This window comes from Methylobacterium sp. Leaf100 (genome assembly GCF_001422845.1).
Taxonomy (GTDB): domain Bacteria; phylum Pseudomonadota; class Alphaproteobacteria; order Rhizobiales; family Beijerinckiaceae; genus Methylobacterium.
Genome location: NZ_LMMW01000061.1, coordinates 169,179 through 223,768 on the forward strand (window position 1 = coordinate 169,179; position 54,590 = coordinate 223,768).

At 72.1% G+C, this 54,590-nt stretch carries 56 protein-coding genes and 2 pseudogenes (2 of these 58 cut by a window edge); 25 read left to right on the forward strand and 33 right to left on the reverse strand.

The window, feature by feature from the left end; genetic code table 11:
* From ASF25_RS19360 to ASF25_RS19370, 3 genes are all read right to left on the reverse strand, one after another.
* Window positions 1–154, reverse strand: the start of a protein-coding gene (locus ASF25_RS19360) for an AMP-binding protein (protein WP_056306496.1). It extends 1,466 nt beyond the left edge of the window; only the first 154 of its 1,620 coding nucleotides appear in the window; its start codon is at window positions 152–154; its stop codon lies off the left edge, out of view.
* Window positions 155–162: 8 nt separating this feature from the next.
* Entirely contained in the window at window positions 163–753 is a 591-nt protein-coding gene (locus ASF25_RS19365; RefSeq protein WP_056171021.1) for a nitroreductase family protein, read from the reverse strand.
* 122 nt (window positions 754–875) lie between these two features.
* Complete coding sequence (locus tag ASF25_RS19370) at window positions 876–1,115, reverse strand: hypothetical protein (RefSeq protein WP_056171051.1); 240 nt, start codon at window positions 1,113–1,115, stop codon at window positions 876–878.
* 384 nt (window positions 1,116–1,499) lie between these two features.
* Between ASF25_RS19370 and ASF25_RS19375 the strand changes: the two genes are divergently transcribed.
* On the forward strand, window positions 1,500–2,336 hold the full coding sequence (locus ASF25_RS19375; protein ID WP_056171018.1) for a formate/nitrite transporter family protein: 837 nt from the start codon (window positions 1,500–1,502) through the stop codon (window positions 2,334–2,336).
* Between the two features lie 150 nt (window positions 2,337–2,486).
* Window positions 2,487–4,220, forward strand: a complete 1,734-nt coding sequence (locus ASF25_RS19380; RefSeq protein ID WP_056306497.1) for a bifunctional protein-serine/threonine kinase/phosphatase — start codon at window positions 2,487–2,489, stop codon at window positions 4,218–4,220.
* Window positions 4,221–4,235: 15 nt separating this feature from the next.
* On the opposite strand, the gene ASF25_RS19385 is transcribed toward ASF25_RS19380, so the two are convergent.
* Window positions 4,236–4,463: a hypothetical protein gene (locus ASF25_RS19385; protein ID WP_056171013.1), complete on the reverse strand. Its 228-nt coding sequence runs from the start codon at window positions 4,461–4,463 to the stop codon at window positions 4,236–4,238.
* 123 nt (window positions 4,464–4,586) lie between these two features.
* Here ASF25_RS19385 and ASF25_RS19390 point away from each other — a divergent pair, with 123 nt between their 5' ends.
* Window positions 4,587–4,829 (forward strand): hypothetical protein, encoded by a 243-nt coding sequence (locus ASF25_RS19390; RefSeq protein WP_056171012.1) that lies wholly within the window; start codon window positions 4,587–4,589, stop codon window positions 4,827–4,829.
* Window positions 4,830–4,870: 41 nt separating this feature from the next.
* The gene (locus tag ASF25_RS19395) at window positions 4,871–5,854 is read left to right on the forward strand and encodes an aliphatic sulfonate ABC transporter substrate-binding protein (RefSeq protein WP_056306498.1); all 984 of its coding nucleotides are present in this window, start codon (window positions 4,871–4,873) and stop codon (window positions 5,852–5,854) included.
* A gap of 10 nt (window positions 5,855–5,864) precedes the next feature.
* Here the strand turns inward: ASF25_RS19395 and dinB are convergent, their stop codons facing one another.
* The 3 genes from dinB to ASF25_RS19410 form a co-directional block, all read right to left on the reverse strand.
* Window positions 5,865–6,974: a DNA polymerase IV gene (gene dinB, locus ASF25_RS19400; RefSeq protein WP_056306499.1), complete on the reverse strand. Its 1,110-nt coding sequence runs from the start codon at window positions 6,972–6,974 to the stop codon at window positions 5,865–5,867.
* Between the two features lie 328 nt (window positions 6,975–7,302).
* Window positions 7,303–8,355, reverse strand: a complete 1,053-nt coding sequence (locus ASF25_RS19405; RefSeq protein ID WP_056306500.1) for a zinc ribbon domain-containing protein — start codon at window positions 8,353–8,355, stop codon at window positions 7,303–7,305.
* Between the two features lie 47 nt (window positions 8,356–8,402).
* Window positions 8,403–9,665 (reverse strand): DUF3829 domain-containing protein, encoded by a 1,263-nt coding sequence (locus tag ASF25_RS19410; RefSeq protein WP_056306501.1) that lies wholly within the window; start codon window positions 9,663–9,665, stop codon window positions 8,403–8,405.
* Between the two features lie 260 nt (window positions 9,666–9,925).
* Here ASF25_RS19410 and ASF25_RS19415 point away from each other — a divergent pair, with 260 nt between their 5' ends.
* From ASF25_RS19415 to ASF25_RS19435, 5 genes are all read left to right on the forward strand, one after another.
* The gene (locus tag ASF25_RS19415) at window positions 9,926–11,020 is read left to right on the forward strand and encodes a spore photoproduct lyase family protein (RefSeq protein WP_056306502.1); all 1,095 of its coding nucleotides are present in this window, start codon (window positions 9,926–9,928) and stop codon (window positions 11,018–11,020) included.
* Between the two features lie 132 nt (window positions 11,021–11,152).
* Window positions 11,153–11,437 (forward strand): hypothetical protein, encoded by a 285-nt coding sequence (locus tag ASF25_RS19420; protein WP_244473104.1) that lies wholly within the window; start codon window positions 11,153–11,155, stop codon window positions 11,435–11,437.
* A 75-nt stretch (window positions 11,438–11,512) separates the two neighbouring features.
* The gene (locus ASF25_RS19425) at window positions 11,513–11,755 is read left to right on the forward strand and encodes a hypothetical protein (protein WP_200918754.1); all 243 of its coding nucleotides are present in this window, start codon (window positions 11,513–11,515) and stop codon (window positions 11,753–11,755) included.
* A 385-nt stretch (window positions 11,756–12,140) separates the two neighbouring features.
* On the forward strand, window positions 12,141–13,028 hold the full coding sequence (locus ASF25_RS19430) for a sulfurtransferase (RefSeq protein WP_244473113.1): 888 nt from the start codon (window positions 12,141–12,143) through the stop codon (window positions 13,026–13,028).
* A complete protein-coding gene (locus ASF25_RS19435; protein ID WP_082502959.1) occupies window positions 13,025–14,305 on the forward strand; it encodes a YeeE/YedE thiosulfate transporter family protein in 1,281 nt (426 codons plus the stop codon). Before ASF25_RS19430 ends, ASF25_RS19435 begins: the two co-directional genes overlap by 4 nt.
* Before the next feature lie 7 nt (window positions 14,306–14,312).
* Here the strand turns inward: ASF25_RS19435 and ASF25_RS19440 are convergent, their stop codons facing one another.
* A complete protein-coding gene (locus tag ASF25_RS19440) occupies window positions 14,313–15,146 on the reverse strand; it encodes a transporter (protein ID WP_244473114.1) in 834 nt (277 codons plus the stop codon).
* 373 nt (window positions 15,147–15,519) lie between these two features.
* Between ASF25_RS19440 and ASF25_RS19445 the strand changes: the two genes are divergently transcribed.
* From ASF25_RS19445 to ASF25_RS19460, 4 genes are all read left to right on the forward strand, one after another.
* Entirely contained in the window at window positions 15,520–17,628 is a 2,109-nt protein-coding gene (locus ASF25_RS19445) for a carbohydrate porin (protein ID WP_082502961.1), read from the forward strand.
* A gap of 228 nt (window positions 17,629–17,856) precedes the next feature.
* On the forward strand, window positions 17,857–19,152 hold the full coding sequence (locus ASF25_RS19450) for an efflux RND transporter periplasmic adaptor subunit (RefSeq protein WP_056306503.1): 1,296 nt from the start codon (window positions 17,857–17,859) through the stop codon (window positions 19,150–19,152).
* Between the two features lie 72 nt (window positions 19,153–19,224).
* On the forward strand, window positions 19,225–22,389 hold the full coding sequence (locus ASF25_RS19455; RefSeq protein WP_056306504.1) for a CusA/CzcA family heavy metal efflux RND transporter: 3,165 nt from the start codon (window positions 19,225–19,227) through the stop codon (window positions 22,387–22,389).
* 113 nt (window positions 22,390–22,502) lie between these two features.
* Window positions 22,503–24,071, forward strand: a complete 1,569-nt coding sequence (locus ASF25_RS19460) for an efflux transporter outer membrane subunit (RefSeq protein WP_244473105.1) — start codon at window positions 22,503–22,505, stop codon at window positions 24,069–24,071.
* 102 nt (window positions 24,072–24,173) lie between these two features.
* Here the strand turns inward: ASF25_RS19460 and dps are convergent, their stop codons facing one another.
* From dps to ASF25_RS19485, 5 genes are all read right to left on the reverse strand, one after another.
* Complete coding sequence (gene dps / locus ASF25_RS19465; RefSeq protein ID WP_056265194.1) at window positions 24,174–24,725, reverse strand: DNA starvation/stationary phase protection protein Dps; 552 nt, start codon at window positions 24,723–24,725, stop codon at window positions 24,174–24,176.
* Between the two features lie 202 nt (window positions 24,726–24,927).
* A complete protein-coding gene (locus tag ASF25_RS19470) occupies window positions 24,928–26,094 on the reverse strand; it encodes a glutathionylspermidine synthase family protein (protein ID WP_056306506.1) in 1,167 nt (388 codons plus the stop codon).
* Entirely contained in the window at window positions 26,094–26,738 is a 645-nt protein-coding gene (locus ASF25_RS19475) for a DUF1190 domain-containing protein (protein WP_056264756.1), read from the reverse strand. The genes ASF25_RS19470 and ASF25_RS19475 overlap by 1 nt, the downstream gene beginning before the upstream one ends.
* Window position 26,739: 1 nt before the next feature.
* Window positions 26,740–27,138 (reverse strand): DUF350 domain-containing protein, encoded by a 399-nt coding sequence (locus ASF25_RS19480; protein ID WP_056170978.1) that lies wholly within the window; start codon window positions 27,136–27,138, stop codon window positions 26,740–26,742.
* Window positions 27,139–27,294: 156 nt separating this feature from the next.
* Window positions 27,295–28,149: a hypothetical protein gene (locus ASF25_RS19485; protein ID WP_244473106.1), complete on the reverse strand. Its 855-nt coding sequence runs from the start codon at window positions 28,147–28,149 to the stop codon at window positions 27,295–27,297.
* Between the two features lie 145 nt (window positions 28,150–28,294).
* Between ASF25_RS19485 and ASF25_RS19490 the strand changes: the two genes are divergently transcribed.
* A complete protein-coding gene (locus ASF25_RS19490; RefSeq protein WP_018042895.1) occupies window positions 28,295–28,693 on the forward strand; it encodes a hypothetical protein in 399 nt (132 codons plus the stop codon).
* A 14-nt stretch (window positions 28,694–28,707) separates the two neighbouring features.
* Here ASF25_RS19490 and ASF25_RS19495 read toward each other — a convergent pair whose 3' ends face one another.
* The 7 genes from ASF25_RS19495 to ASF25_RS19525 all read right to left on the reverse strand — a co-directional run bounded on the left by ASF25_RS19495 (window position 28,708) and on the right by ASF25_RS19525 (window position 32,901).
* The gene (locus ASF25_RS19495) at window positions 28,708–29,064 is read right to left on the reverse strand and encodes a hypothetical protein (protein WP_056306507.1); all 357 of its coding nucleotides are present in this window, start codon (window positions 29,062–29,064) and stop codon (window positions 28,708–28,710) included.
* Between the two features lie 53 nt (window positions 29,065–29,117).
* Entirely contained in the window at window positions 29,118–29,837 is a 720-nt protein-coding gene (locus tag ASF25_RS23120) for a hypothetical protein (RefSeq protein WP_056170968.1), read from the reverse strand.
* A 28-nt stretch (window positions 29,838–29,865) separates the two neighbouring features.
* Window positions 29,866–30,570, reverse strand: a complete 705-nt coding sequence (locus ASF25_RS19505; protein WP_056306508.1) for a hypothetical protein — start codon at window positions 30,568–30,570, stop codon at window positions 29,866–29,868.
* A 10-nt stretch (window positions 30,571–30,580) separates the two neighbouring features.
* On the reverse strand, window positions 30,581–30,859 hold the full coding sequence (locus ASF25_RS19510; protein WP_055950610.1) for a hypothetical protein: 279 nt from the start codon (window positions 30,857–30,859) through the stop codon (window positions 30,581–30,583).
* Between the two features lie 54 nt (window positions 30,860–30,913).
* Window positions 30,914–31,522 (reverse strand): hypothetical protein, encoded by a 609-nt coding sequence (locus tag ASF25_RS23305; RefSeq protein ID WP_200927324.1) that lies wholly within the window; start codon window positions 31,520–31,522, stop codon window positions 30,914–30,916.
* A gap of 2 nt (window positions 31,523–31,524) precedes the next feature.
* The gene (locus ASF25_RS19520; protein ID WP_056088179.1) at window positions 31,525–32,031 is read right to left on the reverse strand and encodes a hypothetical protein; all 507 of its coding nucleotides are present in this window, start codon (window positions 32,029–32,031) and stop codon (window positions 31,525–31,527) included.
* Between the two features lie 108 nt (window positions 32,032–32,139).
* Complete coding sequence (locus ASF25_RS19525) at window positions 32,140–32,901, reverse strand: hypothetical protein (protein WP_056088177.1); 762 nt, start codon at window positions 32,899–32,901, stop codon at window positions 32,140–32,142.
* A 54-nt stretch (window positions 32,902–32,955) separates the two neighbouring features.
* Between ASF25_RS19525 and ASF25_RS19530 the strand changes: the two genes are divergently transcribed.
* The 3 genes from ASF25_RS19530 to ASF25_RS19540 are packed head-to-tail and all read left to right on the forward strand — an operon-like array spanning window position 32,956 to window position 34,529.
* Window positions 32,956–33,282 (forward strand): hypothetical protein, encoded by a 327-nt coding sequence (locus tag ASF25_RS19530; RefSeq protein ID WP_018042903.1) that lies wholly within the window; start codon window positions 32,956–32,958, stop codon window positions 33,280–33,282.
* The gene (locus tag ASF25_RS19535) at window positions 33,269–33,787 is read left to right on the forward strand and encodes a hypothetical protein (RefSeq protein WP_056306509.1); all 519 of its coding nucleotides are present in this window, start codon (window positions 33,269–33,271) and stop codon (window positions 33,785–33,787) included. Before ASF25_RS19530 ends, ASF25_RS19535 begins: the two co-directional genes overlap by 14 nt.
* A 52-nt stretch (window positions 33,788–33,839) precedes the next feature.
* Window positions 33,840–34,529, forward strand: coding sequence for a hypothetical protein (locus tag ASF25_RS19540; protein ID WP_056306510.1), 690 nt, complete (start codon window positions 33,840–33,842; stop codon window positions 34,527–34,529).
* Between the two features lie 3 nt (window positions 34,530–34,532).
* Here the strand turns inward: ASF25_RS19540 and ASF25_RS19545 are convergent, their stop codons facing one another.
* From ASF25_RS19545 to ASF25_RS19560, 4 genes are all read right to left on the reverse strand, one after another.
* Entirely contained in the window at window positions 34,533–34,928 is a 396-nt protein-coding gene (locus ASF25_RS19545; protein WP_056306511.1) for a hypothetical protein, read from the reverse strand.
* A 58-nt stretch (window positions 34,929–34,986) separates the two neighbouring features.
* Complete coding sequence (locus tag ASF25_RS19550; RefSeq protein WP_056306512.1) at window positions 34,987–35,511, reverse strand: hypothetical protein; 525 nt, start codon at window positions 35,509–35,511, stop codon at window positions 34,987–34,989.
* 10 nt (window positions 35,512–35,521) lie between these two features.
* The gene (locus ASF25_RS19555; RefSeq protein WP_056306513.1) at window positions 35,522–37,672 is read right to left on the reverse strand and encodes a M48 family metalloprotease; all 2,151 of its coding nucleotides are present in this window, start codon (window positions 37,670–37,672) and stop codon (window positions 35,522–35,524) included.
* Window positions 37,673–37,883: 211 nt separating this feature from the next.
* Window positions 37,884–38,321: a hypothetical protein gene (locus ASF25_RS19560; protein WP_156369077.1), complete on the reverse strand. Its 438-nt coding sequence runs from the start codon at window positions 38,319–38,321 to the stop codon at window positions 37,884–37,886.
* On the opposite strand from ASF25_RS19560, the gene ASF25_RS19565 reads away from it, so the two are divergent.
* The 8 genes and pseudogenes from ASF25_RS19565 (at window position 38,320) to ASF25_RS19595 (ending at window position 46,169) form a co-directional block, all read left to right on the forward strand.
* Window positions 38,320–38,583, forward strand: a complete 264-nt coding sequence (locus tag ASF25_RS19565) for a hypothetical protein (protein ID WP_056264720.1) — start codon at window positions 38,320–38,322, stop codon at window positions 38,581–38,583. The two genes, ASF25_RS19560 and ASF25_RS19565, sit on opposite strands and share 2 nt — an antisense overlap.
* 14 nt (window positions 38,584–38,597) lie before the next feature.
* Window positions 38,598–38,792, forward strand: a pseudogene (locus ASF25_RS23425) (aldehyde dehydrogenase iron-sulfur subunit); the annotation flags it as partial.
* 1 nt (window position 38,793) lies between these two features.
* Window positions 38,794–39,303, forward strand: coding sequence for an aldehyde dehydrogenase iron-sulfur subunit PaoA (gene paoA / locus ASF25_RS19570; protein WP_056306514.1), 510 nt, complete (start codon window positions 38,794–38,796; stop codon window positions 39,301–39,303).
* Window positions 39,300–40,112 (forward strand): xanthine dehydrogenase family protein subunit M (locus tag ASF25_RS19575; RefSeq protein ID WP_056306573.1); only part of this gene is annotated, 813 nt, incomplete at its 3' end. The genes paoA and ASF25_RS19575, both read left to right, overlap by 4 nt.
* Before the next feature lie 92 nt (window positions 40,113–40,204).
* Complete coding sequence (locus ASF25_RS19580; protein WP_244473115.1) at window positions 40,205–40,651, forward strand: FAD binding domain-containing protein; 447 nt, start codon at window positions 40,205–40,207, stop codon at window positions 40,649–40,651.
* A 184-nt stretch (window positions 40,652–40,835) separates the two neighbouring features.
* Window positions 40,836–43,034, forward strand: a pseudogene (gene paoC, locus ASF25_RS19585) (aldehyde oxidoreductase molybdenum-binding subunit PaoC); the annotation flags it as partial.
* A 52-nt stretch (window positions 43,035–43,086) separates the two neighbouring features.
* Entirely contained in the window at window positions 43,087–45,297 is a 2,211-nt protein-coding gene (gene paoC / locus ASF25_RS19590) for an aldehyde oxidoreductase molybdenum-binding subunit PaoC (protein ID WP_056306515.1), read from the forward strand.
* Window positions 45,298–45,473: 176 nt separating this feature from the next.
* Window positions 45,474–46,169 carry a dihydrofolate reductase family protein gene (locus ASF25_RS19595; RefSeq protein WP_056306516.1) on the forward strand — a complete coding sequence of 232 codons (696 nt, stop codon included), beginning with the start codon at window positions 45,474–45,476 and terminating at the stop codon, window positions 46,167–46,169.
* 65 nt (window positions 46,170–46,234) lie between these two features.
* Here ASF25_RS19595 and ASF25_RS19600 read toward each other — a convergent pair whose 3' ends face one another.
* The 9 genes from ASF25_RS19600 to ASF25_RS19640 form a co-directional block, all read right to left on the reverse strand.
* Window positions 46,235–46,966, reverse strand: a complete 732-nt coding sequence (locus tag ASF25_RS19600) for an amino acid racemase (RefSeq protein ID WP_056306517.1) — start codon at window positions 46,964–46,966, stop codon at window positions 46,235–46,237.
* Window positions 46,967–47,124: 158 nt separating this feature from the next.
* Window positions 47,125–48,627: a hypothetical protein gene (locus ASF25_RS19605; protein WP_244473107.1), complete on the reverse strand. Its 1,503-nt coding sequence runs from the start codon at window positions 48,625–48,627 to the stop codon at window positions 47,125–47,127.
* A gap of 82 nt (window positions 48,628–48,709) precedes the next feature.
* Window positions 48,710–49,006 carry a hypothetical protein gene (locus ASF25_RS19610; RefSeq protein ID WP_056306518.1) on the reverse strand — a complete coding sequence of 99 codons (297 nt, stop codon included), beginning with the start codon at window positions 49,004–49,006 and terminating at the stop codon, window positions 48,710–48,712.
* A 23-nt stretch (window positions 49,007–49,029) separates the two neighbouring features.
* Complete coding sequence (locus tag ASF25_RS19615; protein WP_056167029.1) at window positions 49,030–49,464, reverse strand: lysozyme inhibitor LprI family protein; 435 nt, start codon at window positions 49,462–49,464, stop codon at window positions 49,030–49,032.
* 17 nt (window positions 49,465–49,481) lie between these two features.
* Complete coding sequence (locus ASF25_RS19620; protein ID WP_056306519.1) at window positions 49,482–50,438, reverse strand: hypothetical protein; 957 nt, start codon at window positions 50,436–50,438, stop codon at window positions 49,482–49,484.
* An 18-nt stretch (window positions 50,439–50,456) separates the two neighbouring features.
* Complete coding sequence (locus tag ASF25_RS19625; RefSeq protein WP_244473108.1) at window positions 50,457–51,422, reverse strand: hypothetical protein; 966 nt, start codon at window positions 51,420–51,422, stop codon at window positions 50,457–50,459.
* Window positions 51,423–51,448: 26 nt separating this feature from the next.
* Complete coding sequence (locus tag ASF25_RS19630) at window positions 51,449–52,288, reverse strand: OmpA family protein (RefSeq protein WP_082502971.1); 840 nt, start codon at window positions 52,286–52,288, stop codon at window positions 51,449–51,451.
* A gap of 120 nt (window positions 52,289–52,408) precedes the next feature.
* Window positions 52,409–53,395, reverse strand: a complete 987-nt coding sequence (locus ASF25_RS19635; RefSeq protein ID WP_056306520.1) for a serine protease — start codon at window positions 53,393–53,395, stop codon at window positions 52,409–52,411.
* An 84-nt stretch (window positions 53,396–53,479) separates the two neighbouring features.
* Window positions 53,480–54,590 carry the 3' portion of a hypothetical protein gene (locus tag ASF25_RS19640; protein WP_056306521.1) on the reverse strand. Its footprint extends 41 nt past the window's final position, so the window shows 1,111 of its 1,152 coding nt (coding positions 42–1,152); its start codon lies beyond the right edge, outside the window — the gene reads right to left on this strand; its stop codon occupies window positions 53,480–53,482.

The following is a 54,590-nucleotide window of genomic DNA, read 5'->3' on the forward strand; positions in this document are numbered from 1 at the left end:
CGACGCCCGCCGCCGTGACCGCCAGGATGGCGGGCCGGTCCGGCTCGCGCGTCCCCCAGACGTCGCAGACCTCCACGCCCATGTTGTACCGGGCGGGAATGTCCCAGGAAAAGCCCGCGACGAGGCCGGCATAGTCGGAGGCGGGCGCCAGCATGGCTGGGTTCAGAGCTTGTGGCCGGGGAAGCCGCCCGCATGGATGAAGTCGCCGATGGGGCGGCGCCCGTTCGGCACCTCCTTCTCGCGCTCCTCCTCGGTGAGGTCTTCGCGGGGCTTGGCGCGGCCGACCGCGTAGGCCGCCTCGACGTGGTTGCCCTCCGGCACGGCGAGCAGGGTCGCGGTGCGGGGCTTGTCGAACCCGCCCATGCCGTGGACGTGCCAGCCCTGGCGGATGGCCTGGAGCTGGAAGTTGGCCGAGGCCGCGCCGGTGTCCAGGGAATGGCTCGGCGTGGGCTTCAGGACATCGCCGACCTTCATGTGCGTGTTCGACACGAGGATGACCAGCGCCCCCGCATCCTTCGCCCATTTCTGGTTGCCCGGCACGAGGAGGTCGAGGAACGGCGCCCAATGAGGCGTGTCGCGCAGGGCATAGAGGAAGCGCCAGGGCTGGGAATTGTAGGAGGACGGCGCCCAGCGCGCGGCCTCGAACATCCGCAGCAATTCGGATTCCGGCACCGCCTCGCCGGTGAAGGCGCGCGGCGACCAGCGCTCGGTGAACAGGGGATCGATGGCATGGTCGGGCTGGCGCGGATTCACGGCAAAACTCCGGGGCGCGGGGAGCGCCGTTTCGCCTTTGCACCGGATGGGGGCCGGGTGCAAACCCCGGCCCCGTGGCCTTTGGTCCAAGGACTCCGCGGAGAGTCCGATCGAGGAGCGGCCTATTCGACGACCTTCGCGACGGGGCGGTCGTTGCCCTGCGCCGTCTCGTCGTGCCAGGCGCCCGCGCCGTCCTGATAGCGGATGCCTTCGGTCGAGCCCGGCACCTGCTGCTCGGCCGCCGCGGCCTGGGCCGCCTGGAGCGCCTCGTCGTGGCTCGGGAAGGTCTCGGAGAACACGTCGCCGACCTTGTAGGCGTAGCCGCCGTCGTGCTCGACGATGCGATAGGTGACGTCCGTCATGGGATTGGTCCTCGTGTTGTCGGGGGCGAACCGATGCGGGCCGCGGGTGGTTCCCGGTCGGGCCTTTCCCGGCGGGTAGCCGGCGCTTCGGGTTTCGGCGAGGGCCTTCGCCGTCCGGGTGGCCGGATTCACACGGCGGATTCGCGAACTCCGTCGGAGTCACGGAGCCCAACCCCACCGGCGGAGCCGTCGAAGCTGCCCCATCGGAGCGTGTATTCAAAAGGCGCGAATCTTGCCTTGTCGAATTTCGACAGGCGTCGGGCGCGTCCCATGGACCGCCCGGTGCCCTCTGCGAGCCGCGCAACGACGCGTGGTGGCGGGCCGGATCGTTCGCGACGAATCCGGCGGCCCCGCAGGAGCCTCGAACTAGAAGAAGGACAAGCAATGGCCTATCTCGCGCCCGCGGAGTTCGTCACCAAGATGGTGGACGCCGGCGAATCCAAAGTCTTCATGTCGACCCGCGACACCGTGATCCGCGCCTACATGGCCGGGGCGATCCTGGCGCTGGCCGCCGTCTTCGCCGTCACCATCACCCAGCAGACCGGCATCCCCATCCTCGGCGCGGCCCTGTTCCCCGTCGGCTTCTGCATGCTCTACCTGCTCGGCTTCGACCTGCTCACGGGCGTGTTCGTGCTCGCGCCCCTGGCCCTGCTGGACCGCCGCCCGGGCGTCACTTGGCGCGGCGTGCTGCGCAACTGGGGCCTCGTGTTCGTCGGCAACTTCCTCGGTGCGCTCACCGTCGCCCTGATGATGGGCTTCGTGTTCACCTTCGGCTTCACCGCGCCGCCCGATCAGGTCGGCACCTTCATCGCGGGCATCGGCGAGCGCCGCACCGTCGGCTACGCCGCGCACGGCACGGGGGGCTGGTTCACGATCTTCATCCGCGGGATGCTGTGCAACTGGATGGTCTCGACGGGCGTCGTCGGCGCGATGATCTCGACCACGGTCAGCGGCAAGGTGATCGCCATGTGGATGCCGATCATGCTGTTCTTCTACATGACCTTCGAGCATTCCGTGGTGAACATGTTCCTGTTCCCGTTCGGCCTGCTCATGGGCGGCCACTTCTCGATCATGGACTACCTCGTCTGGAACGAGATCCCGACGGTCCTGGGCAACCTCGTCGGCGGCCTCGCCTTCACGGGCCTCACCCTCTACACCACCCACGTCCGCACCGCCCCGAAGCGGAACGTGGTCGGGATCGAGCGCCGCCACGCGGCCTGAGCGTGCCTCACAATACTCCCGGTCACGACCGGTTCTCACGCCGAGCCCTTCGGTGCAGCGGGAGTTTTGTGAGAGACAACGAATCCGGCACGACCGTCCGGGCCTCGCAGCGCGGGGCCCGGCCCACCGTTCCTCGATGATTCCCGGACGATGCCCCAGGACCTGACGCTCTCCCTCGGCCAGCACAGCGAACGCGGCCGCAAGGAGACCAACCAGGATTTCCACGGGGCTGCCCTCCCCGGGCGCCCCGCCCTCGCCCTCAAGGGCGCCGTCCTCGCCATCGCGGACGGGATCGGCAGCAGCCCCGTCAGCCACATCGCCAGCGAGACGGCGGTCAAGAGCTTCCTGTCGGACTATTACGACACCCCCGACACCTGGTCGGTGAAGACCTCGGCGCAGCGCGTCATCGCGGCCACCAATTCGTGGCTCCACGCCGAGACCCGGCGCAACCGCCACCGGCACGACCCCGAGGGCGGCCGGGATCGGGGCTACGTCACCACCTTCAGCGCCCTCGTGCTCCGGTCGCGCACGGCCCACATCTTCCACGTCGGCGACGCCCGCGTGTCGCGGGTGTCGGGGCGCTCCCTCGAAGACCTCACCGAGGACCACCGCGTCGTCCTGTCGGCCACCGAATCCTATCTCGGCCGGGCGCTGGGCGCCGCCGCCCACGTGGAGATCGACCATCGCCGGGTCGGCCTTGAGCGCGGCGACGTCTTCCTCCTGACCACCGACGGCGTGCACGAGCACGTGCGGCCCGAGGCCATGGCGGCAGCTTTGGCCCGGCACGGCGACGATCTCGACGGGGCCGCCCAAGCGATCGTCAGGCGTGCCTACGAGAACGGCAGCGGCGACAACCTCACCGTCCAGATCGTGCGCATCGACGCCCTGCCCGACGGCGATCCGGCCGAGCATCTCGGCCGGAGCGCGGACCTGCCCCCGGCCCCGCTCCTCGACCCGCCGGCCCTGTTCGACGGCTACCAGGTGCTGCGCACTCTGCACGCGAGCCACCGCAGCCACGTCTACCTCGCCCTCGACGGGGAGACCGGCGCGCAGGTCGCCCTCAAGATGCCCTCGACGGACCTGCACGGCGATCCCGCGGGTTTGCGCCGGATGGTGATGGAAGAGTGGATCGCCCGGCGCATCGACAGCCCGCACGTGCTGACGGCCCCCGTGCAGACCCGCCCCCGCAGCCACCTCTACACGGTGATGGACTACGTCGAAGGCCAGACACTGGCCCAATGGCTGCGGGACAACCCCGCGCCGGGCCTCGAAACCGTGCGCGGCCTCCTCGAGCAGATCGCCCGCGGGGTGCAGGCGTTCCACCGGCGCGAGATGGTGCACGGCGACCTGCGCCCCGCCAACATCCTCCTCGACGCGGCCGGCACCGTGCGCCTCATCGATTTCGGCTCGACGCGGGTCGCCGGCATCACCGAGGATTCGGAAGCGGGCGAACCGGCCCTCGGCACGATCCAGTACACGGCGCCCGAGTGCCTCGCGGGCCACCCGGCGACGCCGGCCTCGGACCTGTTCTCCGTGGGCGTCATCGCCTACCAGATGCTCACCGGGCGCCTGCCCTACGGCGCCAAGGCGGCGCAGGCCGTCACGGAGGCGCGCGGGCGGCGGCTGAACTACGTCTCCGTCGCCGCCGCCCGCGCCGGGCTGCCGCCCTTCGTCGACGCCGCCCTGCGCAAGGCCGTGCATCCGAACCCGGTGCTGCGCTACGACGCCGCCTCGGCCTTCGTGGCGGACCTGCGTGCCCCGAACGCCGCCCTGCCGGGCCTGCGGCCGGCGGCCCTGCTGGAGCGCGACCCCGTCCTGTTCTGGAAGCTCGTCGCCCTGGCCCTGGCCGTCGCGGTGGTCTGGCTGCTGGCCCACCGGGCCTGAGCCCATCGCCGCCCCCTAATGCCGGGTGACGGCCGCCCAGGGGAGGTTCGGCACCGCCGCCTCGCAGCCGGCGATGAGGGAGGCGCGGACGTCGTCGGAATCGTAGCCGCGCCCGTGCGGGAAGGCGACGATCTGCGCCGTCGCCTCGCCGGCCCGGCGGATCCGGGCGATCCAGGCCTCGGCCTCGCGGGTGAAGCGGACCTCGTAGGTCACGCCGTCCTGCTCGAAGGTGTGGGGCTCCATGCGGCGTCTCCTGTCCCGGATCCTCGCTGTCGCGCGTGCGACGTCCCGCGGGGCCTCGCCCCATATGGGCGGCCGGGGTATGGGGTCCAAGCCGTCGTCGCCGTTCGCCCCCGAGGTCCGCCCATGCGCCTGTCCGCCTTTCGTGCCCTGATCCTCGCGGGGCTGGCCTGCGGCTCGGTGTGCGGACCCGCGAGTGGACCCGCCGGAGCGCAGGGCCGCGGGCGCGCGCCGGCCCCCGACACCGTGCCGCCGAACCCGTTCGCGTCGAACTACCCCTCGCGGCCGCCCGAGGCGGCCCGGCCGCGCCCGCGCCGGGACCGGGGCGGCGAAGGCCTGCGCCCGCCGCGCGACATCCCGCTGCGCTGAGCCCCACCCTCCTCACCCCTTCCCCCCCTTGCGAGGCACCCATGCATCGTTCCCTGAAATCCGCCCTGCGGGCCGCCGTGATGACCGGGGCCGCCCTCCTCTCCCTCGGCATCGGCTCCCTCGGCCTCGGGGCCGCCGAGGCCGCCGACCGGACCCTGCGCATCGGCTACCAGCGCTCCTCGACCCTCATCGCCCTGCTGCGCCAGGATGCCGGCCTGGAGACCGCCCTCAAGCCGGCGGGCGTCACGGTGTCCTGGCACGAGTTCACCAGCGGCCTGCCGATCATGGAGGCCCTCAACGCCGGGCAGATCGACGTCTCGGCGGATGTCGCCGACACGGTGCCGCTCTTCGCCCAGGCGGCGGGGGCCAAGATCACCTACATCGCCCAGGAGGCGCCCTCGCCCGAGGCCCAGGCGATCCTGGTGCCGGGGGATTCGCCGCTCACATCCGTGGCCGACCTCAAGGGCCGGCGGGTCGCCGTGACCAAGGGCTCGGGCAGCCACTACCTGCTGCTGGCGGCGCTCGCCGAAGCCGGCCTCTCATTCAAGGCCATCACCCCCGCCTACCTCACCCCCGCCGACGGCCGCGCGGCCCTGGCGAGCGGCGGCGTCGAGGCCTGGGTGGCGTGGGACCCGTTCCTGTCGGCGGCCCGCCAGCTATCGGGCGCGCGGGTCCTGCGCGACGGCACCGGCCTGTCGCTCTACACGCGCTACTACCTCGCGGCCGACGATTACGTGGCCAAATCCGGCGACGTCCTCGGCATCCTGTTCGCCAAGCTCGCCGAGACCGGCACCTTCGTGAAGGCCGAGCCGGAGGCCGCCGCCGCCCGCCTGGCGCCCCTGTGGAAGATCGACGCCGACGTGATCGTGCGCGCCAACGCCCGCCGCAGCTACCGGGTCGAACCCGTCACCCGGGCGGCCCTGGGGGAGCAGCAAAAGATCGCCGACGCCTTCCGGGCCGAGGGCCTGCTGCCCCGCCCCGTCGACGCCTCCGCCCTCGCCACCTGGCAGCCGCCGGCCCGGTAGGCGGGGGGCCTCATACGGCGAGGCCGAGCTGGCGCGGGGCCTCGCCCGCGCCGGTGTCGAGGCCCGAGAGGGACACGCCGATCAGCCTCACGCTGCGGCGCAGGGGAAACACGTCGCGCAGGAGCCCGAGGCTGACCTGCGCCAGGGCTTCCCGGCTGGCGACGGGCGCCCCGAGGGAGCGCGCCCGGGTGATCTGCTCAAAATCCGAGAACTTCAGCTTCAGGGTCACGGTGCGGCCGGCGACGCCCTTGCCCGCGCAGGTGGTCCAGACCTTGTCGAGGAGGGGCTGCAGCCGCTCGGCCAGCACGTCGTACGCGGTGGTGTCCTCCGAGAAGGTGGTCTCCGCCCCCACCGACTTGCGGATGCGGTGCGCCCGCACGGGGCGCTCGTCGATGCCCCGGGCGACGCCGTGGTAATACCCGCTTGCGCTGCCGAACACGGCCTGGAGTTCGGCGAGCGAGCGCGCCCGGAGGTCGCCGCCCGTGAGGATGCCGAGGCGCTTCATCTTGGCCTCCGTCACCGGGCCGACCCCGTGGAAGCGCCCGATGGGCAGGGCCTCGACGAAGGCCGGGCCCATGGCGGGGGTGATGACGAACAGGGCGTCGGGCTTGCGGTAGTCGGACGCGACCTTGGCCAGGAATTTGTTGTACGAGACCCCCGCCGAGGCGACGAGGCCGGTGCGGGCCAGGATCTCGGCCCGGATGGCCCGGGCGACCGCGGTCGCGGTGGGCAGCCCCCGGAGGTTCTCGGTCACGTCGAGATAGGCCTCGTCGAGGGAGACCGGCTCGACGATGGGCGTGTGCTCGGAGAACACCGCCTGGATCTCGGCCGACACCGCCTTGTAGACGTCGAAGCGTGGCTTGACGAAGACGAGGTCGGGGCAGAGCCGCCGGGCCGTCACCGAGGGCATCGCCGAGCGCACGCCGAACACCCGCGCCTCGTAGCTCGCCGCCGCGACGACGCCGCGCTCCCGCGATCCGCCCACCGCCAGGGGCCGCCCCCGCAGAGCCGGATCGTCGCGCTGCTCCACGGAGGCGTAGAACGCATCCATGTCGATGTGGATGATCTTCCGGGTGGGCGCGGTGCTGGCGTCGGTCGTGGCTTCGGTCTCGCGCGACATCGGCCCTCGCGTCTCGGGCGCGGCGAACTGTTCGGTCTTTGTTCTCTTGTTGTGGATCGGGGGGCGGGGGTCAAGGGTGGGGCGCGGGGGTCCCCGACCCACATCCTCATCCTGAGGTGCTCATCGCGAAGGGATAAGCCTCGAAGGAGGGCTCCAAAAGCCAGAGCGACCCTTGGAGCCCTCCCTCAACGCCGCCGACACGGCACCTCAGGATGAGGGGGTTGAGGAGAATCAGGCCAAAGCCCCATCTGGGATCGCCGTAACTCCCAGAATCGGAGCCTTTCGCGGCCGCGCGATCCAAGAAAATCGACCGGCTCCGGCCCGAGCATCACACCGGCGCCGGTCCAGGCGTACCCACCGTCCCACACGAATAACAGAACCGGTCGAAGGTGCTCTTGCGGTGGTCGCAGGCCGGGCAGCGTTCGAAGACGCCGATGCCGCAATGCGGGCAGAAATTGGCGGCCGGGTTGGCGAGGTCGATGGGCCGTTCGCAGCCGGGGCAGACCTTCTTGGCGAGGCGGAGTTGGGCCTGGTCGGTGGCGATCTCCGTGCGGCGCTCGGCGTCGGGGCGGGCTTCCGCCGCCTTTTGCCGCTCGTTGTAGGCGTGGAGCGCGTTGATCGCCGTGCGGCCGACGAGGAACGTCACGATCACCCCGACGCCGTAATGCACGTAGCCGCCGTAGCTCGGCAGGTAGGGCACCAGCTCCACGAAGAACGCGAAGGCGGCGGCGAGGGCGAAGCCCCAGACGTAGGGCCAGTTGCGGGTGTGGCGGCGCCGGGCGAGCAGCCATCCGGCGAGTGCCAGCAGGGGCAGGGTGAGGGCGAGGCGGTAGCCGAACACCCGCAGCTCCTGGCCGTGCTCGGCCGCGTCGAGCTTTGTTTGGGCCGCGCCCCGCAGCTCGGCCTCGACGGCGTCCTGCGCGGATTCGCGCTCGGAGAGGTCGAGGGCGGTGCGGTTTAGGGCTTCGAGCCGCTCCTCCACGGCGCGCTCGGCCGCCTTCAGGGCGTCGAGCCCCTCCGTGCGGGCGATGAGGGCCGGGTCCTGGTCGACGCGCCGGGTGGCGTCGCGGGTCTTCAGCCAGTTGGCGAAGGTCTCGCGGGCGGCCTCCGAGGCCGAGCGCGCGGCGTCGAGGGCGAGTTGCGCCTGCTCGGCCTGCCGCCGGGCGTCGTCCTGCGCGCGGCGGATCGCCTTGAGGGTGTCCGTCGAGGCTCGGGCCTGCTCCCGGTCGAGGAACTGTTCGAGGGTGAAGCGGTGCTCGACCTGCGGCAGGTCGCCGACTACGAGGGCGCCGAGGCCGATGAGGAACACCGCGAAGGCGAGGGCCACGAGCCACAGCACGAAATTGAACCACCGTTCGGACAAGCGACGACCGGAACGCATGGGGAGACCTCGCGGGTTTGGTGGGGGATGCGCGTCCGGCCGGGTTTCTAACCCGGCCGGACGCGCGCCTCGTTGCGGTGGCAGGATTCGAGGTCGCGGACCGAGCGGTTGTAGGTCTCGCCGAAGAGCTGGGCCGGCTGGCTCGGATCCCCCTTGGCGCGGATGTCGCGGGCGACGTCGCGGCCGTGCCCGATCACGCGGGCGACGGTGTCGGTGTAGCCGGTGCAGGACGAATTCGCCTTGGGGCTCAGGGCGTCGAGGGTTGCGCCGAGCTGCGCGTTGGCCGTCGACACCGCCGCGAGGGCGGCGAGGAAGGGCGCCACGTCGGCCTTCGGCCCCAGGGCCTCGAACCGCCGCACCGCCCGGCGCAGGGCGAGGCTGGTGGACAGGAGCCGGCGGGCGGGCGCGTCCTCGGGCAGCGCGGCGAGGCGCGCCTCGTCCCGGGCGATCTCGCGCTCGAACAGGGCGGTGCCGTAGGCGTCCATGGCCTTGGCGGCGGCCTCGACGCGGGGCACCAGGATCGGATGCTGCTCGCGGGCGAGGCGGTAGCCGTCCTCCTTGAACTCGCGGGTGGTCTGGTAGCGGGTCAGGGCCTTCAGGGTCGGGTTGAGGGCGCGCAGGGCGTCGCGCAGGCGCGCGGCCTCGGCGTCGATCTCCGGCACGGTCCCGGGCAGCGCGATCGCCGTGTCCAGTTCGTCCAGGACCCCGTCGAAATCGACGATGCCGAAATGGTACCAGGCGTTGGCGCCGAGCTTGGTCCCGAGCTTCAGGACCCGCTCGTTATCGCGGCGGTAGTCCGCGAGCTGCCGCTCCAGGGGATGGGAGCGGACGAGGTGGTTCTGCACCTCCGTGTAGGCGTTGGCCTTGGCCAGGACTTGGGCCAGGACTTGAGCCTCGGGGTTCGGGGGCGCGGGCGCACGGGCCGGCGCCCGTCCGGAGGGCGGCGCGGGCGGGGTCTGCAGCAGGGCCTGCGCGGCCGGGGCCAGGGCCGGGAAGTCGCACCGGAAGGCCTCGGTCAGGCTCCGGCGCACGGCCTCGTGGGCCTGGGCGCATTGATACGCCACCGTCGGGCGGGCGGACGCATCGCGCGCCACGGCATTCCGGAAGCTCTCCCGCAGGGTGTTGATGCCTTGGCGAATGCCGGGCCGGGCCGCCTCGGGCACGCCCGGGCTCGCGGCGCATCGCGCATACGCGTCGAGGAAGGCGTCGCAGCTCTCCACGCCCACGACGTCGACCGGCGTGATGGCCGCCGCAGGCCGGGCCGCGAAGCCGGCCAGGATCGCCACCGCGCCCGCCACGGTTCGGGCCACGCGGCTGCTTGTCCGTCCGGGTCCGTGCATGCGTGGTCCTTGGATTGGGGGGCCCGGGGTCGGGGGCCCGGGGTGGGCGGCTTCGCCTGTCATGCGGACCCGGACCCGCTTGCGCAAGCTGTCGCACGCGCGGGGCATCGCCATCCGGTCGCCGATCCCTATTTCCCGAAGGGACTCATCACCGTACCGGACGAACCGTCGTTCGACCGAGCCGGCCCCGGCCGGCGGGCGGGCGCGGTCGCCCAGCAGGCGCCGCGACCATGCCCCTCCCCTCTCCGTCCCCCGCCGCCGCATCCCCGCCCCGCCTGTGGCGGCCCCAGCGCGTCCTCGTCACCCGCGCGGCCCGCGGGTTCGCCCATGGCCGGGCCATCGCCGAGCGCGCCGCCGCCCTCGGCGCCGAGGTGGTCGAACTCGCCGGTGATCGCCTGGTCGCCCTGAAGCACGACGACCCGCGCGCGGCCTACCGCGCCGCCAAGGGTACCCTCGCGGTGGTGGTGGCGCCCCCGAGCAAGCGCCGGCTGCAGCCGATCCCGCCCTCGGCCGACTGGCGCTTCGACCTCGCCGAGGGCTGCCATGCCCATTGCCAGTACTGCTACCTCGCCGGCTCGCTCAGCGGCCCGCCGATCACCCGCGTCTACGCGAACGTCGACGAGATCCTCGCCGTGCTGCCGGCGCATCTCGGCAGCGGCGGCGTCACTTCCGTGTCGGCCGAGCGCGCGCACGAGGGCACCACCTTCGAGGGCTCCTGCTACGCCGATCCCCTCGGCATCGAGCACCTCACCGGCAGCCTGTCGGAGGCCGTGCGGTTCTTCGGGCGCTGGGACGCGCCGGTGCAGCTGCGCTTCACCAGCAAGTTCGGCGACGTGTCGCCCCTCATCGGCCTGCCGCACGGACGGCGGGTGCGGGTCCGCATGTCGGTGAACGCCCAAGGGCTGATCCGCTTCGAGGGCGGCACCAGCCCGCTCCAGGCCCGCCTCGACGGGCTCGCGCGCCTCGCCCGCGACGGCTACCGCGTCGGGCTCACGGTGGCGCCGATCCAGCCCTTCGCCGACTGGCCGGCGGGCTACGACGATCTGTTCGCCCGCATCGCCGCGGCGCTGGCCGGAATCCCCGACCTCGATCTCACGGCGGAACTCATCACCCACCGGTTCACGCCCGGCTCGAAGACCGTCCTGCGCGACTGGTATCCGGGCAGCGACCTCGACCTCGACGAGGCGGCGCGCACCCGCAAGCTGACGAAGTTCGGCTCGACCAAGTACGTCTACCCCGCCGAGACCATGCGGACCCTGCGCGCGTCCCTTACGGAGATGCTGGGGCGCCACCTGCCCATGGCGCGGGTGCTGTACTGGACGTGACCCGGGCTTTTCTTCCGGAACGCGCGGCTTTGCGGGAGGCCGCCGCTTGCCTGCGGCGAATCCCGTCATATAACAAGAACATATCATGAACTCGTGCGTTGTCCGACGCGATCACGACAGGGAGGGACCTCCATGGGCCGCTACCGCTTCCATGCAATGAACGGCTCGGACTTCGTGTTCGACGCCGTCGGCAAGGACATCCGCGCACCCGGCCGCGTGACCCGCTGGGCGGAAAGCGTGGCGCAGGACCTGATGGGCCGCCTCGACGGGGAGACGGACTGGTCCACCTGGTACGTCAGCGTCCACGACCTCAGCGGCCGGCGCGTCCTCGTGCAGCCGTTCGTGCCCCCGCACGGGGATGCGCTCCCACGGGGGGCTTCACGCCGATCCCAGCCCGCCCCCCAGATGACGGCCTGACCGCCCGGGACGCCATGCGGCATCATGGGGGAGGCCGCCCGTCGAACCCGAGGGCGGTCCGCCGGTTGGAACGCCATGAGCCAGCACAGCACCGACCCCGCCCAGCAGATCATCGACGCCCGACGCCGCGAGATGGCCGTCGAACACCTGTTGTTCGGAACCATCCGGTTCCTCGCCCAGCGTCATCCCGAACTGCTCGACGATCTCGAAGGCAGCCTCGATCATCTCTGGGACAAGGGTCCGGCGGACGAGCGCGACGACGAGGCCGTGCGCGAGGTCGCGCGGCGCTTCGTCGGGAGCCTCCGGGTCGAGCGCTGAGGGCGATTGGCTCCCCGAACGGCCGCACGTTCGAGCCGCCAAGATAATCCTTCATGAAACCAAGGGTTTCGGGGCGATAGACTTGCTGCACCCGAACGTAATACAGAACAGCATTCCTTTGACTTGATGCATGCGGCAAGGCGACATTGTCGATGGTTCGCCGCCGCACTGCTGGTCCGATCAGTGATCCTCCATCGCGAAATCAGGCGTCCGGCGGCGAGGCCGATCCTGACCTTGCAGGTCTCGAATCTCCCGGTCGCACCGGGGGGTTCGGGAGACTGTGTGCGATCCCGGAGTGTCTCCCGTGCTGCGAAAATCCGCCTGCCTGTTCGCGTTCGCCCTGACCGTGCTCACACCCGCGTTCGGGGTCGCCGCGCAGGAGCCCGTGGCCGCGACCCAACCGAACGCCGCGCAGTCTACGGCGAGCCCCCTGGTCTCCACGGAATGGCTGGAGAAGAACCTCGAGGCGAAGAAGCTCCGCATCGTCGAGGTCAGCGTCGATCCGGGCGTGTTCGAGCGCGGGCACATCCCCGGCGCCCAGAACGTCGCCTGGCACACGGACCTCGTCGAGACCGTGAGCCGCGACATCGCCGGGCCGGACAAGTTCGCCGCCCTGGTGCGGCGGCTGGGCATCGACCGCGACACCACCGTGGTGCTCTACGGCGACAACAACAACTGGTTCGCCGCCTGGGGCGCCTGGGTGTTCGCCCAGTACGGCCTGACCGACAACGTCAAGCTGCTCGATGGCGGACGCAAGAAGTGGGAGGCCGAGAAGCGCCCCCTCGACACCCGCAACCCCGAGGTCGCAGCCTCGGCCTTCGCCGTCACGCCGGCTTCGCCGGCTCTGCGCGCCCGCCTCGCCGACGTGCTGGCGGTGGCCAAACGCGAGCGCGACGAACAGATCCTCGACATCCGCTCGCCCGACGAGTTCAGCGGCAAGGTGATCGCCCCGGCCGGGGTGCAGGAACTCGCCATCCGCGCCGGCCACATCCCCGGTTCGGTGAACGTGCCCTGGGCCAAAGCGGTGAACGCCGACGGGACGATCAAGTCTCCGGCGGAACTCAAGGCCCTCTACGCGGCGGCCGGCATCGACGGCACCAAGCCGATCATCACCTCCTGCCGCATCGGCGAGCGCTCCAGCCACTCATGGTTCGTCCTCAGCCGCATCCTCGGCTACCCGACCCGCAACTACGACGGCTCGTGGACCGAGTACGGCAACACCGTCGGCGTGCCCGTGGTGAACCTCGCCGGGACCGTCTGGGGCGGCAAGTGAGCGACGGCGTCGCGGCGCGCCCCCTTGCGCCGTCCGCCCCATCGAACGCCTCCGTCCGGACGGACGGGGGCGCCCCCCTGCGGGTCGCCGGGGCGCTCGCCATCGCGGGCGGCCTCGCCCTTGCGGCCCACACCCTCGCGGGCGAACCGGGGGGCGGGCGGCTCGCCCTGTCCCTGACCTTCGGCGCCCTGTTCGGCTTCGTGCTCCAGCGCAGCCGCTTCTGCTTCTACTGCCAGTGGCGCGACCTCCTCGTCACGGGCGATCCGCGCGGGATGCTCGGCATCCTGGCCGCCCTCGCGGCGGGAATCGCCGGCTATACCGTGGTGCTGGGCGCCTGGATGCCGGACCCGTCCGGCGCGCGCCTGCCGCCCGACGCCCATATCGGCCCGGTGGGACCGGTGCTCGTGCTCGCCGGCGCGGTGTTCGGGGCCGGCATGGCGATCTCGGGCTCCTGCATCGGCGCGCATCTCTACCGCCTGGGCGAAGGCTCGCCGACGGCGCCGTTCGCGCTGCTGGGCACCGGCCTCGGCTTCGCCCTCGGGTTCGCCACCTGGAATCCGCTCTACCTCGCCAGCGTCTCGGAGGCGCCGGTCCTGTGGCTGCCGCGCCACCTCGGCTACGCCGGGAGCCTCGTCGCCGCCCTGGCGGTGCTCGGCGCCCTCGCCCTGCTCCTGCTGCGCCGCCTGCCGGCGCCCGAAGCCGTGGCGCCACCGGGCCACCTGTCGCAGAGCCACCTGCCGCAGAGCCACCCGCCGCCAACGAGCCCCTGGCACGCGGTGTTCGTCGTCCGCTGGCCGGTCTGGCTCGGCGGGTTGGCGGTGGGGGCGCTGGCGACCCTCGCCTACCTGCGGGTCGGCCCCCTCGGGGTCACGGCCGAGATCGGCGGACGCAGCCGGCAGGCGGCGGGGGCCTTCGGGCTGCTGCCCGAGCGCCTGGAGGGGCTCGATACGTTCCGGGGCTGCGCCACGGCCGTGCGGGACGCGGTGCTGACGCCCAACGGCCTGTTCGTCGGCGGCCTCGTGCTGGCCTCCCTCGCGGCGGCCCTCGCGGCGGGCCAGTTCCGCCCGGCCCTGCCGACGCCGGGCCAGATCGGGCGCGGCCTCATCGGCGGGCTCCTCCTCGGCTGGGGCGCCATGACCGGGCTCGGCTGCAGCGTCGGCACCCTGCTGTCGGGGATCATGGCCGGCGCCGTCTCCGGCTGGGTGTTCGGCCTCGCCCTATTTGCGGGTGCGGCCGGCACCCTGTGGGTCGGGCGACGGGCACGTCTTCTGGCGTAGACGCGGATCAGCGCCCGAAGACGGGTCGCAACGGGGCGGCCTCGGCGTCCTTGTAGATCGGCACGATGGCGCGCAGCCAGCCGCGGGTGTCGCGGCCGCCGTAATTGCTCTGGACCACGTCGCGGGTGACATAGGCCTGGAGGTTCACGGGGCCGAAATCGTAGCCGACGAGGCCGCCCACGGCGACCTGGCCCTGGCGCTTGTAGGCGGGGTTGCGCGTCGGCAGATCCGTAGAGCCGAAGGCGACGGGGCCGACCTCCCACTTCCCGAACTTCTTCGTCGCCGTGAGGTCGAGGTTGAGGAAGTCGGGGTAATACGCGGTGCCCAGCGGCGAGACCGTCTCCAGCACGGTGCCGTAGAGGGCGTGCGCCGTGAGGTTGAGGCCGTCGCCGTTGTAGGTCACGGCGAAGCGCTGGTGCAGCACCGCGTTCTGGATCACGATCCGGGTGTCGCTCGGCAGGTAGGCGCCGAGCAGGTAGCTCGCATGGACGTGTTCGCCGAGGGTCCAGGCGATCTGGCCGGCCAGCAGGGTCTGGCCGAAGCCGCTCTGGTAGGCCGCACCCCGGGTGCTCGAGGCCGCGATGGGCTGGAGCACGACGAATTGCAGGCGCCCGCCCGCCACGGTCCAGGGCGTCGCCCAGATGAAGCTCGGCAGGTTGATGTTGAGCTCGGTGCCGCGCGGCTCGGTGCTGCGGATGCCGAAGCTCGACGTGTTGACGAAGTACAGGCCGACCGCGAACGGCGCGCCGGCCGGCAGGCCCACGGTCTGGCCCGGCTGCGCCGACGACCCGGCCTGCACCGGCGCCGCCATGCCGGCACCGCCCAGGGCGAGCGCCGCCATGGCCCCGGCCCTCACCCCACTCGTTCGTCCCATCGTGCTCCCGATCGTCCGCCGCAGCCGCGCCCCTCGCGGGCGACATGGCATCTGGCGACATGGCATCGGGCGAACGCGCGCGCCGCATGGCGTCCTGCCGCAGGTGCGGCCTCCCGGCGCGACCGTGGCGCGAAGGCAACAATCCGGCGCCACCGACGCGGCTTCGACCGGGCGAGGGATTAAGACATGTGAAAAAGCGTGACCGGCCGATACAATCCCGGCACCCTTCCCCGACACCCTTCCGCACCGGTCCGATTCCGCGTCCCGCCCGACATGCGGGGGTCATTCGGCCGGGGTAATGCGGCGGGGCCTGCGATCCAGCCCGTCCGAGACGCCTCCGATGCCGTTCCTTCCCCGTTCGTTCCGCAGGCTCCCGGGGGCGACCACGCTGGCGGTCGGCCTGAGCTTCGCCCCGGCGGCCGGAGCCGCCGATCTGGCCGCCGCACCCCGCGTCGCGCCCGCCTTCGTCGATTGGAGCGGCGTCTATCTCGGGCTCGAGGGCAGCGCCGGGGCCTCGTTCGGCGCCTTCGATTTCGGCCGGACCACCGTCGGGGGCCGGGCCGTCCCGGCCTTCCGGACCGGGGACGCGACGGGGCGCTCGGACCGCAGCCGCGAGGCCACCACCGCCGTCGGCGGCGCCTTCGCGGGCTACAACTGGCAGACCGGCCCGTGGCTCGCGGGCGTGGAGGCCGACCTCTTCGGGAGCAACCTCAAGCGACCCGTGGCCTCGACGGCGCCGGGCTTCGGCACCGAGGCCGTCGATCCTGCCTTCAGCCTCATCCGGGTCAAGTCCGACGTGCTGGGTGCCGTGCGCGGGCGCCTCGGCGTCGCCTTCGAGCGGTCGCTGATCTACGCCACCTTCGGGCTCACGGGGGCCGAGGCGCGGTTCCTCGCGACCTATCCCGACCCCGCGACGGGCGCGGTCGGCACCGCGCGGCGCGACCGCACCTATCTCGGCTTCACCCTCGGGGCCGGCGTGCAGTTCGCCGTCTCCGAGCATTTCAGCCTCGGGATCGACTACCGCTACAACGATCTCGGCGGCAGCGGCCGGTTCGACCTCGGCACGGTGCCGGGGGCGGCGGGCGGCCCGGTCTCGACCCGGGCCGGTTTCATCGCCAACGAGGTGATGGCGCGCCTGAGCTGGCATCCGGGCGGCCTGCGCCTGCCCGACGAGGCGGAAGAATCCGGCCCGGTGCTCGGCGAGCGCTTCTCGCTCCACGGCCAGACCACGTTCTTCAACCAGGCCGTGGCGGGGTTCCGTGCGCCCTACAGCGGCCCCAACAGCCTCGTGCCGCACCAGGCGCAGGCGACGACCACGGCGACGCTGTTCCTCGGCCTGAAGCTCACGGACAGCACCGAGCTCTACTACAACCCGGAATTCTCCCAGGGCTTCGGCCTCAGCCGCACCCTCGGGGTCGCCGGCTTCACCAACGGCGAGGCGCAGAAGGCCGGGGCGCCGTTCCCGAAGCTGCGCTCCGCCCGCTACTTCGTGCGCCAGACCTTCGGTCTCGGTGGCGAGACCGAGACCCTGCCCGACGGCCCAAACCAGATCGCCAACACCTACGACGTCGAGCGGATCACATTCATCGCCGGCAAGTTCGCCATGGGCGACTATTTCGACGGCAACCGCTACGCCCACGACCCGCGCGTGGATTTCGCCAATTGGGGCCTGTGGAGCTCGGCGGCCTGGGACTTCCCCGCCAACCTGCCCGGCTACACGCAGGGGATTCTGGTCGAGTACAACCGTGCCGAATTCGCGTTGCGGGCCGCCTACACCCAGGTGCCGAAGGAGCCGTCCAGCGACGTGCTCGACCCGCGGGTGTTCGAGCGCGGCGGCTTCACCATCGAGTTGGAGGAGCGCCACGTGCTGCCGTTCCTCGACCGGCCGGGCAAGCTGCGCCTCGGTGCCTTCTCCAACGTCGGCAACAGCGCGCGCTACCGCGAGGTGGTCGGCCTCGCCCAGGCGGGCACCTTCGACGACATCAACGACGCCGTGGCGGCGACCCGGCGCCCGCGCCGCAAGAGCGGGGTCTACGTCAACCTCGAACAGGCGGTCACCGACGATCTCGGCGTGTTCGCCCGCGCCAGCGCCGCCGACGGGCGCAACGAGAACCTGTCCTTCACCGACATCGACCGGAGTTTTTCCGGCGGCGTCTCCCTGAAGGGCAGCCAATGGGGCCGCCCGAGCGACACCGTCGGCCTCGGCACGTCCATGAACCAGCTCTCGCCGTCCCACCGCGACTACTTCGCCAACGGGGGGCTGGGCCTGCTCATCGGCGACGGGCGGCTCACCTACGCGCCCGAGCGGGCGGTGGAGGCCTACTACGCGCTGAGCCTCGGCAAGGCCCTGGTGCTGACGGCCGACTACCAGTTCGTGGCGAACCCCGCCTACAACCGGGACCGCGGCCCGGCGCACTTCTTCGGCACCCGCCTGCACGCGGATTTCTAGACGTGGCCCGCACGACGCCCGGCCGGAACCGGCAAGACACGGCCGAAGACACAGTCGGCGCCGGCCCGGAGGCTAACATGGGTTAGCCGCCGGCGATCACGGGCTTTTGTCCGTGCCCCCATTCCGGCGTCATTGCGCCGTCATGAATCCCGTCCTTGGGATACGACCCGGCAACGGGACGAGCCCCCCTCGAGAACGCCTTCGCGCCGACCGCCGGAAAGTGCCGCCATGTCCACAGGTCCCCGGAAGGGCATCTCCAAACTCATCGTCCTGCTCGGGCTGGTGATCTGCACCGGTCTCGGCGCCGTCGCCTGGTCGGAGCGCGACTCGGCCTTCGCCGGATGGGTGCTCACCACGGTGCGCGAGCGCATGGCCCAGATCTCCGGCCCGTCCGAGGAGGCGGCCGACACCGTCGGCGGCCGCGCCGACACCGTCGCGCGGGTGTTCCGCCCGAACCCGGCCCAGCGCACCGCCCTGGAGATCGCCCCCGTCCGGGCCGTGACGTTCCGGCCCGAGGGGACGGCCGAGGGGCGCATCGCCCTCAACGACGACGACAACGTGCCGGTCACCTCGCCCTATGCGGGCCGGGTCACCAAGGTGCTGGTGCGGGCGGGCGACGAGGTGAAGGCCGGCGACGTGCTCCTGACCATGGAGGCCACCGACATGGTCCAGGCTCAGAGCGACTACCAGGCGGCGCTGAACACCATCGCCAAGACCACCGCCCTGCTGAAGCTCGACGTGACCATCGCGGCCCGCCAGCAGGAGCTGTTCCAGGCCAAAGCCGTGGCTCTGAAGGACTACCAGTCGGCCCAGAACGACGTGATCGGCGCCCAGAGCGACCTCAAGACCGCCGAGGCGAGCCTGGAGGCGGTGAAGAACCGCCTGCGCATCCTCGGCAAGTCGGATGCCGACATCGCCGCCTACGAGAAGAAGGGCACCCTGAGCGCCGAGACGCAGTTGCGCGCGCCCATCGCCGGCACCATCGTCCAGCGCAAGGTCGGCATCGGCCAGTATCTCAGCACCTCGGCCGAGCCGGTCTTCGTCATCGGCGACCTCTCGACGGTCTGGCTCGTCGCCAACGTGCGCGAGAGCGAGATCCCGAAGATCCGCCTCGGCCAGGACATTGAGGCCCGGGTGGCGGGCTTCGGCCAGCGGGCCTTCAAGGGCAAGGTCGACTACATGGCGGCCTCCCTCGATCCGGCGACCCGGCGCCTCGCCGTGCGCAGCGAGGTCGAGAACCCCGACCGGGTGCTCAAGCCCGAGATGTTCGCCGCCTTCACGATCTTCACCGGCCCCGGCCAGACCGCGCCGGCGATCCCGCCCTCCGCCATCGTCTACGAGGGCCGCCGCGCCCAGGTCTGGGTCGCCCGGCCCGACGGCGCCATCGAGGCCCGCGCCGTCACCCTCGGCCTCGCCGGCCAGGGCATGGTGCAGGTGGTGGAGGGGCTCAAGGCGGGCGAGGAGATCGTCACCCGCGGCGCCCTGTTCATGGATCGCGCCGTCAGCGGCGACAAGGCGTCCTGAGCCGGACCGCACGACCCTTACCGTCCCCCAAGAAATTCCCAGCCCCGATCGGCCGACCATGACCCGCGCGCGATGAACAGCCTGATCGTCTTCGCCCTGCGCCAGCGCGTGCTGGTGTTCCTCATGTTCCTCGCGATGCTGGGTCTGGGTTACGCCAGCTACACGCAGCTGAACATCGAGGCCTATCCCGATCCGGTGCCGCCGCTCGTCGACGTGATCACGCAGAATCCCGGGCAATCGGCCGACGAGATCGAGCGCTACATCACCATTCCCCTGGAGGTGCAGCTCGCCGGCATTCCCAACGCCACGGTGGTGCGGACCATCTCGCTGTTCGGCCTGTCCGACGTGAAGGTGCAGTTCAACTACAACTTCACCTACCAGGAAGCCCTGCAGCGGGTGCTCAACCGCCTGTCGCAGCTGCCGCCCCTGCCGGGGGGCGCCCAGCCGCAGATCTCGCCGACCTCCCCCGTGGGCGAGATCATGCGCTACAAGGTGACGGGGCCGGCAGGCTACTCGTCCACGGAGCTGAAGACCCTGCAGGACTGGGTGCTGCAGCGCCGGTTCAAGGCGATTCCGGGCGTGGTCGACGTCACGGCGTTCGGCGGCAAGACCAAGGAATACGAGATCGCCGTCGATCTCAACCGCCTGCAGGCGCAGGGCCTGACCCTGGTCCAGCTCGTCACCGCGCTCAACAATTCGAGCATCAACGTCGGCGGCCAGACCCTCAACGTCGGCGAGCAATCGGCGGTGGTGCGGGGCATCGGCCTCATCCGCGACATGGACGACATCCGCGACACCATGCTGACGCAGGTGGCCGGCGTGCCGGTCCTCGTGCGCGATGTCGCCGACATCCGCGTCTCCAACGCGCCCCGTCTCGGCATCGTCGGCCATGACGGCCAGAACGACATCGTCGAGGGCATCGTGCTCATGAGCCGGGGCGGCAAGAGCCTGCCGACCCTGAAACTGGTGGAAGCCGAGATCGACAAGATCAACGCCAGCGGCCTGCTGCCCCCCGACGTGAAGGTCGAGCGGATCTACGACCGCAGCGGGCTCATCCACACCACCACCCACACGGTGATGCACAACCTCGTCTTCGGCGTGATCCTGGTCTTCGTGGTGCAGTGGGTGTTCCTGGGCAGTTTGCGCAGCGCCATCATCGTGGCGGCGACGATTCCCTTCGCCCTCGGGTTCGCCATCCTCATCCTCGTCCTGCGCGGCGATTCGGCCAACCTCCTGTCGCTGGGCGCCATCGATTTCGGCCTCATCGTCGATGCCACCGTGATCATGGTCGAGAACGTGTTCCGGCACGTGGCCGAACCCGAGCACAGCGAGGGCCAGGAGGCGCCGGGCGGCCTCACCGGGCGGCTCGGCACCATCGCCATCGCGGGCGCGGAGGTGAACCGGGCGATCTTCTTCTCGGCCACCATCATCATCGTCGGCTTCCTGCCGCTCTTCACCCTGACGGGCGTCGAGGGCCACATCTTCGGCCCCATGGCCAAGACCTACGCCTACGCGCTCATCGGCGGCCTGCTCGCCACCTTCACGGTCTCGCCCGCCCTCTCGGCCCTGATCCTGCCGAAACACGTGGAGGAGCGCGACACCCTGGTGGTGCGCCTGCTGCGCTTCGGCCACGTGATCATCCTGCGCTTCGGCCTGCGCAACAAGGTGCTGTCGCTCCTCGTGGTGGCGGCCATGCTCGGGACCTCCGCCATCGCGGCCAGAACCCTCGGCCTCGAATTCCTGCCCAAGCTCGAGGAGGGCAACCTCTACATCCGCGGCACCATGCCGGCCTCGATCTCGCTGGAGGCCGGCAACGCCTACGTCGAGCGCCTGCGCAAGATGGTGTCCGACGTGCCAGAGGTGGTCACCGTCCTGTCCCACCAGGGCCGCCCCGACGACGGCACCGACGCCACCGGCTTCTTCAACGTCGAGATCCTGGCGCCGTTGAAGCCCATCGACCAGTGGCGCGCCGGCCTCGACAAGGAGACCCTGGTGCGCACCCTGTCGAAGCAGCTCGACGAGGCGTTCCCCGGCATCGAGTTCAACTTCTCCCAGTACATCGAGGACAACGTGCAGGAGGCGGCCTCGGGCGTGAAGGGCGAGAACTCCGTCAAGATCTACGGCAGCGACCTCACCGAACTCACCCGCACCGCCGAGGCCGTGAAGGCGTCGCTCGCCAAGATTCCCGGCATCGCCGACCTCTCGGTCTTCGCCTCCCTCGGCCAACCCACGGTGCGCATCGACATCGACCGGCGGAAAGCCGCCCGCTTCGGCCTGACGCCCGGCGACGTGAACACCACCGTCCAGGCGGCCATCGGCGGCCAGACGGCGGGCGACCTCTACGAGTACGGCTCGGACCGGCATTTCCCCATGCGGGTGCGCCTCGCATCCGAGTACCGCAGCAGCCTCGCCACCATCCGCAACATCACCATCGGGGCGCCGAACCCCGCCGGCGGCGTGATCCCCGTGCCGCTCTCCGAGATCGCCACCGTGGAGCTGACCTCGGGCGCGGCGTTCATCTACCGCGAGAACCAGGAGCGCTACATCCCGGTGAAGTTTTCCGTGCGCGGGCGCGATCTCGGCGGCGCCGTGCTGGAGGCCCAGAGCCGGATCGCCCAGGAGGTGCCCCTGCCGGCGGGCTTCCACCTCGAATGGGTCGGCCAGTTCACCAACCTGCAGGACGCCGTGGCGCGCCTCAGTGTCGTGGTGCCCATCACCATCGCGCTCATCGCGCTCCTGCTCTACGTCAACTTCGCCTCCCTCACCGACATGCTGCTGACGCTCAGCGTGATTCCCATGGCGATGATCGGCGGCATCTTCGCCCTGGCCCTGACGCTGACGCCGTTCTCCATCTCGGCGGCCATCGGCTTCATCGCGCTGTTCGGCATCTCGACCATGGAGGGCGTGATCCTGCTCTCCTATTACAACCAGCTCCTCGACGAGGGCTGGGAGCGGGGCGCCGCCGTGTGGCACGCCGCCAACGTCCGCATGCGCCCGGTGATGATGACCTGTGTCGCCGCCTGCGTCGGCCTCCTGCCGGCGGCGGTCTCCACGGGCATCGGCTCGCAGGTGCAGAAGCCCCTGGCGCTGGTGGTGGTGGGCGGCATCATGCTCGCGCCCAACCTCATCCTGGTGATCGTGCCGATCCTCATCGGGCTGTTCTCGCGGCGCAAGCCGGCCCCGGGAATGCGCCCGCCGGAGGCCGCGCACGCGGCGGCCCGGGAGGCGTACGCGTGATGCGCGCGACACAGGGGCGTGAAAGCGTCGATCCCGCACGAACCGTCGCGTTGACTCGCGCGGGTCTGCGTCGCCTCTACGGGCGTCGGACGTCCGGCGGGATCGGCCACATCATGCGACGCACCACGAACGGATCCGGGATGGCGCTCCTGCGTACGGCCCGCGCCGCCGCCCTCGTGGCGGGCCTGGCGACGGTCTTGGCGGCGGGCCTCGGCGGCTGCATGGTCGGCCCGGATTTCGTGCCCCCCGCCGATCCGCCGGTGACCCGTTACACCCGCGAGCCCCTCGGCAACCCGACGGCCACCGACAAGGTGGTGACCCGCCAGGGCGGCTCGGCCGACCAGAACTTCATCGCCGGGGCCGATGTGCCGGGCCAGTGGTGGACCCTGTTCCACTCCAAGGCGCTCAACCACCTCGTGGAGGAGGCGCTCGCCAACAACCCCAACCTCGACGCCGCTCAGGCGGCCCTGCGCATCGCCCAGCAGAACGTCGAGGCCCAGCGCGGCACCCTGTTCCCGCAGGTGGGCTTCAACGGCCTCGGCTCGCGCCAGAAGGTGCCGGGCGGCGAACTCCAGAGCCCGCTCAACGACCAGCGCCAACTGTTCTACAGCCTCTATACCCCGCAGGTGACGGTCTCGTTCACCCCCGACGTGTTCGGCGGCAACCGGCGCCAGATCGAGTCGCTGGAGGCCCAGGCCGAGAACCAGCGCTTCCAGCTCGAGGCCGCCTACCTGTCGCTGACCGCCAACGTGGTGCTGGCGGCGATCCAGGAGGCGTCCCTGCGCGCCCAGATCGACGCGACGAAGCGGGTGATCCAGGCCCAGACCGAGGTGCTGACCCTCTACAACAAGCAGCTTTCCCTCGGGCAGATCGCCGGAGCCGACGTGGTGGTGCAGCAGGCGGCGCTCTCGGTGTCGATGCAGCTGCTGCCGCCGCTGGAAAAGCAGCTCGCGCTCCAGCGCAACCTGCTCACCGCCCTCGTTGGGCGCCTGCCCAGCGAGGAAGTCACCCAGACCTTCACCCTCGCGTCGCTCCGCCTGCCGACCCGGCTGCCCGTCAGCCTGCCCTCGCACCTCGTGCAGCAGCGCCCCGACGTGAAGGCGGCGGAGGCCAACGTGCAGCAGGCGAGCGCGCTCGTGGGGGTCGCCGTCGCCAACCGCCTGCCGCAGTTCAACATCACGGCCAATGGCGGGTCGAGCGCCGTGCGGATCGCGCAGCTCGCGAGTTCGGCGGCGAGCTTCTACGGCATTGTCGGCACCGTGGCCCAGCCGATCTTCGACGCCGGCACCCTGTTCCGCCGCCAGCGCGCCGCGGAGGAGACCCTCGACCAGGCCCAGGCCCAGTACCGCGCCGTGGTCATCGGCGCGTTCCAGAACGTCGCCGACGCCCTACGGGCGCTGCAATCCGACGCCCAAGCGGTGGCGGCCGCCTCCGCCGCCGAGAAGGCGACGAGCCAGAGCCTCGACCTCATCCGCAAGCAGTACACCGCAGGCGCCATCAACAGCACCCAGGTGCTCATCGCCCAACAATCCTACCTGTCGGCCATCGTCACCTCGGCGGGGGCCCGCGCCAACCAGTACGCCGACACCGCGGCCCTGTTCCAGGCGCTCGGCGGCGGCTGGTGGAACCGCAACGACGTCCGGCCGCCCAAGCCGGAACGGGACCCGGCGCCGTTCCTGTAGGGGACGCGCGCCCTGGGCGGAGTTCCACGAAAAAGGGCGCCGGAGACCGGCGCCCTTTTTCGTTTCAGCGAACCGGCGAAACGGTTCGGCGCTCGTCGCCTGTCAGCGCTTGCCTGCGTGGTCGCCGTCGCGCAGCTGGCCGGTGGGCTCCTGGACATGGGCCTCGAGGAACCAGAGTTGCTTGTCGACGCCGCGCGACACCTCGGTGAAGAGATCCGCCGTGCCGGCATCCCCGGCCTCGTCGGTGTCGTCGATGTTCTGGCGCACGGCGTTGGCGTAGACGGCGTAGCGGTCGATCAGCGCCGCGACGTGGTCGGCGATGGCGTAGGCGTCGAGGGGATAGGGGGCGAGCTGCGACGAACCCGCGACGGCCGCCGCCGTGCCCCTGGCGGTCCCGCCGAGCTGGGTGACGCGCTCGGCGACTTTGTCGTTGTAATCGTCGAGCTCGGCACGGAAACCGTCCAGCATCTCGTGGATGCCGATGAACTGCGGACCCTTCAGGTTCCAGTGCGCCTGCTTCACCGCCAGCGCCAAGTCGATGCCGTCGGCCAGACGGGCGTTGAGGGCGTCGGTCGAGACCTGCTTGGCGTTGGACTTCGTGCCGTTCTGGGTCTCGTGGAGCCGCTGGCCCGAGGTGGAATTCGTGTTCGCCATGATCAATCCTTTGCGTTTTGAGGAATGAAATCCCATTCCTCCGCCACGTGATGCACGGCCCGAGGCGATCGCCCCGTGCGTCACGCACATACCTCCATCAAGACGGCGAACGCCTGAGGGTTCCTTGGCCGCGACGCGAAGTGCCCGTGCCGGTCACGGTCGATGGCACGACGCCCCGTCGCGGAGCATCGCGGACCCGGCCTCAACCGTCGATGAGGTGCGGCACGAACCGGGCCCGGTCGGTGGTGATGCGCGACGCGCCCTCGCGCAGGCACAGACCGGCGGGTTCGTCGCCGACGATCCAGCTGCCGACCAAGGCGTGGCGGCCGTCGAAGACCGGGAGTTCGGCGAGCGCCTGGCGCACGTAGCCCTCGCCGCCGTAGGGCCCCTCGTCCCGCTCCAGCAGCACGCCGTCGCGCACGAGGAGGATGTTGGCGCCCTCGCGGGAGTAGAGCGGCTTCTTCACGAACGAAGTGCCGAGGGCCGCCTTGGCGGGGTCGGACTCGAAATAGGCCGGCAGCAGGTTCGGGTGCCCGGGCGCCAAGGCCCAGAGATGGGCGAGGAGCCCCTTGTTCGAGAGCACGGCCTTCCAGGGCGGTTCGAGGAAGCGGGTGGGCGACGCGCCGATGACGGCGCCGAAGGCGTCGGCGAACATCCACTCCCACGGGTAGAGCTTGAACAGGGCGTCGAGGGCCCCGCCCCCGGCCTCGACGAAACGCCCGTCCTCGGCGAGGCCGATGGCCTCGATGGGCACGAAGGGGGCGGTGAGCCCGGCCTGCACCGCGCAATCCTGCAGGTAGGCCACCGTGCCCCGGTCCTCCAACGCGTCGGGAAAACACGTGAACGCCAACCGGCCCGGCAGCCCCATCCCGGCGAGCCGGGCGATGAGGCGCTCGTGCAGCGCGTTGAACTGGTCGGCCCCCGCGGGCAGGCGCCCCGTCGCGAGGCCGTCCTCCAGCCAGAGCCACTGGAACACCGCGCTCTCGTAGAGGGCCGTCGGCGTGTCGGCGTTGTATTCGAGGAGCTTCGCCGGCCCCGTGCCGGCCCCGCCGTAGCGGAAGTCGAGGCGCCCGTAGAGGGACGGGTCGCGCCGCCGGAAGCTGTCCGCGATGGCGTCCCAGGCGTGTTCGGGGATCGCCAGGGAGGCGAGGATCGCCGCGTCCGCCACCGCCCGCTCGGCGAAGGCGAGGCAGAGGGCGTGGAGGTCGCGAGTCGGCGCCTCGAGGTCGTCCTCGATCTCCGCCAGGGTGAAGGCATAGTAGGCGCCCTCGTCCCAGTAGGGCGCGTCGTCGAAGGTATGGAAGGTGAAGCCCGCCCGGGCCGCGTGCGCGCGCCAGTCCGGCCGCTCGGGCAGCGTCACCCGGCGCATCAGCCGCCCCCGAACCCGCCCGAGCGGCTGCCCGAGGCGGAGGAGAACGCCCGCCCGGTCGCGCCGAAGCCGCCGGATGTCACCGTGCGGGGTGACGATGGCGTCGCGCGCGCCACCCGCGACGCCACATGGGTCGCCCCGCCGCCGCGGGCGGCGAAAACCCGTCCGCCCGCGCCGGTGCAGTAGCCCCCGCCCCCACCCGTCGCCTCGTCCGCGTGCCGGTAGAGGGGCTGGGGCGGCAGGGCCTGCTCCACCGTGCGGCCGAGGAGGTAGGCCGCCATCACGGGCACGAAGAACCCGGCCGCGTCCGCCACGACGGTCTCACCCGCGACGCAGCCGTCCGGGCCGTGATGCCCCCGGCACTCGTCCAGGGTGCGGTAGCGCGGCGCGCTCGACGCGTAGGCGGCCAGAGCCGCCGCGTGGTCGGTCGTGCAGGCCTCGGCGCTGCGCAGGCCCTGCGCGGCGCAGGCGGCGGGGTTCTCGTACACGAGGGCGTCCTCCTCCTTCTGGGAGGGATCGAGCCCGGCCAGCACCAGGGCGGCGGTGCCCGCCCCGGCGACGAGGACGAGGGAGATGGCGACGGAGCGCTTGCGGCGGCGCGCCTCGGCGGCGGCGTCCGGTGTCCCCGGGGGCGGCGCCACCATCTCAGGCGGTCATCGAGGCGGCGTTGACGATGCCGCCCGCGAAGGACGCGGCACCGAGGAGCGTCGCGGCGGCCATGCTGCCCGCCTCGATGCGCCGGGAGAGGTCGGGCACGGCGAGGCGCACGAGCCAGTAGATCGCGATCTGCACCACGAGGGCGACGAGGCCCCAGACGATGCAGTCGAGGAGGGATTGCGCGTTGTAGATCGCCACCGAGAGCGGCAGGGCGAAGCCGACGAGGCTGAAGCCGAGGGCCACCGCCGCCGCCGCCACGTCCTGGCGGATCAGCGCGACCTCGTTGTGGGCGGTGGCGAGGGTGTAGACGAGGAGATACGTCCCGATGAGCCCCCCGGCGGTGGCGAGGTAGAGCAGGAAGGCGGGCAGCCCCGAGATCGAGGTCACGCCGGCATCCCCGAGCCGGGGCGCGGCGCTGCCGTAGGCGATTCGTCCATGGCACCGTCTCCCGTCTTAGCCCGTCCCCACGGCGTACCATGCGGCCCCGCGCGATCACAACCGCGTGACGGCGTCCTCAACCGGCCTTCGCGTCGGCGAGCGCGTTCATCGGGGCCAGCCGAAGTAACGCGTGGCGGCGCCTCCGCCTTCCGCCAGCGGCCGCGTCAGCCGGCCGTGCCGGTCGATCAGCCCCCAACGGCCCCCGACCATGGCGGACGGCTGTCGCCCATCCGAGCGGCAGCCTTGGCAGACCAGGGCCTCCCCGCGGGCGTTGAACGGGAACGACCAGTCGAAATCCGTGGTCAGGACCCGGCGCAGGCGCCGGTCGTGGAACGCGACCTTGCCGGCGTGACGCGCGCGCACCAACCCCTGCGCGAAGGGGTCCGGCCCGTTGTCGAGGGGGAACACCGCCAGCGCCAGCCCGTCGCGGCGCGCCCAGAGCCAGCCGATTTCGTCGACGACGATCTCCGTCACCCCGCCCCGGAACGGCATGCGCGCGAGGCGGGCGGGATCGATGCGGACGAAGTCCCCCGCGCGGCGGGCGCAGTGCTCCGTGCGGGCGAAATCCGCGTGGACGTCGCGGCAGGCGAGCGGGTAGGCGCCCCCGTCGCGCGCCCGCACGGCCTGCGGCGCGAGGCCGGCCGCGAGCCCCAGGAGGGCGAGCGCGGCGAGCGCTCGTCCCCGTACCGCCCGGCTCACCGGAGGCCCCAGCGCCCGACCGGGCCGGGCGCCCGTGGCGTCGTTGACACACACACGCCAGCCGCTGCCGTAGGCGACCTCGCGGACGTCCCAGACGAGGCCGGTGTCCGTCCGGGTCGGCACGGCCGTGCCGGTGGTGGCGAGGCCCGTTCCCGCCGCGGCGCGCGCCGCGATTGCCGCCGCCCGCTCGGGCGTGAGGCGGCCCGTCACGGGTGCTTGCGCGCCGGATCGGGAGAACAGGCGGTCCAGGATCACCAGCACGGCTCGGGCTCCTCGCATCGACGGGCGAGCATGGGCGTCCGGCCCCGGGATGTCACCCGCCCCGGCGCCGGTTGCGGGGCGGGCGTCCGTCGGTCACACATCCCGGACCGTATCAGGCGGGAAGAACCGCATGGGAGGAACCCGGATGTCCCTGACGCTCGACCACTCCTCCGTGGAGGAACTCAACCTGGCCCTGCGCCTGTATCGGCGCCTGCTGGTCCGCCTGCTCCTGATCCTCGTCCTGGGCTTTGCCGGGGTGATCGGTCTGGCCAAGCTCAGCACGATCCTGTCGCCGCCCTACGGCGTCTATCTCCTCGGGCAGGGCCTGGAGACCTGGGGGCTGCTCGGCCTCCTCGCCCTGCTGTTCGCGGAATTCTGGTGGGAGGGCCGCCAGATCGGCAAGGCCCTGAACCATCCGGGCCTGCTGGATTCCCCTGTCGCCGGGCTGCTGAGCGGCCTCGCGGTGATCGGTGAGCGCGCCGCCGCCATCGGGATGGAGCCCGGCTTCTTCCACGGCCCCCTGCGGCCGATCCGCCAGCGCTGACGGGTCCTTGGCGCTCAGCGCGCCGGCCCCTCGCGGGCGACCAGACTGTCGCGGTGGACCGCGAGGCTCGCTCCGGCGCTCGCGAGGGTGACGGCGAAGCCGAGGGCGGGCAGCGTCCAATCCTCCACCCGCCACAGGGCCGCCGCGAGGCCCGCGCCGGCGCCGAGGCAGGCCAGGGCCAGGGCGGCCCGCCAGCACCGCACCGCACGCGGCTCGAACCGCACCAGGCCGTTCGCCCACCAGACCAGGGGCAGCATCGACAGCCAATAGAGGGGTTGGGCCCGGGCGGCGCCGTGCGGTCCCGGCACGAGGCAGGCGGTGACCGAGACGGTGGCGGCGAGGCCCGCCACGACGGCGAGCCCGGCCGCCACGTTCGAGGGACGGTCCTTGCGCAGGCGCTGCCAGTAGGCCGGGTCGCGGCGGATCAGGGGGCTTCCTCCCGGGCCGGCGCCGGACGCTTCCAGGCCGCGAGGCGGGCCAGGACGTAGGCCGGCACGCGGTCGGCCACGGCCAGATTCTCCGGGCGCAGGGAGAAATCGTAGGTGAGGCCGTCGCGGTGGACGAGGTAGGTGCAGGTGGAGACCTCGCGCTTGTCCGAAGTGTCCGAGGCGAGGCAGCCGGGCGGGGCCTGGTCGGCCGGCCGCGCCGCGTGCCGGGACGGGAGGCGGTAGAAGCGCCGGTGGTCGACGCCCTCGGAATGGACGAGGCGCTCGCCGCCGGACGGGTCGGGCCGCCACGGCGCGCCCTCGGCGAGCCGCGCATCGAAAATGCCCCATTGCCGGGCGTGGAGGGGTGCGAAGCGGCGCCCGTCCGGGTCGCCGACGACGTGGACCACGAGGTCGGTGGCGAACGGGCCGGCATGGCCGTGGCTGAGGGGGCTGTAGCCGGGGAGGCCCGCCGCGACCTCGGCGGCGGGCAGCATCAGCCAGAGCGAATCCGCCGGTTCCCGGCCGAGCCCCGGGAGCGCGTCGAGCCAGGGCAGGCGGAAATTTCGGGAAAACTCGTAGGTGTGCGGCACGGCGTACGCGGTCCCGGCGAGGCGGTACCGCGTGATGCCGAACCGGCCCTCCGCCGCGAAGGCCGCGAGCACGAGGGGCAGGCCGAGGAGCGCGACGAGGCGCGCGACGCGACGCGAGGGACGCATGCGGGACGTTCCTATTCCGTGAGTCTGCCTATTCCGTGAGTCCGCCTATTCCGTGGGTCCGCCTATTCCGTAGGTCCGCCTGTTCTGTGGGCCCGGCGCGGAGCCCGGCCGCTTCCGCCGCGAGGTTGGCGCGGGCGGCGGCCTCCAAGCGGTCGTGGAAGAGGTCGGTCTGGTAGAGACGCGGCCGGGCGAGGAAGCGGTCGAGGACCTGGGCGCGCCCGAGCCGCCACGCCGCCTCGGGAACGGCGGCGTATTCCCGGCGGATCGCCGCCGCGTAGGCCGCGTAGACGGCGCGCGGCGCACCGAGCACGGCGAGATCGAGGTCGAGGAGGAGCCGTGTCGCCGGGTCCGCGCTTGGGCCGTGCGCCGCCGTCGCGTGGATCATCGCGATCGCGGCCCGGACGCGCGCATCCCCGGCGGCCGCCCCCGCCTCGGCACGCAGAAGGTCGGCGCTGCGGGCCTCGTTGTCGGCGCGGGGGGTGTCGTAGACGGCGTCGTGGAAGGCGATGGCGAGATCGACGGCGTCGCCGTCGACGCCCGCGAAATCGGGATGTGCCCGCACGGAATCGTGCCCCGCGAGCAGCGCCGCGACGTGGGGCCAGCCGTGATAGTGCCGGTCCGCCGCGCCGTAGCCCGCGTCGAGGGCCCGCCACGCCGCCGCGCCGGGCGTGCCGACGGTCCGCGCCCACAGGGCATCGAACCGCGCGCGAAGGGACGCGTCCGTGGCTTCCATCCTGCCGGCCTCAGTTCACGCGGTGGCAGGTCGAGGTGGTCTCGGCAGCCCCGCGCATCCCGCCCGCCGGCCGCACCTCGCAGACCACGTACTTGCCGCCCCGCTCGAGGGTGAAGCTCGGACCGGAGGCGGAGACGATGCGGTGGCCGCCGTTGAGGAGCGCGCTCATGGGCTCCTCAACCGGCACCCAGGTCGTGGCCGGGCGCGGCGGCACGGCGGGGGCCTGGGCGACGGCCGGGCCGGCCACGAGGATCAGCGGGAGGAGGGTGTGGGACAGCGTTCGGCGCATGGGATCGTCCTGGGGTCGGGGGCGGGCCTTCGGCCCGTTCGGGCGGCGAGGGGATCAGGGCGTCACCACGGCGAGGTCGGCCGCAGGCAGCCAGCCGATGACCGGGGCCTTCTCGCCCCGGTAGCGCACGCGCACCCAGGCGTCCCGCCGCTCCAGCACCGCGACGGGATCGAGCCGGACGAGGTAGGGCGCCCGGGCCGGAGCCGGGCCGGGTTCCGGCCGGAAGGCCGTGCGCTCGGCCGTCACGAGGCCGACGCCGATCCATCCGTCCGGGGCCGACGCCGCACGCCGCGAGAGCGCGTAGGGGGTCCCCACCATGGTGCCCGTGGTCATCGAACACCCGCCGTGATCCTCCGCGAGGGTCAGGGCGGCGCCGTCCGGGGTGAAGGCGAGGTCCCCCGGGATGCGCTCCGGCTCGTCGGGAAACCACGTCTCGACCTTGGCCCGGTCGCCCGCGAGGGTCCCGCGCAGGAGGAACACGCAGGCGAATTGCGGGCTCCCGGCTTCGGCCGCCCCCCGCTGCTCGGCGAAGACCCCCGCCACCGCATTGCCGGAGACCGCCAGGGTCAGGCTGTCGTAGGTGCCGGACCGGGCGGCCGGCTCGGCCGCCGCCGCGCCGCAGGCGGCGAGCAGGGCGGCGAGGCCCAGGGCGGTGCCACGCACCGTCAGAGGCCCTTCTCCAGCAGCTTCACCACGGCCTCGACCCGGTCCTTCGAGTCGGCGACGTTGGTGAACGGCCGCCAGTTCACGTCGAGGACCCCGCCGTCGAACGTGAGGCGCTTGGCGTAGTTCGAGGCGGGCGCGGTGTTCTCGTCGAAGCGGACGCGGATGGTCTTGAGCTTCGCGGCCAGGGCGTCGCGGCCCATCTTGTCCTTGGCCACCTCCTTCAGCCCGGCGGCGAGGGGCTCGAAGATCGTCTTCTCGAAATAGTCCGGGTCGGAATAGTACTTGGCGTCGCCCGGGAGCGTGAGGTCGTCCCACGCCACCTCCACCGGCACGGCGAAGCCCGCCGCCTCCTGGATCGCCTTTTCCTGCGCGGGGTAGCGGTCCTGGCGATAGGCCGCGATCGCTCGGCGCTCGGCGAGGCCGATGGTCGGCTCGGCCATGGCCGAGGGGGCGGACAGGACCGACAGGGCGAGCGCGGCGGCGAGGGCGTGGCGGCGTGAGATCATGCGGTGGTTCCTCGGTAGGACGGCCCCGGATGCGGGCTTGGCGTGACGGTTCGATGACGGGGCGGGCACGCTGTCAAAGTGAGAGCCGCCCTCACGGGGAGATCGCCTTCACGGTGTCGGGGCGCAGCGCACCGGGCCGCCGGCCTCGACGGTGGGCGGGGCGGTCCCCGTGAGGCGTACGGGAAACGAGACGATGCTGGGCGTGTCCTTCGGGGCCTTTCCGGCCCGATAGCTCCCGGCGCAGGCCTTCACGGGTGCCGGCAGGGCCGCGACGGCGGGTGGAAGCGGCCCGTCGCGGGCGATCCGCGCCCAGCACCCGGCGCCGTGCTTCGGGATCGAGCAGGCCCCCTGCACGCCGCGGAGGAACCCGAGCCGCAGGGTCCCGTCCGCGACCGCGAAGGTGTCGATGCCGGCCTCGGCGGTCGTGTCCCGGATCAGGGTGCGGCCCGTGCCCGCGTCGAGCACCGCGAACGGGACGGTGCCGTTGGTGCTCGCTTGCTCGAAGACGAGGAACCCGCCCGTGCGGCCGAGGAAGCGCTGGCCGGCGGTCGCCAGGATGCGCGCACCCGGCCCCGGCGCGGCGGCGCAGGCGGGGGCGGCGCCGTTCACGAGCGGCACGAGGCTCGCGTCCTCGGGGTCCGGCGTGTCGGTGTCGCTCTCGCGCACCATGAGATCGCGGTAGGTGGTGCAGGTGATCTGCTTGCCCTCTCCCGACATCTTGCCCTCTCCAGACGTCGCGGTCTCGGTCTTCGCGGGCGGCTCGAACCGCGCCGCCTCCCATCCCGCCGCCACTGACGGGGCGGGGAGGCACGCTGCGAGGAGCGCTAAGCGGGCGGCGGAGCGGGTGGCGGGGAGAAGGCTGCGTCTCATGCGGGTTCCCTGTATACGGCGCGGGAGCCCCGAGGAAAGGCAGGATGGAGTGCCATGCGGACCGTTCTCGCCAAGGTCGCCAAGGGTTTTGCCGGGCCGCTCGCCACGCTCCTCGCCGCGCCGCTCCTCGGACCGCTCGCCGTCCGGGCCGAGCCCGCTCTGCCGGGCGACGTGACGGCGTACGTGACGCGGCTGCGGGACTGCAACCATTGGGGCGGGGAGGAGGCCACGGACGCGGCGCGCGGCCGGGCCATCGCGGCGGCCGTGAAGCGTCTGCGCTGCGACGCCGCCGAGGCGGACGGGCGGACCCTGCGACGGCGCCACCGGGGCGACCCCGCCGTCCTGAAGGCCCTCGACGGCGCGCGCGATGCGGACGGTTGAGCGGGGGCCCGACGTCGGCGATCCGGTCCGCCGCCGCGTCCTGCGCCTGCTGCACGTTCCGCTCCTCGGGCTGCTGCTGGCACTCGGCCTCGCCCCGGTCTTCCTGCTGTTTCCCCTCCTGCCCGCGGAGCCCGGAACCGATCCGACCCTGCGGCCCGTCGAACTCTGGCTCGGCACGGCCCTCGTCGGCGGCCTCGTCGGCACCGTGGAGGGCGCGGCGCGGCCCCTCTACCGGGCGGCCGGCCTCGTCCTCGCCGTCGGCCTGCTCTCGATCCCGGTCCTGCGCGTCCTCCTCTGGACCGACCTTCCGGTCCCGCACGGGCTCGCGCGCTGGCTCGGCCTCGACGGGGAAGCCGCCCTCGACGCCCACGTGTACGAGATCTGGCTCGCTGCGTGGCTTTCGGCCTGGGTTTTGGCTTGGGTTTTGGCTTGGCTCGGCCTCGCGCTCCTGGGCCGGCACCTCCCGGCGCGACGCGCCCGCATCGGCCGGGCCGCCGTTCGATGACGGCGCCGGTCGGGGATTCTGGTCCGGGATTGTCGGCGATGATCGTCCCGCCATGATTGCCCCTCGGTCCGACGGGACGCGAAGGGCGGCCCTCGTCGTCGGCGGCTGCGGTGTCGTCGTGTTCGGCTGGGCCCTCGTCGCCTACGCGCCGGTCCCGGGGATCGCCGCGGCCGTCGTCGCGGTGCCGGCGTTCGCCCGCGCGGCGACGCACCGGGTCGCGGTCTTCCTCGCCCTGGCGGCCGTCGGCGGCGGCATGACCTGGGCGGCGTTCGGAACGACGACGGGCTACTTCGTCCTGAACCGATCGCGGCTCGACGCCGTGGTGGCCGAGATCGCGGCCATGCCCACCCTGGTGTCCTTCGAACGCGGGCGGGACGATCCCCCGGCGGCGGAGCGAACGGCGTGGTGGGAGAGCACCCGCCTCGTCAACGGCCGGCGCGTCACCCCGTACCGTCCGCAAGGCGCGCGCGACACGGACAGCCTGCGGGAGATCGACGTCCTGCGGGACCTCGGGGTTCCCTACGCCCGCTACCGCGCCCTCTGCGGCGCCCTCGAACGCCTCGGGCTCGCGGGGTTCACCCGCGGTCCCGGCGGCGAGATCGCCCTGGACGAACCGATCCCGGGAGGCACGCCCTGGGGCACGTCGTTCGTGTACCGGCCGGACGATGCGTTTCCGGCCGGCTCCGGGGCCGAGAGCGACCGCCGCCTCGCGCCGAACTGGTTCTTCGTGACGCGGGGCTGAGATTCACCGGACGACGCCGCCGGATTCCTGGAAGCCGGATTTCTGGAAGCCGGATTTCTGGAAGCCGGATTCCTGGAAGGAAGAGCGGGCGCGCGGAGCCTCCGCCGTGGTGATGGTGCCGGTCCCGAGCAGGGCCGCGAACACGAGCATCGGCACGGCCCAGACCTGCATCGGCACCCCCCAGAAGGCGTGGTCGCGCCCGGCCGGCCCGAAGGTCGTGCCGCGGTTCCAGCGCAGGCCGAGGCCGAGGACGGCGAGCGCCGCGAGACTCATGGAGAGGCAGACCGCCCGGTCCACTTCCGGCCCGTCGACCTGCCGCAGGACGATCAGGGGCAGGAACATCGCCAGCGCCACGAAGAAGACGACCCAGTAGCCCCGCCCGGTCCAGAACACGATCATGCGGCGCCCCCCTCGCGCGGTGTGTGGAGCGATCCGTCCCGCCGAAGCCGCGATCGCATCAGCCCATGGCCCCCGCGCCGGCCCGCCGGTTGCGCACCATCGCGGCGAGGGCCGCGACGATGATGGCCGCCAGCGCTCCCGCAATGACCAGAAGCGTGACGGTGCGGTTCCACAGGCGGTCGAGGGCGAGATCGGTGGTGACGAGGTCGGGCCGGGCCGGATCGGCCATCACCCGGACGCTGTAATCGCCCGCATGCACGCCCGTGAACACGGTGTTGATCCGGCGGACCACCGGGCCCGACGGGGTGGGCAGGGTGAGGGTCATGTCGCAGAGGTGGAGCACGATCTTGGTGCTGCACTTGCCGTCGCTCACCCGCGCGGCGGCGACGGGATGCGCCGTGTCGCGGATCTGCCAATCCGTCACCACCGGCGGGGCCGTGTAGACGGCGCAGGCGACGAGGAGGGCACCCAGCGCCACGAGGCCGAACAGGGTCCAGAAGATGTTGCCCCAGCCCTGGCGGGGCGGCGGCAGGCGCAAGGATTCGGTACGCGAGGGCTCGGGGCGGTTGGCGGCGGTGTTCATGGTCGGAACCTCACGGGATCACGGGGGTCTGGGAGGATTCGGAAGCCGCCGCGGTCTCGGCCAGGACACGGCGCGCCTGCGCCGCAGTCTCGGCCAGGACACGGCGCGCCTGCGCCGCCTGCCGGTAGCGGCCGATGAGGTCGGCGAAGTCCTGTACCGACATCCGGTACGGCAGGCCGGCCGTGACGGTGACGATGCCGCGCCCTGCGTCGAGCTTCACCTTGCGGCCGCCCGGCACCGCCTGCGGGAACGGCGCCTCCGGCGGCAGCAGCAGGCGGGTGACGACGCCGTTCTGCCGGGTCGTCATGTCGAGGTCGGCGATGCTGTCCCAGAGGATCGGTCGGTCGAGGCCGGGCACCGCCAGGGCCTCGGGGGTCAGGATCATCGTCGTGCGCTCGCCCCGCCACAGCCGAAATCCGCCGAAGCCGCCCAGGACCGCCCCGCACGCCAGCGCTACCCCCACCACGGCCCCCGCCTGGCTGGCGGACAGGCCGGGCAGGCCGGCGGCGAGCCACAGGAGGGCGACCCCGATGAAGAAGCCGCCCGCCACCAGGAGGGCGATGGCCCCCGGGCGGGTGCTTTCGCGCAGCTCCCGCGCCTCGGTGCCGATCTCCGCCGCCGTCGCTTCGAGATGAGCGCGGAAGGCCGCATCGTGGGCCCGCACCGCGTCGAGGAAATCGTGCGTCGCCGCGCGGCAGAGGCCGGCGGGATCGGCGAAGTAGGCCGCGAGCTGGCCGAGCGCGTGCGGGGGCGGAACGGCGGCGGCGGCGGCCAGGAGTTCGGCGTCGAGGGTCCGGCCGAGGGCCGCCACGCGCTCGCGGGTCGGCGGATGGGTGTCGGTGGGGTGGGCCTGCTCCGCCTCGAGATGCGTCGCCGGATCGTCGAGGCCGCGCGCGATGGCGTGGTCGAGGCTCGCCGCCACGAGGTCGGCCGGGGCGGACCCGGGCGCCTCGGCGGCGGCGTCCAAGGTCTCGGCGATGCGGGGGGCCACCGCCCCCGTGCGCAGGAGCGCCCGCGCGGCGGCGTCCACGGAGGCCGGGCCGGCGCCCGCCGCATCGGCCGCGAACTCGCGGGTCCGGCTCCAGTGGCGCACGGCGAGGTGGAAGTTCTCCATGACGAAGACGCCGAGGCGCAAGGACGGGCCGAGGAGCCCGAAGGACCCGGCATGCCCCTCCGCCACCGCGTCGAGGGAGCGGCCGACGCCGGCATAGATCGGCAGGAAGCGCTGGCTGTAGACGGTGTCGCCCCCGGCGTAGTGGGCGAGTTCGTGACCGATGATCGCCGCCACCTCGTCGCCCCGCAGCAGGGCGAGGTAGGGCAGCGGCAGGTAGAGGATCCGGCCCGTCAGCGACGCGCCGCCGGGCTCGACCACGGCCGGGCCGGCGCTGACGAAGAAGCCCCCCGTGAGACCGACCACCACGGCCTCGGGCTTCAACGCCCCGAGCCGGTCGGCCAGCCCCTCGGTGAGCCGCCACAGGCCGGGCGCCTCGGCGGGCGAGACGACCCGGCCGAAGATCGACAGGGGGTCGGGCTCGAAGGCGGACAGCGCCCGGCGCAGGCCCAGAACCGTGGCGCCCGCCGCGATCAGGACCGCCCCGACGGCGACGGCGGCCAGGAACAGCATCTTGATCTCGCCGCCGCCCAGCCCGGGCCGCGCCAGCAGCCCGGCCTCGAAGACCACGGCGGCGACGAAGCCCGCCGTGGTGAGGAGCACCTGGAGGGCGAGCACCGGCGGCAGCAGGCGGCGCATCCACGAGAAGCCGGCCACCAGCGCGTCGCGCGAGGCCCGCCCCAGTCGCCCGAGGGCGGCGCCGGCCAGGAGCACGAGGACCGACAGGAGGGCGGCGCCCCCCCCGGCCGCGACGACCACGGGCGGGAGCAGGCGGCGCCAGTCCATGATCGTCGTCAGGGTCGCGGCCTCGTCCCGGGCCGCCCGAGCCTGAACCAGGGCGAGGGGACCGCCGTAACCCTTGCCGTTGCGGCGGAACTGCATCCGGAAATCGGGGCGCCCGTCCGGCGGCGCCCGCGCCTCCAGATCCGCGACGATCCGGGTCAGGTGCTCCCGCTCGGCGGCGAGATCGGCCCAATCGGCGCCGGCCCGCTCCTGCTCCCACAGGCCGAGGAGCAGGATGCCCAGGGGCAGCAGGACGGTCGCCGCCACGAGGCGGGCGAGGGCATTCAGGCGCGACGGCGCGCGCGGGGTCTTCGTATCGGAGATGCTGGCCTCCTCAGGTCATCGGCCCGAAAGGTGGACACCGGTTTCTCGGGGATGCCGGTGCCCGCACGCGGCTCCGGCCCATCGCCGGGCCGCTGCCGATCGCCGTCGGGCGTTCGCTTCGAAAGGGGGAGCCCCCCGACGGGACGCGACGCGATCAGAACTTGTTCGCCGCCGGCACGTCCGCCGGGATCGGCAGGTGGGTTTCGTGCTTGGCGCAGGGAATCCGGTCGACCCGGCGGGTCTCGCCCTTGATGAGTTCCATGGCTCCGGTCTTGCGGTCGATGTTGAAGTACCCCCCGGGGTTCTTCAGCTTGATGATGTCGCTGGATTCGGCGGCGACGGCCTGCGGCTTCGAATCGAGCGCACCGTTCGCCTTCATCAGCGCCCAGCGCCGGGCGGGAAGATCGATGCTGAAGTAGATCGTCTTGCCACCGGTGTTGACGCAGGCCAGCGTGAACGGCTGCGCCGTCTCCTGCGCACGTGCAGGTTGCTGCGCGAGCGCGGCGCACACGCCGAAGGGGAGTAGAAAACGGCGCGCGTGTTCGTGCCTGTTTCCCCGCATTCGCCCCGCTCCCCCTGACTGCGCCGGCATGATCGCGGCGTTCGGTCATAAGCACGCGGACCGCGATCGGCAAATCCATCGCCCGTGCGCGACGGCCCTGCCTCGCGAGGCGGATCAGGAGACCATGCGTGATTTTGCCCGCCGGCCGTCGCGGATCCGCACGTCACTTTGGAGCTTATCCAAGGTGATCGTGTTTCCCCTCGGCACCCCGTCCGGCGCGCCGGACCTCGCCCGGCCGTTCGCCGGCGACGGGGCGGCGCCGCAACGGGACCAGTTGGAGCCCTCGAAGTGAATCGGAGAGACTTGATGGTGGGAGCATCCGCCACGGCGGCCCTGGCGGCCGTGCCCGCAGCGGGCGCCGCGCCGACGGCCGACAGGCCGGCCGGAACCGACAAGCCCGTCCTGGCGAAGGTGTCGCTGACGGTGAACGGCCAGCGCCGGGACCTCGAACTCGACACCCGCACCTCGCTCCTCGACGCGGCGCGCGAGCACCTGCACCTCNCTGGCGAAGGTGTCGCTGACGGTGAACGGCCAGCGCCGGGACCTCGAACTCGACACCCGCACCTCGCTCCTCGACGCGGCGCGCGAGCACCTGCACCTCACGGGCTCGAAGAAGGGCTGCGACCACGGCCAGTGCGGCGCCTGTACGATGATCGTCGACGGACGGCGCATCAACGCCTGCCTCACCCTCGCGGTGATGCACCAGGGCGCGGAGATCGTCACCATCGAGGGGCTGGGCCAGCCGGACGCCCTGCACCCGATGCAGGCCGCCTTCATCAAGCACGACGGCTTCCAGTGCGGCTACTGCACGCCGGGCCAGATCTGCTCGGGCGTCGCCGTGCTCGCCGAGATCAAGGCCGGCATCCCGAGTCACGCCACCGCCGATCTCAACGCGCCGATGCAGGTCACGGACGCCGAGATCCGCGAGCGCATGAGCGGCAACATCTGCCGCTGCGGCGCCTATTCCAACATCGTCGAGGCGATGACCGAAGTCGCGGGGAAGCAGGCATGAAGTCCTTCACGTACGAGCGCCCGACCTCGGCCGCCGAGGCGGCGGCCGCCGTCGCCCGCACCCCGAACGCCAAGTTCATCGCCGGCGGCACCAACCTCCTCGACCTGATGAAGCTGCAGATCGAGACCCCGACGCACCTCGTCGACGTGAACGGSCTCGGCCTCGACACCATCGCGGCGACCCCGGAGGGCGGCCTGCGGGTCGGCGCCCTGGTGCGCAACACCGATCTCGCCGCCGACGCGCGSGTSCGCAAGGATTACGCGGTGCTGTCGCGCGCGCTGCTGGCCGGCGCTTCGGGCCAGCTGCGCAACAAGGCCACCACGGCCGGCAACCTGCTCCAGCGCACCCGCTGCCCGTACTTCTACGACACGGCGCAGGCCTGCAACAAACGGGCCCCCGGTTCGGGCTGCTCGGCCCTCGACGGGGTCTCGCGCCAGCTCGCGGTGATCGGCGCCAGCGAGGCCTGCATCGCCACCCATCCGGGCGACATGGCGGTGGCCATGCGGGTCCTCGACGCCACCGTGGAGACCGTTGACGCGAAAGGGGCATCGCGAAACATCCCCATCGCCGAGTTCCACCGCCTGCCGGGCGACCGGCCCGAGGTCGACACCACGCTGGCCCCCGGTGAACTCATCACGGCGGTGACGCTGCCGAAACCCCTCGGCGGCACGCACATCTACCGCAAGGTCCGCGACCGGGCCTCCTACGCCTACGCCCTCGTCTCGGTGGCCGCCGTGGTGCAGCCGGACGGCACCGGCCGGGCGGCCTTCGGCGGCGTCGCGCACAAGCCGTGGCGGGTCGAAGCCGCGNCTCGGCCCTCGACGGGGTCTCGCGCCAGCTCGCGGTGATCGGCGCCAGCGAGGCCTGCATCGCCACCCATCCGGGCGACATGGCGGTGGCCATGCGGGTGCTCGACGCCACCGTCGAGACCGTCGACGCGAAAGGGGCATCGCGAAACATCCCCATCGCCGAGTTCCACCGCCTGCCGGGCGACCGGCCCGAGATCGACACCACGCTGGCCCCCGGCGAACTCATCACGGCGGTGACGCTGCCGAAACCGCTCGGCGGCACGCACATCTACCGCAAGGTCCGCGACCGGGCCTCCTACGCCTACGCCCTCGTCTCGGTGGCCGCCGTGGTGCAGCCGGACGGCACCGGCCGGGCGGCCTTCGGCGGCGTCGCGCACAAGCCGTGGCGGGTCGAAGCCGCGGAAGGCGCGATGGCGCAGGGTGCCAAGGCGGTGACCGCGCGGGCCTTCGCCGGGGCCAAGCCCACCCATGACAACGCCTACAAGCTGAAGCTCGCCGAGCGCACGCTCGGCGCGGTGCTCACCGAAGCGAGGGCTTAGAGMCATGAAGTTCGACACCCCYGCCGGCCAGAACCCCATCGACCAGCTCAAGGTCGTCGGAAAGGCCACCGACCGGATCGACGGCAAGTACAAGACCACCGGCACCGCCCCCTACGCCTANCCTGACGCTGAGTCAGGTCACGACGCGGCCGGATGTGGTGAAGACCCAGTTCGATCCGGTGGGTTCGACACCCCCGCCGGCCAGAACCCCATCGACCAGCTCAAGGTCGTCGGAAAGGCCACCGACCGGATCGACGGCAAGTACAAGACCACCGGCACCGCCCCCTACGCCTACGACTGGCACGATCCGCAGGCGAAGCTCGCCTACGGGGTCGTCGTCGGCGCCACCATCGCCAAGGGCCGGATCGCGTCGATGGATCTGAGCGCCGCCAAGGCTGCTCCGGGCGTCGTCGCCATCGTCACCGCCGAGACGGCGGGCAAGCTCGGCAAGGGCAAGCTGAACACGGCGAACCTTCTCGGCGGTCCGCAGATTCAGCATTACCATCAGGCGGTCGCCGTGGTGGTCGCCGAGACCTTCGAGCAGGCCCGCGCCGCCGCGGCCCTGGTCAAGGTCCGGTATTCCACCTCGAAAGGAGCCTTCGATCTGGCCGTGGCGAAGGCCGGGGCGACAGATCCGGGCGATGTCCAAGGCAGTCCATCCGCCACCGCCGTGGGCGATTTCACGGGCGCGTTCGCGGCCGCGCCGGTGAAGCTCGACGAGCGCTACGCCACGCCCGACCATGCCCACGCGATGATGGAGCCCTGCGCATCCGTCGCGTCCTGGGATGGCGACAAGGTCACGGTCTGGACGTCGAACCAGATGATCGACTGGGGCGTGCGCGATCTGGCGCTGACCCTGGGCGTTCCCAAGGAGAACGTGCGCCTCGTGTCGCCCTTCATCGGCGGCGGCTTCGGCGGCAAGCTGTTCCTGCGGTCCGAGGCGCTGCTCGCGGCGCTCGGAGCCCGCGCGGCGGGACGGGCGGTGAAGGTCGCTCTGACGCGTCCGCAGATGTTCAACAACACGACGCATCGGCCGGCGACCCTCCAGCGCATCCGCATCGGTGCGACCCAGGACGGCAGGATCACGGCCATCGGTCATGAAAGCTGGTCGGGCGATCTGCCGGAAGGCGGTCCCGAGGCGGCGGTCCTGCAGACCCGCCTGCTCTACGCGGCACCGAACCGGATGACCGCCCTGCGCCTCGCCGTGCTCGATCTTCCCGAGGGCAATGCCATGCGCGCGCCAGGCGAGGCTCCCGGCCTGATGGCCCTCGAGGTCGCCATGGACGAGATGGCGGAGAAGCTCGGGCTCGACCCCATCCGGTTCCGTGAGATCAACGACACCCAGGTCGATCCGGAGAAGCCGTCGCGTGCGTTCTCGCAGCGCAGCCTCGTCGAATGCCTGCGCCAGGGCGCAGAGCGCTTCGGCTGGGACAAGCGGGGCAAGCCGGGGCAAGTCCGCGACGGGCGATGGCTGGTCGGAATGGGCGTGGCCGCGGCCTTCCGCAACAACATGGTGCTGAAATCGGCCGCCCGCGTCCGGCTCGATTCGAAGGGCATGGTCACGGTCGAGACCGACATGACCGACATCGGCACCGGCAGCTACACCATCATCGCCCAGACGGCCGCCGAGATGATGGGGGTCAGCCTCGACAAGGTGATCGTCCGGCTCGGCGACTCCACCTTCCCGGTGTCCGCCGGTTCGGGCGGGCAGTTCGGCGCCAACTCCTCGACCGCCGGCGTCTACGCGGCCTGCGTGAAGCTCCGCGAGGCGGTGGCGGGCAAGCTCGGGGTCAATTCGGCCGACGCCGTGTTCGCGGACGGGCAGGTCCGTTCTGGCAACCGCGCCGTCCCACTCGCCGAGGCGGCGACCGCGGGAGATCTCGTCGCCGAGGACGCCATCGAGTTCGGCGATTTCGGCAAGACCCACCAGCAATCGACCTTCGGCTCGCATTTCGTCGAGGTCGGGGTCGACGTGGCCACGGCGGAAGTCCGGGTACGCCGGATGCTCGCGGTCTGCGCCGCCGGCCGCATCCTCAATCCGAAGACCGCCCGCAGCCAGGTGATCGGCGGGATGACCATGGGGGTCGGCGCCGCCCTGATGGAGGAACTCGCCGTCGACACGAAGCGCGGCTACTTCGTCAACCACGATCTCGCCGGCTACGAGGTCCCGGTGCACGCCGACATCCCGCACCAGGAGGTGTTCTTCCTCGACGAGGTCGATCCGATGTCGTCGCCGATGAAGGCCAAGGGCGTGGGCGAACTCGGCATCTGCGGCGTCGGCGCCGCGGTGGCCAACGCGATCCACAACGCCACGGGCATCCGCGTGCGGGACTACCCCATCACCCTCGACAAGCTCTTGAACCGCATGCCCGACGCGGCCTGAGCGCCGCGACGGGAGACAGCATCGCAACAGGCTCAGCGCAGGGTTCGGTGGCATGAAGTTCGAGACACCCGCGGGCCAGAACCCCATCGACCGGCTGGTGGTCGTGGGGAAGCCGACGGACCGGATCGACGGTCCGTTCAAGACGACGGGGACCGCCCCCTACGCCAACGACTGGCACGATCCGCAGGTGAACCTCGTGCATGGCTTCGTCGTGGGCGCCGGCATCGCCAAGGGCCGGATCCGCTCCGTCGACACGTCCCGTGCGGAGGCCGCCAGCGGTGTGCTGGCGGTCGTCACGGCGCGGAACGCCGGCCCGCTCGACCGGGGGGCGTTCTACGTCGCCCGGGCGCTCGCGGGGCCGGACATCGACCATTACCATCAGGCCGTCGCGGTCGTGGTCGCCGAGACCTTCGAGCAGGCCCGCGCCGCCGCTGCCCTCATCCGGGTCGATGCGGTCGCCACCCCGGGCCGCTTCGATCTCGCGGCGGCGAAGGAGACCGCCCCGGTGCCGAAGCCCGGCCAGTTCGGCGGGCCGACCGAGACGCAGGTCGGGGATTTCGAGGGTGCCTTCACCGCAGCGGCCTTCCGGGTCGACGAGACCTACACGACGCCCGACCAGACCCACGCGATGATGGAGCTGCATGCCTCCGTGGCGTCCTGGGACGGCGACCGCCTCACCCTGTGGACCTCGATTCAGCAGATGAACTGGGGGGTGCGCGACCTCGCCAAGACCCTGGGCATCCCGAAGGACCGGGTCAGATTGATCTCGCCCTACATCGGCGGGGGCTTTGGCGGCAAGGGCACGATCCTCGCCGACGCGGTCCTGGCGTCGCTCGGGGCCCGGGCGGCCGGCCGCCCCGTCAAGGTCGCCCTGACGCGGCCCCTGATGGCCAACAACGTCACCCACCGTCCGGCCACGATCCAGCGCGTCCGCATCGGCGCGACCGCGGACGGGCGCATCACCGCCATCGGCCACGAGAGCTGGTCCGGCAACCTCGCAGGCGGACGCCCGGAGGCCGCCGTCGTTCCGACCCGGCTGCTCTATGCGGGCGCGGCCCGGATGACGCGCCTTCACCTGGCGCAACTCGACCTCCCCGAGGGCAGCGCCATGCGGGCGCCGGGCGAGGCCCCCGGCATGATGGCCCTGGAGGTCGCCATGGACGAGATGGCGGAGAAGCTCGGGCTCGACCCCGTCGCTTTCCGCGTCCTGAACGACACCCAGGTTGATCCCGAGACGCCGGAGCGCGCCTTCTCGCAGCGGCAGCTGGTCGAGTGCCTGCGTCAGGGCGCCGAGCGCTTCGGCTGGGACCGGCGCGTGGGCAAGCCCGGGCAGGTGCGGGACGGGCGCTGGCGGGTCGGCCTCGGCATGGCCTCGGCCATCCGCGGGGCGCCGGTGACGAAGTCCGCCGCGCGGGTTCGGCTCGATGGCCGCGGCGTGGTCACGGTCGAAACCGACATGACCGATATCGGCACCGGCACCTACACCATCATCGCCCAGACCGCGGCCGAGATGATGGGTCTGCCCCTGGACCGTGTCGTGGTTCGGCTGGGGGATTCGTCCTTTCCCGAAAGCTCTGGCTCGGGTGGTCAATGGGGGGCCGCCTCCTCGACCGCCGGCGTCTACGCGGCCTGCATGCGCCTGCGCGAGACGGTGGCGCAGCGCCTCGGCATCAATTCCGCCGACGCGGTGTTCGCGGACGGCCTCGTCCGGTCCGGCAATCTGAGCGCACCCCTCGCCGGGGCCGCGAGCGGAGGCGATCTCGTGGCCGAGGACGCCATGGAGTTCGGCGACCTGACCAAGCGATTCGCGATCCAGACCTTCGGCGCCCACTTCGTCGAGGTCGGGGTGGATGTGGACACCGCGGAGATCCGGGTCCGGCGGATGCTGGCGGTGTGCGCGGCCGGGCGCATCCTCAACCCGAAGGCGGCGCGAAGCCAGATCATCGGGGGCATGACCATGGGCATCGGGGCCGCCCTCATGGAGGAACTCGCCGTCGACACGAAGCGCGGCTTCTTCGCCAACCACGATCTGGCCGGGTACGAGGTCCCGGTCCATGCCGACATCCCGCACCTCGACGCGATCTTCCTCGACGAGGTCGATGCCGCCGCCACACCGCTGAAGGCCAAGGGCGTGGGCGAGCTCGGCATCTCGGGAGCCGCGGCGGCGGTCGCCAACGCCATCCACAACGCCACCGGCATTCGGGTGCGGGACTATCCCATCACCCTCGACAAGCTCCTCGCGCGCCTGCCCGACGCGGCTTGAGGAAAGGGCGCAGGGAACGGCGGCGGATGTCGGGACGTCGGGTTGCGATCCGGGCCGAAAGTCGACCTTTCGGACCGGGCGCCGCGGGTCATGGCCAGCGAACCGCGTGCTATCTGACACGACCGTAACCCGAGAACAGGCGAAGGCCCGCCATGCGCCCGAGAATCATCTGTCACATGGGAAGCTCCATCGACGGCCGGCTCCACCCGAGCCGCTGGACACCGCCGGCCACGGGTATCGCGGACGGCTTGGTCCACCGATACTACGAGGAGACCGCCGCACGTCTCGGGGGCGAGGGATGGATCGTGGGCCGCACGACCATGGCGGAGATCGCCAAGGGACATCCCCGCCTGCCGTCGGCCATCCCGGCCAGTCTGCGCCGGACCCATCTCGGCGACCGCAAGGGCCGCGATTTGGCCGTCGCCATCGATCCGCACGGCAAGGTCCATTACGGGCGGGACGATGCCGGCGGCGATCACGTGGTGGCGGTTCTCGGCGAGGGCGTCTCCGACGCCTACCTCGCCGAGCTTCGGGAGGACGGGGTCTCCTACCTGTTCGCGGGGCCGGAGGGCCGGGACCTGTCCGCCGCCATGGACACCCTGGGTGCGGCCTTCGGCGTACGGACCCTGCTTCTCGAGGGTGGCGGCATCATCAACGGCGCCTTCCTCAAGGCCGGCTTGATCGATGAGGTCAGCCTGCTCGTCTCGCCGGCCCTCGACGGCCTCGCGGGCGTGCCCACCATCTTCGAGTATCACGGCGAACCGGGCGAGCGACCGGCGGCCGGAAAGGCGCTCCGGCACCTGCAGACCGAGACCCTGGAAGGCGGCACCGTCTGGCTGCGCTACCGGGTCGAGGACGCCGAAGACGCCTGATCGCCGCGCTCGGGGGAAGGCCGTGCGCCTGGGCGGACGGGGCCGTCTGCGCCGCGCCAGCGGGCTCAGGCGGCACGGGCCAGCGACAGGCCCGCATCGTCTTGCAGGCAGACCTGCACGCAGGCACGGGCCAGGGCTTCGGTAGCATCCACCAGGGCCGTGCCCAGGGGACCTTCGACGGAGGCCAGCGCAACCGGAATTTCCGTGCATGCCATGACGATCCGACTGCACCCGGCCGACATCAGCGCCTCGGCCTGCCCGGCCAGGATCGTGTGCGCTTCTGCCAAGTGCCCGGCTTTTGCCGAGTGCCCGGCTTTCACGAGGCGGATCGCGCGCGTCACTTCGGCCTGTCCCGCGGCATCGGGTGCCCGGCACGTGAACCCGCGCGCGGCCAGACGCTCCGGGTAGATGCCCGCCGCGATCGTGCCCCGGGTCGCCAGCACACCGATGCGATCGCCCATTCCGCCTGCGAGGGCGTCCGCCACGGCGTCGACGATGTGGAGGATGGGCAGCGACGTTTCGGCCTGCAGGGCGGCGTGCCAACGATGCGCGGTGTTGCACGGGATCGCGATCCGGCGCGCACCCGCCGCCTCGAGCCGCCGCAGGGTGTCGCGCATGGCCGGGAAGGGATCGGGCCCCTTGCCCAGGATCGCGGCCGTGCGGTCGGGGATGTCGGCCGCCGAGCAGACGATCATCCGGATATGGTCCTGATCGCAGGCGGCCGGGGTGTTGCGGACGACCTTGCCCATGAAGTCCACGGTCGCCATCGGACCCATCCCACCAAGTACACCGAGCATCGCGATCTCCCCTTGTGCGGATACGATGCGCCGCGTCGGGGCCTGGGGTCCAATGCCGTCTCGGACAGCCCTATTCCGATCCCGCATGAGGACCGGCCGGCGCAAGCTCGCGGCACCGGATGGGGGCGGGGTGGGCCGACCCGCGATACCCGCCCGGATCAATCCGGCTGCGAAAAGACGCTGGCGCCGATGAAGGCCATGTCGCGGTCCGGCTGCGGCGGGTCCTTCCGTGAGCCGTAGGCGAAGAACAGCCGCCGGCTTCGCCCGTCCTCGCCGATGAGCGTCAGGGTGTGGTGGTCGAGAACGTAGCGCCCGCCCTCGGGGGCACCGCGTCGGCTCATGGCCGAGCCGGCGCCGGAGGTCGCACCCGAATTGACGGCCCCCACGGCGCCGCCGCGCCCATACGTTCCGTCCGCACGAAACGCGTACCGGCTCGCCACGGACACCATGACGTCGCCCCCCATGGCGCTGTTGCCGCCGCCCGACAGGCGCCGGTAAGTCCGCGCGATGGCCCGCTCCCCCGCATCGGCCGGATAGGCCTTGAAGAACGAGCCGCCCTGAAGCGTGTTGTCCTGCGGTTTCCCGTCCGCCCCGGTGAAGACGAACCGATTGCCCGTGCGGCTCCAGCGCCCGAACCGGCGGGGTTTGGCGATCCGCTCTTCCGTCAGGTCGACATCCTCCAGGGCCGCGTCGTCGATCTCGTAGCTGCTGCCGTCGCGAAACAGGATCAGCGGCTCGTACTCGATGACCACCATGCCGCCGACGCCGACGCCCGTGGCGGCCCGGAAGTATACGCCCTCGACGGCGGACCAGTTCGCGGTGTGGCGCGGCTCGGCCAGGGGCGCGGGGCTAGACACAACCGCGTCGGCAGCGGGGACGGGCCGCGGCGCGGTGGCGCCGGCCCGGCCCCCGGCCGAGTCCGCATCCGGGGCTGGTCCGGCGGAACCGGGCCGGCGCCCTTTCGGAACCAGCCCCTCGTCGGTGAAGGCGACGCTCCGCAGGGACGCCACCGGGATGAAGTCCTTCGACAACCCGGCCAGGAAATCGGGCACCAGCCCCAGGCGCCGGGCCGCCTGCCAGCCAGCATGATGAAGGACCGTGCGCAGCTTCACCTGTTCGGCGAAAGCGGCGCGGGTGGCGGGTCGCGACAGGGGCGGCTTGCCCGCAATCGGCTCGACCATCCGGCGCCGGATCGCCTGCAGGGCAGTGGGGCTCGGGTCGACCTCGACGTTGTTCGCCACCATCCACTGCAGGACGATGAAGGCCGTGAGCACGTCGCCGGCATCGTCTGCCCGCAGATCGGTCTGGGTGAGGAAACTGCGAAAGATCGCGTCGTAATCGTGTTTGGCTATCTCGCGTGCGACTTCGACCGCGGCGATGGGGTTCGTCGCCCGCAAGGCCTGGATGTGCCGGCCGATCGTGGCGGCCCGCAGCTCGGCGCTGGTCGTGAACGGAAGGGCCGCGCGGCGGACCGGACGTTCGGCATCCCCCCGGGGCAACCGTGCGGTGTCCTCGACAGACTGGGCGCCGATCGCCGCATCGAGCCCCTGAAACTGCTGCTGCTGGAGTCCCTGTAGGATGCTCGCGCCGGCATCCTGCGCGAGGGCCCCGGACGAGAGCAGCGGGAGGAGGGCGCAGACGAGGCGGATCGTAGGGGTCATGACGGGCTCCGTGTTCGAGATCGGGCGTTCCGGCGTCCAATCGGCGCGTCGCCGGGCCCCGCGAGTGCCACGGGTTCGGGCGTCACGGGTTCGGGCGTAACGGCCGCCCGCGCGGGTCATCGGTGCAACGGCGCCAGGCCCGCTGATACCCGGCGTCGCCGGGCCGCCCGTAGCACCAGCCCTCCGCGATGAGCCGTCGGTCGACGACGTCGCGCCGCGCACAGGCATCGAGGGTTCGGGGATCGTCGCCGCGCCCGCCCCTGCAGGCCGCGTTGAGGGCCGCCCAATCCTGGAGGAGCGGCGCGCGCGCATCGGCCGCCTGCCAGGCGCGGGCGTCGGCGGCACCGAGCGAGGCGATCAGGAGAACGAGCCATCTCATGGGGGCGTCCCTCTTCCTCGACGTCAATCGATTCCAGCCAAGTCGCCGAGCTCGGCGGTGCGGCGCGCATCATGCACGCGCAGGCAGGTCAGCACGGCTTGGTTGCGGCCGGTCCCACCCGTGAAGGCGACCGGGACCTCCGCCTCGCAGCGCAGGCGCGCGTAGATGCGCCAGGCGCGCTGGGTCCGCTCGAGGGTCTCACGCGCCGCGGGCCGTTCGGCGTCGGAGATCGTGGGACTGCGCGCGATGGCCGCCCGCGCCTTCGCCAGGGCCTGCCGGAGCCGCCGGGCGCTTCGCTCCGTCAGGGTCTGCAGGCAGGCGATGCGGCTCTCGGCCTCCCGGCATTGCGCCGTCGTGCCGGGGATGTCGGTGAGGTCCGCCTCTGATGCACCGGTTGCGAGGACTGCCGTTCCGAGCCACAGGAACGAGCCCGTGAGAAGGATTGCCGGACGGATCATGACGAGGCTCCTCGGGTTCAGCGCACTGCGATGGACGCGGCGATGCGATCGATCCGCGCGAGAACGTCCCGCTGGTCCGCACCGGCGAGGCCGATGACCCGCAGGTACCCTGCGCCATCGAAGCGGATCGTCTGGTGCACACCCATCATCCGGCCGGACCGTGTGTCGCTGCCGGTCCCGCGCAGGCGGACCACGGCCGCACCTCCGAGGGTCGAGTTCTTCTCGTCCGTGACCGCGATGTCCCGCACCTCGCGGATGGTGCCCAGGGCCTTGCGGGCGAAGGCGCCTTCCTGGCCGGGCGCGACCGGAACCTGGCCCAGCGAGGGCGCCACGATGACGATCGCCTGCTCGCCCTCCGGATCGATGTCCTTGGGGCCGTCGGTGAGCAGAAGGGCATTGCCCATCAGGGTGCGGACCGGGCGGAAGCCCGCCAGATCGCCGACGGAGTAGGGCAGGGCCGCGATCTGGTCGGCGACGTTGCCGGGTGCCCGGAACGCGATCGTCCCGAGTGCCGCCTCCACGGCCTTGTCGGGCACCTGCCGGCGGGCGGCCTCGGGGACCTGGACGGTGACGAGGCCGGTGCCGGCTCCGCCCCGCACCACCGCGATCCACTTGGTGTAGGCGAGGCCGTTGGCCGATTGGCTGCCGCGCAGGAGCCGGCCCTCGCCCCCTGTCACGGACAAGCCCTCACCCATGCCCTTCGCGACGAAGCCGGTCGGTCCGAGGGCCTCGGGCGTGAATTTGGCGACGAGCTGTCCGTAGGCCTCCGCCGGCATCTCGATGATGACGATCGAGGCGCCGGAGGGGTGCTCGAACCCAGCGAAGGCCTTGGCCGGAACCATCCCGGGCGGCGGGACGAGACCGACCGCTCCGGTGGGCGGAAACGTCGCCTCGGCGGCATGGGCGGGAGCTGCGAGAAGGCCCAGGAGGGCGAGCAGCCGCAGGACGGCGTGGCGGGAGCGCGGAAACGACATGGGCGGGACTCCGGGGCTTCAGCGCGTCGCCACACGGCTGATGACGAAGGTGTTGCCCGAGAACTGGACCTGGCCCGGCGCGCTCATGTGCTCCAGCATCAGGCGCAGGTTGCGGCCGAGACGCGCCGAATCCGAACGGGTCTCGTACCAGTACTCGGCCGACGCGCCGCCGGAGCGCACCGGACGGTGGTGCTCGTAGCAGCGGAAGGCCGCCATGTATTCCTCGGCCGCCTGGACCTCCTGGGCCGAGAAGCCGCTCAACTTCACGGTGTAGGCCGTCGGCAGGCCGCCGCAGGCCTCGCCCCCCGGAACCGCCGCGGGCGCACCGCCCGCGAGGGGCGGGGCGGTGAAGGCGGGGCCGCCCGCGTCGGTGCCGCGCCGGGGCGCGACGACGCCGTCGAGCTTCGCCGTCAGGGCCGCCGCGACATCGGCCGCGATGGTCTTCGCCTCGGCCCCGACCCGCTCGAGAAGGCATTCCCGGTCGCAGCCCTGAGGCAGGGGCGGCAGCTGCACGCCGGCGACCTCGAAAGCACCGAGCGACTGACCGGTCCGCACGTTGAGAAGGCGACCCGGAATGCGCACCTCCGGCCGCACGATGTCGGAGTAGGCGGACTTCGAGGCCGAGGCGTAGACCTGGAACACCGCCACCACGTCCACGGGCGGGTTCTGTACGGCGCGGGCGACCTCGATCAGCTCGGCGTCGCGCCGCCGGACACGGTTGGGCTGGGTGAAGCCCATGGCCACGGCGGTCTCGTCGTAGACGTTGTAGCCGCGCAGGTTCATCGTCTCGGACAGTTCGGTGATCACCCGCTGGAAGATGCGGTTGCCGCGCGGCACCGAATCCTCGTCGGCATCTTCGCCCATCACCACGATGTTGGGCTTTGCCTGCGCCTGGGCCGGCGTGACGAGCCCGGAGAGACCCGCCGAAAGGATTGCGGCGAGGGCGGCGGTGCGGAACACGGCGGTCCGAAGTAGCGGCATCATCTCTCTCCTGAGTCTCGGGGTCGGGGTCATTCGGAGCAGGCTGGCGGCGTCGGCGCCGCATCGAAATCGTCGAGGTCGAGAGCGACCCTGAGGCGCGGATCGGCGGGGGACGGGCCGCCGCAAGCCGTTTCGGCGACGGGCACCACGAAGCGCAGGACGCCGGTGCGAGCGGGCGCGATCAGGCTCACCTCGACGCGGCGGTTCACCCGCGCGAGCGGCGCGGTCGGGTCCTTCAGGCGGCTCGGTCCCCAGCCGTGGACGCGTAGGCGCCCCGGTGCGATGCCGTAGGTCTCGACGAGGTGGGCTTTCACCGCCCTGGCCCGGGCCAGGGAGAGACGCCGGTTGTGCGGGGCGGCCCCCGCCGCATCGGTGTGGCCGGCGATGAGAAAACCGTGACCGGCGAGATCCGGCGAACGCAGCGCCTGCCCCAGGGGTTCGAGCTGGATGCGCGCTTCGGGCGTCAGGCGCGCGCTGTCGTAGGCGAAGAATACGGTGAGATCGACCGAGCGGCCTGCATCGACACGCAGGGCCGGCCCGCCGTCATCGGGCACGACGGCCCGCACCGGGGCACCCGGGTTGCCGTCGGCGAAGGGCGCGAGGGACCGGATGATGGCGGTGGCATCGGGGTTGCGCACCGCCCCCTCCGCCCGCTCGCTGACCCCGTCACGCGGCGCCGCGTCGGGTCGGGCGCCCGGCACTTCCGTCAGCGGGTTGGCGCGGGCCGCCTGACCGAGCAGGGTGGCGAGGGTGAGGGCCAGGATCAGTCCCGAGCGTCCACAGCGCGCGCGCGCAGCGCGATCGAGGGCGGCGGCCTCGGTGAGCCGCACGGGCTCAAGGTGGCGGGCGGGCGCGTCATCGATCCGCATGGGGTCCGATCCTCTTCATATTCGGGGCCTTGCTCCCGCCCCGCACACCCTGTCCATGGACGGACCAGAGCGGTTTTCGCCGCCCGGCCCGGTGTGATGCGTCGAATTTCCTAGCGGCGATCAACGACCGCGCAGGATCGCGTTCATCCGATCCGGATCGAGGGCGCCGTCGGCGGCGGCAGCCGGTGCCGCAGGCGGGCGAGGTGGGGTCGCGGCGGCGCTGGCCGCAGGGGTCGTGGCCGCGGGCGGATACCCTTGCGTGGCGGCGATCTCCGCCAGGATGCGACTCTTCCCGAGGATCGCCGAGAGGCGCGTGGCGTTGTTGAAGCTCGACGGGTCCTTCGGGTCGAGCCCGCCTTCCTTGTGCAGCGCGACGCCCGCCACGGAGGCGTCGAACATCAGCGAGCCCGAGGAGCCCCCGAGTGTGTCGCAGCGGTGGCGCAGATCGGGTCCCTCGCCCTGATCCTTCACGGCGAAGCAGCGAAAGCGGCTCATCACCTTCGGCCGCCCGAGGGGATGGTGGATGACGAGCATGGACCGGTTGCCCGACACCGCCGCACCGGAGAGCCGGGCGGATCCGTAGATGGCGGTCGGGTTGCCGGCGACGCGGGCGAGGGCAAAATCGAGGCGCGGGTCGAATTCCAGAGGCTTCGGATCGAGGTCGAAGCGCCGCGAGCCCTGCCCGTCCAGGGTCAGGTAATCCATGAGGATCGACGCCTTCACCGGGGTCAGGTCGCCCGCCTGCGGCAGGCAATGGTGGTTCGTCAGCACGTAGTCGCCGGGCAGCAGCGTGCCCGTGCAGGAGGCGCCGACGGTCTGGCCGCTGCGGGTGTTGCGCAGGACGATGTCCACCCGGCCGATCGGGCGGGCAAGCGCCGCGAGCGCGTCCTTGGGGTCGAGTTCGGCGATGGGCTCGAACGCGCCCTTGTTGCGGTCGACGTAGGAGGCCGCATCGCCGGTGGTCTGTCGCAGAGGTAGCTGGGCGCGCCCATAATCGGCGGGATCGAACCCGACGCTCTGGGCTTGCGCGCCCTCGGCGACGGCGAACGTCAGGATCAGGCAGGTTCCCCGCAGGATCGAGCGGCGCGTTCGGCGGCTCTCGGCCATCCCTGTTCTCCTCTCGGCGACGGCGTTATGCCCGCCGTCCGACGCTGCGTCAAAAAGCGACGGCTGCGACCGGTGATTGCAGCATCACCGTCGCAACGCGTGTTCGAGACGATCCGACGCGCTCGGCGCGCCCGCTTCCGATAGGGCTTGGACCACGTAGACGAGGTTCTGGCGGCTGCCCTCCCGCAGGAAGTAGGCCTGCGCCCCGTCGGGAAGGCGCACCGGCGGCAGGGCGGCGGCGGCCAAGGCCGGGTCGACCGCGAGGCGGGCGCCGGGTCGCACGAGGCGGAAGGCGAGGCCGCACAGGTCCGGGGCGAGCCGGCTCGCGCGCAGGCGTCCGCTCGCTTCCGACGGAACGGCGCGACGCTCGGGCGGATCGGCACCGAACGCTACGCGCCGGCACGAGGAGCCCGCCGGCGCGACGAGTTCCTCGACCTCCACGCCTGGCGGCGGCGCGCCGCCATCCGGCAGGGTGGCCGGTCGAGCCTTGACCGCGTCGACCTCGGCAAGGGCCGGGGGGGCCTCCGGTCGCTCCTTCGTCGGATGGCCGTCGAGCGCCATGAGGATCGCGACCAAGGCCGTCGCGATCACGATACCGGCCGCGACGGCAGGCGGCGCACGACGACGCCGGCCAGCGGTGGCAACGGTCGGCAGGGTGCCGCGCACGAGCGCAGCGAGGGCGGCCGGGATCGATGCGGACGGCAGGATCGCCGAAGGACGCGCCCTCGGGAGAGCGCGGAAGATCCGTTCGGCCTGCGCGGCTTCGGGACCGCTGGGGAGAAGGACGTAGAGGTCGGCCCGCGCCGCCTCGGTCATCAGGTCGCGGGAGCGCTCGATCTTGTCGAGGAGCGCATAATCGGCGGCCAGGACAGCGAGGTCGAGATCGACGGCGCCGGTCGCCCAGACCACGAGATCCGCCTCGGACGGCTCGGGGGTCAATCGAAAGCCGTGTGCGACGAGGCCGTGGGCGAGGCAAACGGGCACCTCCCACGAGCGCCCGGCGTCGAACGACCCGCTGAGGCGCAGTTCGTAGGGCCCGGCGGTGATGCCGGGTAGGCGGGACAACGGGCCGCCTTCGGCCGCGAGCCGCGCGTAATCCCCGGACCAGGGCAGGGGGCGGTAATCGCCCACCGCGAAGGCGGCTGAAGTCGGCATGCCGGGGCGCGCAGTCAAGCCGCGCAGCACAAGCGGGCCG

Excerpts from the sequence above, each read along its gene's own strand:
- ASF25_RS19370 (WP_056171051.1), bottom strand. The coding sequence starts at position 1,115 with ATGACGGACGTCACCTATCGCATCGTCGAGCACGACGGCGGCTACGCC.
- ASF25_RS19375 (WP_056171018.1), top strand. The coding sequence starts at position 1,500 with ATGGCCTATCTCGCGCCCGCGGAGTTCGTCACCAAGATGGTGGACGCC.
- ASF25_RS19380 (WP_056306497.1), top strand. The coding sequence starts at position 2,487 with ATGCCCCAGGACCTGACGCTCTCCCTCGGCCAGCACAGCGAACGCGGC.
- ASF25_RS19385 (WP_056171013.1), bottom strand. The coding sequence starts at position 4,463 with ATGGAGCCCCACACCTTCGAGCAGGACGGCGTGACCTACGAGGTCCGC.
- ASF25_RS19390 (WP_056171012.1), top strand. The coding sequence starts at position 4,587 with ATGCGCCTGTCCGCCTTTCGTGCCCTGATCCTCGCGGGGCTGGCCTGC.
- ASF25_RS19395 (WP_056306498.1), top strand. The coding sequence starts at position 4,871 with ATGCATCGTTCCCTGAAATCCGCCCTGCGGGCCGCCGTGATGACCGGG.
- dinB (WP_056306499.1), bottom strand. The coding sequence starts at position 6,974 with ATGTCGCGCGAGACCGAAGCCACGACCGACGCCAGCACCGCGCCCACC.
- ASF25_RS19405 (WP_056306500.1), bottom strand. The coding sequence starts at position 8,355 with ATGCGTTCCGGTCGTCGCTTGTCCGAACGGTGGTTCAATTTCGTGCTG.
- ASF25_RS19415 (WP_056306502.1), top strand. The coding sequence starts at position 9,926 with ATGCCCCTCCCCTCTCCGTCCCCCGCCGCCGCATCCCCGCCCCGCCTG.
- ASF25_RS19420 (WP_244473104.1), top strand. The coding sequence starts at position 11,153 with ATGGGCCGCTACCGCTTCCATGCAATGAACGGCTCGGACTTCGTGTTC.
- ASF25_RS19425 (WP_200918754.1), top strand. The coding sequence starts at position 11,513 with ATGAGCCAGCACAGCACCGACCCCGCCCAGCAGATCATCGACGCCCGA.
- ASF25_RS19440 (WP_244473114.1), bottom strand. The coding sequence starts at position 15,146 with ATGGCGGCGCTCGCCCTGGGCGGTGCCGGCATGGCGGCGCCGGTGCAG.
- ASF25_RS19445 (WP_082502961.1), top strand. The coding sequence starts at position 15,520 with ATGCCGTTCCTTCCCCGTTCGTTCCGCAGGCTCCCGGGGGCGACCACG.
- ASF25_RS19450 (WP_056306503.1), top strand. The coding sequence starts at position 17,857 with ATGTCCACAGGTCCCCGGAAGGGCATCTCCAAACTCATCGTCCTGCTC.
- ASF25_RS19455 (WP_056306504.1), top strand. The coding sequence starts at position 19,225 with ATGAACAGCCTGATCGTCTTCGCCCTGCGCCAGCGCGTGCTGGTGTTC.
- ASF25_RS19460 (WP_244473105.1), top strand. The coding sequence starts at position 22,503 with ATGCGACGCACCACGAACGGATCCGGGATGGCGCTCCTGCGTACGGCC.
- dps (WP_056265194.1), bottom strand. The coding sequence starts at position 24,725 with ATGGCGAACACGAATTCCACCTCGGGCCAGCGGCTCCACGAGACCCAG.
- ASF25_RS19470 (WP_056306506.1), bottom strand. The coding sequence starts at position 26,094 with ATGCGCCGGGTGACGCTGCCCGAGCGGCCGGACTGGCGCGCGCACGCG.
- ASF25_RS19475 (WP_056264756.1), bottom strand. The coding sequence starts at position 26,738 with ATGGTGGCGCCGCCCCCGGGGACACCGGACGCCGCCGCCGAGGCGCGC.
- ASF25_RS19490 (WP_018042895.1), top strand. The coding sequence starts at position 28,295 with ATGTCCCTGACGCTCGACCACTCCTCCGTGGAGGAACTCAACCTGGCC.
- ASF25_RS23120 (WP_056170968.1), bottom strand. The coding sequence starts at position 29,837 with ATGCGTCCCTCGCGTCGCGTCGCGCGCCTCGTCGCGCTCCTCGGCCTG.
- ASF25_RS19505 (WP_056306508.1), bottom strand. The coding sequence starts at position 30,570 with ATGGAAGCCACGGACGCGTCCCTTCGCGCGCGGTTCGATGCCCTGTGG.
- ASF25_RS19510 (WP_055950610.1), bottom strand. The coding sequence starts at position 30,859 with ATGCGCCGAACGCTGTCCCACACCCTCCTCCCGCTGATCCTCGTGGCC.
- ASF25_RS19520 (WP_056088179.1), bottom strand. The coding sequence starts at position 32,031 with ATGATCTCACGCCGCCACGCCCTCGCCGCCGCGCTCGCCCTGTCGGTC.
- ASF25_RS19525 (WP_056088177.1), bottom strand. The coding sequence starts at position 32,901 with ATGAGACGCAGCCTTCTCCCCGCCACCCGCTCCGCCGCCCGCTTAGCG.
- ASF25_RS19530 (WP_018042903.1), top strand. The coding sequence starts at position 32,956 with ATGCGGACCGTTCTCGCCAAGGTCGCCAAGGGTTTTGCCGGGCCGCTC.
- ASF25_RS19535 (WP_056306509.1), top strand. The coding sequence starts at position 33,269 with ATGCGGACGGTTGAGCGGGGGCCCGACGTCGGCGATCCGGTCCGCCGC.
- ASF25_RS19540 (WP_056306510.1), top strand. The coding sequence starts at position 33,840 with ATGATTGCCCCTCGGTCCGACGGGACGCGAAGGGCGGCCCTCGTCGTC.
- ASF25_RS19545 (WP_056306511.1), bottom strand. The coding sequence starts at position 34,928 with ATGATCGTGTTCTGGACCGGGCGGGGCTACTGGGTCGTCTTCTTCGTG.
- ASF25_RS19550 (WP_056306512.1), bottom strand. The coding sequence starts at position 35,511 with ATGAACACCGCCGCCAACCGCCCCGAGCCCTCGCGTACCGAATCCTTG.
- ASF25_RS19565 (WP_056264720.1), top strand. The coding sequence starts at position 38,320 with ATGATCGCGGCGTTCGGTCATAAGCACGCGGACCGCGATCGGCAAATC.
- ASF25_RS19560 (WP_156369077.1), bottom strand. The coding sequence starts at position 38,321 with ATGCCGGCGCAGTCAGGGGGAGCGGGGCGAATGCGGGGAAACAGGCAC.
- ASF25_RS19580 (WP_244473115.1), top strand. The coding sequence starts at position 40,205 with ATGCGGGTGCTCGACGCCACCGTCGAGACCGTCGACGCGAAAGGGGCA.
- paoC (WP_056306515.1), top strand. The coding sequence starts at position 43,087 with ATGAAGTTCGAGACACCCGCGGGCCAGAACCCCATCGACCGGCTGGTG.
- ASF25_RS19595 (WP_056306516.1), top strand. The coding sequence starts at position 45,474 with ATGGGAAGCTCCATCGACGGCCGGCTCCACCCGAGCCGCTGGACACCG.
- ASF25_RS19600 (WP_056306517.1), bottom strand. The coding sequence starts at position 46,966 with ATGCTCGGTGTACTTGGTGGGATGGGTCCGATGGCGACCGTGGACTTC.
- ASF25_RS19605 (WP_244473107.1), bottom strand. The coding sequence starts at position 48,627 with ATGACCCCTACGATCCGCCTCGTCTGCGCCCTCCTCCCGCTGCTCTCG.
- ASF25_RS19610 (WP_056306518.1), bottom strand. The coding sequence starts at position 49,006 with ATGAGATGGCTCGTTCTCCTGATCGCCTCGCTCGGTGCCGCCGACGCC.
- ASF25_RS19615 (WP_056167029.1), bottom strand. The coding sequence starts at position 49,464 with ATGATCCGTCCGGCAATCCTTCTCACGGGCTCGTTCCTGTGGCTCGGA.
- ASF25_RS19620 (WP_056306519.1), bottom strand. The coding sequence starts at position 50,438 with ATGTCGTTTCCGCGCTCCCGCCACGCCGTCCTGCGGCTGCTCGCCCTC.
- ASF25_RS19625 (WP_244473108.1), bottom strand. The coding sequence starts at position 51,422 with ATGATGCCGCTACTTCGGACCGCCGTGTTCCGCACCGCCGCCCTCGCC.
- ASF25_RS19630 (WP_082502971.1), bottom strand. The coding sequence starts at position 52,288 with ATGCGGATCGATGACGCGCCCGCCCGCCACCTTGAGCCCGTGCGGCTC.
- ASF25_RS19635 (WP_056306520.1), bottom strand. The coding sequence starts at position 53,395 with ATGGCCGAGAGCCGCCGAACGCGCCGCTCGATCCTGCGGGGAACCTGC.